Origin of the sequence: Glaciihabitans arcticus, from assembly GCF_004310685.1 — a bacterium.
Lineage (GTDB): Bacteria > Actinomycetota > Actinomycetes > Actinomycetales > Microbacteriaceae > Conyzicola > Conyzicola arctica.
This window is the reverse complement of sequence record NZ_SISG01000001.1, coordinates 1468582-1523502: the sequence shown is the minus strand read 5'-3', so window position 1 is coordinate 1523502 and position 54921 is coordinate 1468582. Positions and strand designations below refer to the sequence as shown.

The window sequence follows — 54921 nt, the reverse complement described above, 5'->3', positions numbered from 1 at the left end:
GCTGCTCGAGGCGCTGTTGCGGTAGACGAGCCCCAGCTTGCCGGTGGCCGGGAAGATGGTGAGCCGGTCGCCCTCGATGAGCGGGGTGAAGCCCGTGCCGAGCGCCGTGGCGACGTGCTTCTCCTGGGCGACGAGGTCGTTTGGGCAGTCCGTGTCTTCGAATACCAGGGCTGTGACGACGACAACTCCGCCGCTCACCTCCCACTGTCCGGTGAAGTCGCTGCAGCCGCCATTGCCGGTGACGGTGCCGTCCTTGTTGAAGACGATCCCGCCGGTTCCGACGGGGCTCGCGGTCGAACCGTCGGCCCCCGCACCCGTGACGAGGCCCTCGAGCCGCCAGATCGTGCCGCTGAACTCGCTGATCGGCACGTCCGGAACAGCATCGAAGATGAGGATGACGTCACCGCCACTCAGCGTCAGCGTCTCGCCGTCGACCTCGTGGTTGGTGACCTCCTCGAGCGCGGCCAGGTAGCGCCACTCGAGGGTCATCAGGTCGGGGTCCTCGCAGGCGGCCTCGGTGACGGCACCCGGCGCGACGTTGATCTCGTCGCCGTTGACGTTCACGGTCGCGCCGAAGATGTTGCACGAGGTGCGCCCGCCGGTGCGAGGCCCGGTGAGGGTGATCGTGGAGACGGACTCCTTGAGATCGAAGACGCCCTGAGCGTCCTCACCGTCGGCGAGCTGCCAGTCGCCGTCGAGCTCGCTGGGGTCGGCGGTCGGGCCGCCATTGTCGGGGAATCCCTCGCCGGTCGGCCCGCAGCCGGTTAGTGCGAGCGCCCCGACTATCGCGAGGGCGATGATGCTGCGGCGCATGGCGATCCTTATTGTCGAGGGAGTGGTTCCAGCATTACAGACGCGGGCCGCGACCGGGATCACGGTTTGACGTATTTCTGCAGGCCATAGAATTGCGTAGTCCCCTCAACCTTCTCGGAGCATCCATGTCTGAAATCACGACCGACGTCGTGGCGCACCTGGCGAATCTCGCCCGCATCGCGCTCACGCCCGAAGAGATCGAGAAGCTTACGGGCGAACTCGGTGCGATCGTCGACGCCGTCGCCACGGTGAGCGAGGTCGCCACCGCGGACGTTCCCGCAACGAGCCACCCCATCCCGCTCACGAATGTCTTCCGAGCGGATGTCCCGGGCCCGACCCTCACGACCGAACAGGCCCTCGCGGGCGCCCCGGAGCACGACGGCACACGCTTCAAGGTGTCGGCGATCCTGGGGGAGGAGCAGTAATGACTGATCTCACCCGTCTCTCCGCCGCGGATCTCGCGGACAAGCTCACCAGCGGTGACGTCTCGTCTGTTGAGGTGACCCGCGCGCACCTCGACCGCATCGCTGCCGTCGACGGTGACGTGCACGCCTTCCTGCACATCAACGCGCAGGCGCTCGACACTGCGGCCCTCGTGGACGCCGCCCGCGCTGCCGGCGAAAAGCTCGGACCGCTCGCCGGTGTTCCCGTCGCCATCAAGGATGTGCTGTGCACGATCGACATGCCGTCGACCGCCGGCTCGAAGATCCTCGAGGGTTGGGTTCCGCCGTACGACGCGACCGTCGTCGCGAAGCTCCGCGCTGCCCACCTCATCCCGCTGGGCAAGACCAACATGGACGAGTTCGCGATGGGCTCGTCCACCGAGCACTCGGCCTTCGGCCCGACCCACAACCCGTGGGACCTGGACCGGATCCCCGGTGGCTCCGGAGGTGGCTCCGCCGCTGCCGTCGCCGCCTACGAAGCTCCGCTCGCGCTCGGCTCGGACACGGGTGGCAGCATCCGCCAGCCCGCCGCCGTCACCGGTTCAGTCGGTGTCAAGCCCACCTACGGCGGCGTGAGCCGCTATGGCGCTATCGCCCTGGCCAGCTCGCTGGACCAGGTCGGCCCCGTGACGCGTACGGTGCTCGACGCAGCTCTGCTTCATGACGTCATCGGCGGTCATGACCCGCGTGACTCCACCTCTCTTACCGATGTCTGGCCGAGCTTCGCCGACGCCGCCCGCGCCGGCCAGAAGGCCGAGAGCCTCAAGGGTCTCCGCGTGGGCGTCGTCAAGGAACTCGACGGTCCTGGTTTCCAGTCGGGCGTGACCCAGCGCTTCCACGAAGCGCTGACCCTGCTCGAGCAGGCGGGCGCCGAGATCGTCGAAGTGAGTGCACCCAACTTCGAGTACGCGGTTGCCGCCTACTACCTGATTCTTCCCGCTGAGGCGTCGAGCAATCTCGCCAAATTCGATTCTGTGAGATTCGGCCTGCGCGTGAACCCTGTGGGGGGAGGAACCGTCGAAGACGTGATGTCCGCCACCCGCGAAGCCGGTTTTGGCCCCGAGGTGAAGCGCCGCATCATCCTCGGCACCTACGCGCTCAGCGCCGGGTATTACGACGCTTACTACGGCAGCGCGCAGAAGGTTCGCACGCTCATCCAGCGCGACTTCGACGCCGCGTTCGCCCAGGTGGATGTTCTCGTCAGCCCGGCCGCGCCGACCACCGCTTTCAAGCTCGGTGAGAAGCTCGAAGACCCGATGGCGATGTACCTCAACGACGTCACGACGATCCCGGCGAACCTTGCCGGCGTGCCCGGAATGGGCCTGCCGATCGGGCTCGCCCCCGAGGACGGCCTGCCGGTCGGCATCCAGATCATGGCGCCTGCGCGAGCGGATGCCCGGCTCTACCAGCTCGGAGCCACTCTCGAACGACTGCTCGAAGACCAGTGGGGGCACACTCTTATCAGCCAGGCTCCCGAGCTGTCGCTCAGCGAGATGCTCGCGGCGACCGAGGGTGCTGTCTGAACCTCGCTGATTGACTAGGCCGCCCGCGGCCGTATCGAAATCTGTCGTGGGGTTTCGATACGGCGCTGGAGCGCCTACTCAACCTGCTGCGCAGTTTCGATACGGCGCTGGAGCGCCTACTCAACTTGCTGCGCAGTTTCGATACGGCGCTGCTCCAGCGGTAACCGCAAATCCGTATCCCAACTGCAGTTGGGATACGGAAATCGCGCACCCGCCGCGCGCGTCTTTTAGTTGATTGAGTAGGCCGCTCGCGGCCGTATCGAATTCTCACTTGGGGTTTCGATACGGCGCTGGAGCGCCTACTCAACCAGCGAACCCTGCCTCTCGCGGAAGGCGAGCTGGTTCATCCGGTTGCCGCAGCGCACGTTGCAGTAGCGCTTAGAGCCGTTGCGTGACAGGTCGAGCACAAGACCGTCGCAGTCGGAGGCGTCACAGACGCGCAGCCGGTCCATTGCGCCCGAGCGGATAACGTCGGCCAGCGCGATCGCGACCTCGACGCGCATGCGCTCAGCGAGCGGGGCGTCGTTGTCCGTCGCGTGCAGGTGCCAGTCGAAGTGGTCGTGCTTCATGAGTTGCGGCAGGGCCTTGGCCTTGCTGAACATCGCGTTGACCTCGGCGACCGCGTCATCCACGGGCAGGCTCCACACCCGACGGAACAGCTCGCGGTTCTTCTTGACGTCGGCGAGCTCGGCCTCATCCCGATCGAAGCGGCCGGTATAGGTCCAGGTCTTGAGAAACGCGGTCAGGGTCTCCGGCGAATCGAGTTCGTCGGTGCCCGATTTGGAGGCGCCGGGACTCGTGTCGGCCAGCGCCACCACGAACTCGAGAGTGATCTCGGTGTCAGGGGCAAAATGCAATTTGACTCCTTATCCTCGGCGGTCGTAATGTCAGGGGCAACATCTAGTTTAGTCATTATGAAAGCGGACGCCATGAAGTCGACAACCCTCGGTCTCATCATCGCAGTGCTCGCTGCCGCGACCTTCGGAATGTCCGGCGCGTTCATCAAGCCGCTGCTCGAGGCCGGCTGGTCGCCGGCGGCCGCCGTCACCCTCCGCGCGCTCATCGGCGGGCTCGTGCTGCTGCCGGTCGCGCTGGTGCTGATTCGCGGACGCTGGGCCGCCCTCTGGCGCGGCCGTTGGCGGGTGCTGGGCATGGCGCTCATCGGTGTCGCCGCCACCCAGCTCGTCTACTTCGCCGCCGTGCAGCGCATTCCCGTCGGCACCGCCATCCTCATCGAGTACATGGCACCGCTGCTGCTCGTTGCCGTCGCGTGGGTCACGACCCGCAAGATGCCCAAGGCTGTTGTGCTCATCGGCTCGGTCGTCGCACTCATCGGCCTCGTGCTGGTCGTCTCGCCAGGCGGTGGAGGATCCCTCGACCTGCTCGGCCTCGGCTTCGCCGCCCTCTCGACCGTCGGTTGCGCCGTCTACTACGTGATCGCCGCTCGCCCGAGCGACGGCCTGCCGCCGGTCGCCCTCGCTGCCGCCGGCCTCGTCATCGGCGGCCTCGCCCTCGGGCTGGTCGGACTCGTCGGCATCGTGCCGTTCGAACTTCCTTTGGTGGATGTCCCGATGCTCGGCATGCTCGCACCCTGGTGGGTCCCGCTGCTCATCGTCGGCATCATCGCCACAGGTTTCGCGTATGCCGCAAGCATCACGGCCAGCGAAATGCTCGGCTCGCGTCTCGCGTCATTCCTCGGACTGCTCGAGGTGGTGGCGGCTGCGCTCTACGCGTGGATACTTCTGGGGGAGAACCTCACCCTGCCGCAGCTGCTCGGAGGCGGGCTCATCCTCGCCGGCATCGCGTTCGTGCGGTCCGAGAAGGCGACGCCCGAGGCCGCTCTTGCGACGGTCACGGAGCCTGTGGAAGTGCAGCCTGTCGAAACCGGCAAGACGGCCGTAAACTCGCGCCCATGACCGACGTTGTACTGCTGCACGGCTGGCCGGGTTCAACGGATGACTTTCGCCGCGTCGTCCCGCTGCTGCCGGATGGAGTGAACCCGATCGTTCCGCAACTGCGCGGCTTCGGTGAAGCCTTCGACGGGCCGCTGCCTGTGGAGGAGGGGACAGCGACCGCCCACGCGCAACGCGTCATCGCAGCGCTCGATGGCCCCGCGGTGTTCGCCGGCTACGACATCGGCTCTCGCGTCGCGCAGACGATCGCCCGCATCGCGCCGGAGCTCGTGCTCGGCCTCGTCGTGACGCCTGCGTACCCCGGCATCGGCGATCGGCGCAACGAGCCGCGGATGCAGGAGCACTTCTGGTACCAGCACTTCCACCGGTCCGGCCTCGCGACAACGCTCATCGACGGCAACCCGCAGGCTGTACGCGACTACCTCGCCTTCATCTGGGGGCAGTGGACGAGCGATCCGTCCTTGATCGAGGGCCCCGAGTTCGACGCCCTGGTCGCGAGCTACGCCCGGCCCGGAGCCTTCACCGCGAGCATCCAGTGGTACAACTCGAACCGCACGCCCGCGCCCGAGACCCCGGTCGCGACGCCGACGGTGATGCTGTGGCCGGCGGGCGACCCGTTGTTCCCGATCGAGTGGGCCGACAAGGTCGACGAGTGGTTTCCGGATGCCCGGCTCGAGATCCTGGAGACCTCAGCCCACTTCGTGCCGCTCGAGGCTCCCGCGAAGTTCGCGGAGGCAATCATCTCCCTCCTCCCGAGTTAAGGCGCGGGAGAGCGCCCCGATAGAATCATCGGGTGGCTAAAGCTGAACTGATGGATTACGACAGGGCAATCGAACTCTTTGAGCCGGTGCTCGGCTTCGAGGTACACGTCGAGCTGAACACTCAGACGAAGATGTTCTCGGATGCGCCGAACCCCGCCGCCCTGGGCAACGTACACGGCGAGCCGAACACGATGATCACCCCGGTGGACCTGGGTCTTCCCGGCAGCCTCCCGGTGGTCAACGAGCAGGCCATCAAGTACTCGATCAGCCTGGGCCTCGCTCTCGGCTGCGAGATCGCGCCGAGCTCGCGCTTTGCCCGCAAGAACTACTTCTACCCGGACCTCGCGAAGAACTACCAGATCAGCCAGTTCGACGAGCCGATCGCGTTCGACGGCAGCGTCGAGGTCGAGCTCGCCAGCGGCAAGAAGTTCACCGTCGAGATCGAGCGCGCGCACATGGAGGAGGACGCCGGCAAGCTGACCCACGTGGGTGGAGCGACCGGACGCATTCAGGGCGCCGAGTACTCCTTGGTCGACTACAACCGCGCGGGTGTTCCCCTCGTGGAGATCGTCACCCAGATGATCACCGGTGCCGAGGCCGACGCCCCGGAACTCGCCAAGGCGTACGTTTCAGCGATCCGCGACATCGTCGTCTCGTTGGGTATCTCCGAGGCGAAGATGGAGCGCGGAAACCTCCGCTGTGACGCGAACATCTCCCTGAGCCCGCGTGGATCCGGCAAGCTCGGCACCCGCACCGAGACCAAGAACGTGAACTCGCTGCGCAGCGTCGAGCGCGCCATCCGTTACGAGATCCAGCGCCAGGCTGCGATCCTCGAAAAGGGCGGCACGATCATCCAGGAGACGCGCCACTGGCACGAGGACACGGGTGTGACCTCAGCCGGACGCCCCAAGAGCGATGCCGATGACTACCGTTACTTCCCCGAGCCTGACCTCCTTCCCGTCGAGCCTTCGCTCGAGCTGATCGCTGAGCTGCGGGCGGCGCTTCCGGAAGCTCCTGCCCTTCGTCGTAAGAGGCTAAAGGAATCGTGGGGCTTCACGGACCTCGAGTTTCAGGATGTGTTGAACTCCGGACTTCTCGTCGAGGTGGAGGAGACGGTGGCCGCCGGCGCCTCTGCCGCACAGGCGCGCAAGTGGTGGACGGGCGAGATCGCTCGCCTCGCGAACGCTGCCGGCGCAGATGCATCATCCCTCGTTTCGCCGCTGCATGTCAGCGAGCTGGTTGCCATGATCGAGAACGGTGAACTCACCGACCGCCTGGCCCGCCAGGTGCTCGAGGGTGTCGTCGCCGGCGAGGGCAGCCCCGCCGACGTCACGAAGGCCCGCGGCCTTGTCGTGATTTCGGATGACGGCCCCCTCATCGCCGCCATCGACGAGGCCCTGGCCGCGCAGCCCGACGTGCTCGAAAAGATCCGCGACGGCAAGGTGCAGGCCGCCGGTGCAATCATCGGTGCGGTCATGAAGGCGATGAAGGGCACGGCGGATGCCGCTCGTGTCCGCGAACTCGTGCTCGAGCGGGCGCAGCAGTAGCGCCTAGAGCCGCCGCTCCAACCCGTCCAGGATCTGGTCGAGCCCGATCTCAAAGCCGGGCTCGTCGGGCACTCCTGACACGTGCTGTTCGATGTGCTCCATCAGGTACGGCATCTCGGACGAGACAGACGCGACGAGCTCCTGCATTGCATCGCTCGCGCCCTGGTCGCCCGAGGTGTAGTCGATGACCTGCAGCGTGTAGCCGAGCACGTACCCATCGAGCAGGTGGTGCGCGTGGTACGCGACCCCCGCGCTGAAGCCGCCTTCGCGGAGGTGCATGAGGCTGCGGTCGATGTACCGAAGCCGCGCGACGCCGGCCGTGGTTCCGTGCAGACGGCAGCTCCAGGGGTGCCGCAGAAACGCGTGGTGCAGCGAGACGCAGATGGTGCGAACCGCGGTGCGCCAGTCGTCGACCCCGGGCGCGAGGTCGATCTGCGCCCAGACGAGGTCGGTCATGCCGCTCAGAACGTCATCCTTGTTCGACACGTGGTTGTACAGCGACATGGCTTCGACACTGAGGCGCGCGCCGAGGGACCGCATGCTCAGCGACTCGACGCCACTCTCGTCCGCGAGGCCGATGGCCGCGGAGAGCACGCGCGCACGGGTGAGGGCGGAGCGGGCCATCGAATCCTCCTTGACGTACTTACGGCGTAAGTCTACGCTGAGTGCCAGACATACAGCGTAAGTCCGGGAGGTCGCATGAAAGCAATAACCTACGACACCTACGGTGGTCCCGAAGTGCTGGTAGTGGATGACGTTCCCACCCCCGAGCCTGCCGACCACCAGGTGCTCATCCGCGTGCGTGCGGCCGCGCTCAACCCCTACGACTGGCACTTCTACCGCGGCGACCCCTACCTCGCGCGCATGGGCGGCCAGGGTCTGCGCCGCCCGAAGCAGAAGAACATCATCGGTGCGGATGTCGCGGGCGACGTGATCAGCGTCGGTTCCGCCGTCACCACCCTCAAGCCGGGCGATGCCGTCTTCGGCGGCATCGGGCGGGGAGCCTGCGCGGAGTTCGCCGCAACATCCCACAAGAATCTCGTGCTCAAGCCGGCTTCAGTGTCCTACGAGGATGCCGCGGCCTCCCCGATGGGCGCCCTCACCGCGCTCTACGGCCTGCGCCAGTACGGCTCGCTGTCGGGAAAAACCGTGCTCGTCAACGGAGCCTCGGGCGGCGTCGGTCACTTCGCGGTGCAGATCGCGAGGGCGCTGGGCGCATCCCGAGTCGTCGCGGTCTGCAGCGGCGTCAACGCGGACTGGGTGCGCGACCTCGGTGCGGATGACGTCATCGACTACACCGCCCGGGACTTCACTCGGATGGGGGAGCGGTTCGACGTGATCTTCGACACCGTCGGGACGCAGCCGCTGCGCGCGCTCAGGCGGGCACTCGTCCCCGGCGGAACCTTCATCACCGTCGGTGCGATCGGCGGCGGGAAGCTGCTAGGGCCGGCGACGTTCATGTTCGGGTCCCTGATCGCGGGAGCGTTCGTGCGCGAGAAGGTCGCCGTGCTCATGGACTGGACGGCGACGCCCGACGACTACGTGCTCCTGGCCGGATGGCTCGCGGATGGGACGGTGCGGTCCCACGTCGACCTCACCTACCGACTCGAGGAGACCGCGGATGCTGCGCGGCACCTCGAGACGGGGCACGTACGCGGGAAGGTCGTAGTGACCCAGAAGCAGAGTTAGTCCGCATCCTTTGGTTCCGGCGAATCCCCGTCCTGCGATGACAACGCGTTCGACACGAGCGACGCCGGTATTTCGGGATCGATTTCGACTTCTTCGACGGAACGGAGTCTGGGAGGCGCGGCCGTCCACGCTTTCAAACGCTGTCCAATATCTGCGTACGTGGTGTCAACAGCGTCGAGCATGGAGTCGATGAAAGCCCCGCGACCCGCGGCCCGCTTGGCACCCAGCGGATGAGACTGCGCGATTCGGAAGTATTTGATTTCTTTGACCGAATCGCCGACGAGTTTCGCAGGAGTATCTCGAACGTCCCTCAGTAGTTCCGCTTTCCCCTCCCGCGCTCGGGCTACGAACGCTTCCAGCCGAACCGTCTCCGGAGCATCCTTCAACTGGCGCAGGGCCCAATTCACTCGCGTGGTCGGCTTTCCCTCGTTGGGAGCGTCGAGATCGAAATGGCAGGTGATGCGATTGGAACGAAGGTTCGCTTCGATTTCGAGTGGACCCACGGCGTTCGGGATTCGAATTGAAGCGCGAAGGCTGCCCGTCGCGACAAGCGAGGCGACCAAGGCGGAGGTTCTTGCGGCGGGATCCGAGATCTCCTGACGAGTCAGGACAGGAGTGACCTCGGCCCCAAGCTGGCGCCCCAATTTGAGACAAGCAAACCTGATGAGCGCGTCGAAGCGGCCCGCTACGTCGGCCGCACCCTTGTCGTTCTGACGGAGCGTTCCCGCGGTGACTGATTCGCGAACCGGTACCCAGTTAGCTCCCATGTCGTCGAATGAAAGAGCTCCTGATCGCGGATGCTCGAGGTAGCGGATCAGCTCTCCAAGAATCCAAGCCTGATCGGGATCGGCGACGCCTCTGAATTCCTTCTGCATCACGGCATGAGTCAATATCTCGCTCCATGAAAGATGGAACAGGGCTACCTTGCGCAGCTTCCGCTTGTCGATCACCGTCGGGTGGGTGCCGACCGACGCTGGGATCTCATTAGAGATTGTCAGAAGTGCGTCGAAACCATGCTCTCGCGCTATATCGAGGTAGTTTTCAAGTTGTTCGGTAGCGAGCAGGTTGGTACCCGTCTTCACTTCCACGAGAGCGGTCCATGTCTTCGCTCCGCGCTTGATTCGAATGAGTCCATCGGGGAACAGCCGTCGATCGCCGAGATCAAAAGGGACCTCGATATAGGTTTCGAGGTGGCCGGTCGGCGCTCCAAGCGGCGACGTCAGAGTTCTTCCGAATTCTTTGACGGAAGACATGACCGCTAACAGGGCCGAGGTGCCTCGTCGTTCCTGCTCCTCGGCACCATTGATCCCTGAGGTCGGAATGAGCCGCGCAATGCTCCACGCTTGTTCTTCGACAGCCATTGTGTTCCTATCAACGTTGATTTACGAAGGACCTGTCTTGAGGTCAGGCTAAGCCACCCCAACCCACAGCCCATCCCGGGCCCGGGTCATTGCCACGTACAGCGCGCGCCGGTCGAGGTCGCGCCGCTCGCGGGTGGAGTCGTCTGTGTCGTGAGCCGAGGCATCCAGAAGCTTGCTGGGGGTTCGAGCGACCAGCACCTGTTTGAACTCGAGGCCTTTGGCGCGGTGGATGGTGCCGACCTTGACGGCGTTGGTGGGGCGTCCGTCGTAGTCGTTCAGCTCGATCGACGGGATGCCGTCGCCCTTCAGCGCCTTGATGATCGCTCCGACCTGCCAGTTCGTCATGGCCAGGATGCCGATGTCGCCGTACTTGACGTGGCCCTTCGTGATTGTGCGCACGTGCACCAGCAGGGACGCGTCATGCGCGAGCACGTTCTCGAAGTGCGAGATGGTCGGCGTCTCACCGCGTCGGGCGATCGTGGTCGTCGTGTCTGGAGCGCCCGCGCCGCCCTCGATGTCCTGGAACTCGTCGCCTGCCACGAGGGACGCGGCGAACTCCACGATCTCGGCGGTGTTGCGGTAGTTGGTGGTCATGACCACGCCCCGGCCGGCGATCGAGATGTTCGCCTCGCCGAGCGTGAAACCGCCGGGGTAGATGGTCTGCTGGCCGTCGCCGATGAGATTGAGGCCGTCGGCTTTGTCCCCGACGAGAGAGTGCAGCATCCGGATCATCATGCAGGTCAGGTCCTGCGCCTCATCGATGATGACCGCGCTGTAGCCGGTGAGCGGACGACGCCTCAGCGAGGCCGCGGCCTGCAGGATGACGTCCGGGTAGTCAGAGATGCGGAGTTCCTGGAGCTTGCGCGTGTAGGCGACGTAGACGTCCCACACCTTGGCGCGCTGCTCCACCGTGAGACGGCGCCTGCGGCCGGCTCGGGATAGCGCCGCGTAATCCTCGAACCGGCTGAGGCCGCGACCCTTGATTACGGCGTTGATCTCCTCGTGCCAGTAATCGCGATTGGGGTCGATCTCGAGCAGGCCGAAGACGCGCACGATCGTGTTGAGATGACGCCTGGCCGAGTCGGGATCCAGGTTCAGCTTGATGCCCCGCAGCGCGAGCAGGTCGAGCGCGAAACTGTAGATGCCGGCAAACTGCACGCGGTGCGCGACATCCGGCGCCATGCGCTGCAGCAGCGTGGAGAGGACGTTCGGGAGTGTCTTCACGAATGTCGTCACGAGCACCGTCCCCTCACCCGTGCGCGCGAGGTGCGCGGCGCGGTGCAGCCCGACGACCGTCTTGCCGGTGCCGGCCGCGCCCCTGACGCGAGATGGGCCGGAAAAGTTGCGGTTCACGAGCTTCGCCTGCGACGGGTGCAGGAACGCCATCCAGTCCTCGATGGGCAGCGTCATCACGCCCTCCACAAGGGCGGCCTCGATCTCATCGACGGTGATGAGTGGCAGCTGTTGAGTGTTCGCGAGCGTGATGCTCGCGACATCCGCCGGCAGCACCGGATCGACCACGGAGACGTCGAGCTCCGCCTCGGCGGGCGAGCCGTAGAGCGGAAAGAGCTTCTCGAGCTCGTCGATGATCATCTCGACCTGTGCGGGGCTGAGCCGGGTGCCGCGGCGGGAGATGCTGGTGATGACGTCCGGCTCGGAGATCAGAGTCACGCCGTATAGGTCGATCGGCTTCATGGTTCGCTGGTTGGTGAAGACCGCATACGCGTGCACTTCGCCGGGTGCCAGGCCGAATTCGGCGAGGATGCTGCGGGTCGACTCGGCGAGGTCGGCGATGCGCGCAAAGTCGTCGGTGACGTCATCCTGGTCGCGGTACACGTGACCCGCCGCGATGTGCACGTCACGCCACTGCTTCGCGTCGACGATGAACACGCCACCCGGGCCCGCGACGATGAAGTCGACCTGCGCCTTGCGCGATTTGGGCCAGCGGCGGTCGGCGAGCACGGTGTACCCGCGTGACTCGAGCGCCTCGAGGGTATGCGACAGGCGGCGCTCGCTGTGCGCGGCGGCGCTGAAACGGCGGTGCATTTCGCGAGCGGTCTCGGCAAGGCGGCCGTGTTCTTGCGCGAGCAGGCGCTGGTGCTCTGCTTCAAACGTCGCTGAATCTCCGGCAGCCATGCCAAACCTTCGGGTATAACGCCACCGACCGTAGCGTTATGACCCAGTGTGACCAGCACTCACCCGTCCGTCTACGGCCACTTCGGGGGACATGCGCGATGTTCAGGTCCGATGTAGCCCTACTTGTCATGACCAATGTCCGGGTGTCCCGCTATGGTCTGCACATGACTCATCGAGAAATCGTCGACACAGATTTCGACCTCCGCAGCGACCTCAGAGGCGGTAAGGATCCGGATCGTTTCAGTCCCACCCTCCGCAAGTACCATCGCATTCTTTGGAGCAAGGCTCTCCCCGGAGGCGCGATGTTCACTCTCACCGAGACGTTCCCGCTTGGTTATTTGAAACACGATTCCAAGTTGGGTCTCTTCAAAGTCTCGAGCGATGCGATCATTCGAACGTTCAAGAAGCACAGTCGAATGCGACACGTCATCGGCCAGATCCCGGAGGCGGAGCAGGAAGCATTCTCTCGACGCGGTTACTCAATCGGCGGGATGATGATCTTCCCGAGGAACAGGATCGGCAACAAGCACACGATCAACCAGGCGCGTGGAACGAACAAGAAGATCGAGGATCGATTCGATCTCACCCTTGAGGCAATTCGCCGGCATTACCAAGGAGGCGTCAGTCCGCTGACCGATGTGCTCGCTCGCTATTCAGACTTCTTTGACTTGTTTGTGGACTTCCAGAGCTACGTCGACTTTTTTTACTTGCAGGATCTGGTGGAGGACGACTACGCCAGCGTCAAGTTCTTTGCGCCCTTCGATGACTTTAGAACGTCCGCCCTGATCCCCGACATCGAGTCATACAAGAAGTACCGCGCGCTCACGCTTGACTTCGTGAACGCGCGGAACGAGCGCATAGGTCGAGAACACGGCTCAGTCAACGAGTAGCCCTACTTGAGGCGGCTCACTTTCACGTAGTCGAACTGCGACTCGAAGCCCGCGCCGCCGAGGCTGATCAGCCCGATGCGTGGGCCGGCCCCGAGGTCGTGCGTCCAGGTCGTTCCACCCCGCCAGGTGCGGCCGTCGAGAGACGTATAGGCGGTGTACACGTCATCCCGCGCCACAATGCGCAGATACGTCCACTCGCCGACCGGCCCGACCACAGCGTTCCCATACGAGGGGTACCCCGCAGGCGCAGGCGACACGTTCTTGCCGAACTCGGTCTGCCGCGTGTTCCAGATCGAGGCGGACGACAGCTTCACGTAGTTGCCGTCATCCCCGTAGATCACGAGGCCGCCCTGCACGTAATTCTGGCAGCAGCCCTCCGCCGGGGTCGTAACGCGCACACTCGTCTCCACGACGTAGTCGCCGCGCGGCGCCGGCTCGGTCAGCACTGAGGTCAGCGGCTCGGCCGGCGGGTGCAGGTCGGCCGCCTGCGTCTGCCAGTTCAACGTGCCGTTGGCGAGAACAGTGGATGCCGCATCCGGCCGCACCCACGACCACTGGTCCGAGAGCTCGGGTTGCGAGAACGTGTCCGAAAGGTCTGCGAACGCGCGTCCGACCCGCACGTCCTTGGCGAAGCGCGGCTTGTACGCCGAGCGCTGGCCCGGCTGCGCCGCCGGCCCGGCCACCCGCTCGTCTGACGGACCCTTGTTGCCGCGTACGACCGGCCAGCCGTTCTTCCAGTCCAGCGGATCGAGCAGGACCGGGCGCTTCGTGTAGCCGGTCTGTCCCTCGACATACGGATCCCTCTGGTCGACGGCGTGGTAGATCGTCCAATCCTGGCCGGAGAAGTCGGTGAACACGGTGTTGTGCCCGGGGCCGACCCAGCGGTTGCCGTTCTGCGAGAGCACCGGGGTGCCGCCGACGCGACCGGCGAGCAGCGAAACGCCATCCTGGTCTACAAAGGGACCAAAAGGGCTACGGGAGCGTGCCGCGAACACCGAGTACCCGGTGAGCGGTCCGGCGCAGCAGTTGGTCGCCGAGCCCATGAAGTAGTACCAGCCCTTGTGCTTCACGATGACGGTGCCCTCGTAACGATTGTCGACCGCGATGCGGGTCTCGGTCGCGGGGAGAGAGGTGAGCCCGTCGGCGGTGAGCTCGCGCACGAACAGTCCGCCGAAGTAGCTACCGAAGTACAGGTACGTCTTGCCGTTCGCAGTCAGCACCTCGGGGTCGAATTGCCAGCGGTCATTGGTCGGCGTCAGCACCGGAGCGCCCGAGTCGATCCACGGTCCGGTCGGGCTGGAGCTGGTGGCGACGCCGATGGTCGAGCCGCCGACATTCGTCTCGGGGGCGGCGTAGTAGAGGAAGTACGTGCCATCGCGGAACACCACCTCGGGTGCCCAGACGCCGCCGGTCGCGGGGATCCACGAGGGCTTGATCGGGAAGGCGTCGCCGACGTAGGACCATTCGATGAGATCGGTGGAGGTGTACATCGGGATGTTGTGGAACACGGGGTCGCCCGACCCATCCACTTCGCTCTCATCGATCACATCAGAGGTGCAGTACAGGTACCAGGTGACCTGCTTTTTGCCCGGGCCGCGCAGAACGTCGGGGTCCGCGCAGTTCGCGGCCGGAGCGCCGTTCGCAAGGGTGACGTCGAGCGGATTCGTGTAGCTCGCCGGCTTGCGTGGGGGAGCGGATGGGGCGGCGCTCGCCGCCATCGGCATGGCGAGAGCCGTGGCGAGAACCACGGCAACGGACACGAGCGTACGGCTGATGGGCACAGAAACCTCCACGGCGTCGGGGATGTTTCGACGGTACGCCCGCCATCGGCCCCGCAGTAGACAGGTCGTGCCTTGTCAGGGAGTTGCCGGTTAGAGTGCGACGTCGAAGGGGACCCTGCCGAACTGCACGCCGTTCACCTGCACCTCGAGTCGATGCTCGCCGGCGTAGTGCACGCGGGTCGTCATCTGCCGGAACGCGTGCCGCTTGCTGAAAGTCTGCGTCTCGCCGGGCTTCAGCACGGCGCTCGTCAGCTTGAACACCTTGGGCGCGAGCGTGCCGTTGCTCTTCACGTAGTGCACGGCGTAGTCGATAGCGAGGGTTGCGGAATCCGGGCCGTCGTTGGTCACTGTGAAGGAGAAGCCGAGTGCGCCGGGCAGTGTGACTGACTGAGTATCTAAAGTCAGCGCTGAGACGGTGACTTCGGCCGGGTGATAGCCGAGCAGCTGCAGCGCCGGCGGAAAACCCTTCTTCACGAGGGATCGCAACGCGTGCCGCACGAGTTGCGCGGTGTGGGCGTCGGGCTGCTGCGTCCACCTCGTTGCCGTGTCGACAACAAGTTCGGGATGCACCCGGGCCAGGTCATTCAGATGGTTCGCGACCGAGCGGCGCACGTAGTCGCTCTCGTCCCGATAGAGCCCGTCGAGAATCGGTATCGTCGCGGCGGGCCGCGCGAGGAGCCCGGGCACCCGGATGGCCCAGGGCAGGTAGTGGCGGGTTCCCTCGCTCGCGAGCCTGCGCACGTGCTCGTCGGGGGAGTTCGTCCACTCCTTCACAATCCGGATGGCACGGTCGGGATCCGCCTGCAGCAGCCGCCGGATAGGGAACTCGCTCGTAAGCCGCGACGTGAGCTCGGCCATGAGCGCAAGCGCGTCGTCGAACGCTTCGGTGGATCCATCGCGCAGGGCGGCCGTGGTGACGGTCTCGCCGACGGGCCAGATGATCCAGCCGCGGAATGACGGGTCGGCGAGGGCTGTGCGAAACACCGCGGCGATGTCTGCATAGGAGGAGGGGAGGTCCTCGAGAAGTGCCGCCGAGATGAGATCGGCGCGCTCGCGCAGGCTCAGCGGATCGAGCGACGAAATGGCAGCGAGCACCGACGGATACGAGCCCGCCAGCCCGTCGGCCATGCGTCGCACCGCACGTTCGTTGATCAGCTCGTTCATCGCCCCCATGATCCCGCCAGCCTAAGGGCAGCAAACCCCCAGCCGCTGGCAAGTGTCGACTGCCATGATGTTGTTCCCCGACCAAGGAGCACACCCATGGGATTCTTCGACCGCCTTCTCGGCAATGAGCCCGAGCCCCAGCAGCGCCAGGCTTCGCCCCGCCGCACCGACGACGAGATCGCCGTCGAGCGGTACCAGTACCTCCTCCGCACCGCACCTCCCGAGACCATCGAACAGGTGCACACCGAAGCCTTTGCGAAGCTGACGCCCGAGCAGCGGGACATCCTCTTCAATCAATTGAAGGCGGATGCCACACCCGGCGACCAGCCCGAGAACAACACCCCTGCGGCGCTTGCCCGCAGCGCGACCCGCACGGAGATGCAGCAGCCCGGAACCCTGCAGCGCTCGTTCAACGGACCAAGCTTCGGCTCGATGGTCGGCAGCTCGATTCTTGGAACCGTCGCCGGCTTCGTCATCGGCTCCGCCCTCGTCAGCGCATTCATGCCGATGGATGGCGGCGCGGACGCGTCCGCTGACTCCGGCGCAGATTCGGGCGCGGACTCCGGTTCTGACGCAAGCGCCGACAGCGCCAGCGCTGACGGCGGCGGCGACTTCGGCGGCGGCGACTTCGGTGGTGGAGACTTCGGGGGCGACTTCGGCGGGTTCTAGCGCTGGCTGTTCGCTAGGTCGGCGGCAGCAGCAACTGGATCGCGCGCGACAGCTCCGCGATCACCGGCGTGCAGAACACGAAGAAGGTGATCGAGTTTGCGAGCACCGTGAGCCAGAAAACTGAGCGGAAGATCGCCTTCTTGGTCTTGTGGCGCAGGAACTGCTGGGCGATGATCGCGCCCGGCCAGCCGCCGATCAGACCGACCAGCAGAAGGGATGTCTCGGGCACACGCCATCCGCCGGTGCCCGCCGCGCGCTTGTCGATCGCGTAGCCGACGATCGCTACGATGCTCGCACCCACGTAGAGGATGTCCACCCACAGCGGCACGGGCCAGTAGAAGTTCACAACGACGTAGGCGGCGAGGAACGTGGCCACGGTCAGCATGCTCGCGCCGCCGATCAGCTTGATGGAGACGGGCTGCTTGCCCGTGCCATCCCAGTCGAGGGTTGCGGTGCGAGCGCGGGTCTTGCCATCGTCGGTGACCTCACGCACGAAGCTCAACTTGTCGCCGACGCGTGGACGAGGGGAGCCTGTCGGGAACGCCTTGATGTGGACGAAGACCTGGTCGTTTCCCTTGGCGGGGAGGATGAAGCCGTAACCCTTGTTGTCGTCCCAGCGCACGAGAGAACCTCGCGATCGTGCGCCATTGGATGCCATGATCGATCGTAACCCGGCGCCTGAACGCCACCTGTTGGGATGGGCACCCCCAGTTCGCGCTATTCCGCGCGCTGATGCAGCTTTCGCTCCTGCAGCTTGCGCTCGCGCATGGCGAGAAACAGCGGGAATGTAAACGCGAAGGCCGTGACCCCTGAGAGCACGATGTAGAGCCAGGCACGTTTCATTCCGAGTCGTCTGGATTCGACGACGATCAGGATGCAGCCGGCGATCGCAACCACCAGCAGGTCGACCGTGAGGGATGACACCGACGGTCCGCTGTTCACCCAATCGCCGACGAAGTCACGGGCCTGGGCGATGGCGAGACCGTTGAAGATCCAGGTGCCGACGAGGCCGGCGATCGCGAGCCCGAGCCAGGTGATGGCGAGAGGGGTCCAGTGTTTGGTCATGGTTGATCTCCTATCTGCTGCAGCAGCCAGCCACTGGCCGGCGTCGTGATCAGTGTGAAAAGGATGACGTTGAGGGCGACCGTCGCCCAGAACGCTGACTGGAACGAACGCTTGGTCGTCTTGTGGCGGAAGAACTGTTGAGCGACAATCGCTCCCGGCCACCCTCCAAACAACCCGAGGGCTAATAGTGAGACTTCGGAGTCGCGTTGCGTACGCCTGGTGGCCGCGCGTTTGTCTCTTCCATAGAACGTGAATGCCAACAGGCTAGCCGTGAGGTACAGGATCGGAACCCAGATCAGAATGTCCCATCGCGTGCCCACGAACCAATAGAGAACGAGAAAGCTCAGGATCGCGAGGTACGCGACCGCCGCACTCGCTCGCTGCGGTTTGTGGATCGGACGCGGCGCTCGGGATAGAGAAGCCTGCTCAGCCCGCGGTTTGCCTTCAGGGGAAACTCCACTGAGGTAGCTGAGCTCATCGCCGATCTCAGGTCGCGCCGAGCCGGGGTTGAGTGCGGAAATGTGAAGGAAGACATCCTTGCCGCCCGCGGTTGGGCGCACAAAGCCGAATCCCCGATCGTCGTTCCACGACGTGAGCGTCCCCCGGAGTCGATCCATGGAGGAAGAGTAGCGCGACGCCTAAGCGCGCAGGCGTAACTTGCGGATGCTCGTCGAGTCGTCTCGCTCAACGATGCTGTTGTAGTCCTTGACGAAGTCGGTGAAGGTCTTGAAGCCGAGCGCCTTCTCGCTGAAGGTCGGGTCGATGCGCAGCATCTGGTTCTTGACGGAGGTGCTGAGCACCCAGTCGCCATCCTCTTTGTCCTGCAGCAGTTGCACGGACTTGCGCAACAGGCGGCCGGCCGCGCGCTTCGGGTCTGGTGCGTTCTGCGGGGCCTTCTTCTTGGCGGCAGGCTCTTTGGCAACCGGTTCGGTCGTCGTGAGAATCGGCTTCGGCTCTTCTTCGGGCTCGTCCTCCGCGTCGACGAGGGTGTCGTAGTCGGCGAACTCGTCGCAGGCCGCAGCCAGAGATTCGCTCGTTGACCCGGCGACACCGATTCCGATGACGCGTCGTCCGAGTCGTTTACTGCGCTGGGCGAGCGCGATGTAGTCGGAGTCGCCCGCGACGATCACAACGTGCGTGATGTCCGGGAGTCGGAACAGGTCCTCGACGGCGTCGATGGCGAGCCGGATGTCCGCGCCATTCTTCTGCCCGCTGGTCGGGAACAGCTGCACCAGATCCACAGCACGGTTGATGAGCTGCTGGCGGTAGCGCGCGTTCACGACGGCCGACCAGTCAGCGTAGGCGCGGCTGATGACGACACTGCCGAAGGATGTCGCGAAGTCGAGAATCGCGCCGATGTCGACGGTGGCCGACTCGAGTCGCTTCCCAAGCTCGGCGTCATCATTGAGCTTGATCGCATCGATGCGGCTCAGGTTCTCCCGCTGGTTCTTGGGGTGCACCTGCGCGTACCGCGAGATGACGATGTTGTCGAAGTCGATGTAGACGGCAACGCGGGCTTCTGAGGACTCAGGCATGTGCCCCAGTCTGCTGGGTGGGGGCGACAAGCGGTAGCCCGCCTATGCTGAGCGCATGACCGAGGTGGATCCGGACGCGGCGCTGTACGCGTTGATGACGGAGTACTCGAATCGCACCCTGGCATCGGTGGAAGATGCGTACGACGTCTCCATGGATGCGATGGATGCCATAGGCGCAGACTTGGTCGGCGCGAAGTACTCTGGCCGCGCGTATGTCATCTGGGCGGAGATCAGCGACCTCTACGATTCACCTTGGGGGCCACAGTCGATGGACGCCTGCCGGGAGCACGCGCGGGCTGCCGCGCTCGACTGGCTGCAAGTAGATACTGCTCTCGCCGGGTCAATTGGTTCTTTCTTTAAGCGTTGGAATCCGTACAAGGGTGCATCCTGGAATGCAGTAGGCGGAACGAATGTCAACTTCGTGCTCGACGGCGAGCGATTCTCCGGCCTCACCGATTTCTACAGGCACATCGGGGAAGTGGTCAACGGTCCTGGCGGGTACTTCGGCGGCAACCTCGACGCGCTCGCCGATTGCCTCTCGGGCGGATTCGGAACACCCGCGCCGGACGAGCAGGGATTCCAGTTTGTTTGGCTGAACTCTGAGATTGCCCGAACCCGACTGGGATACCCGGAGACGGTCCACCAGCTGAGGGCGAGGCTCACCACGTGTCACTCGTCGAACATTCCGGCGGTAAGGGCTGATCTCGAAGAGGCTATGCATCGGCGAGGCCCCACAGTTTTCGACTCGATTGTCGAGATCTTTGAAAAGCGAAAGGTCCCGCTGCTGCTGAAGTGACGCGGTCTACCCTTGACCCATGCTCGTAGCTTTCTCAGTAGCTCCCAGTGGCGGCCAGAATGAAGACGCCTCCGTTCACGAAGCGGTCGCCGCGGCGGTGAAGATCGTCCGGGATTCCGGCCTGCCGAACCACACCGATGCGATGTTCACGACCATCGAGGGTGAGTGGGACGAGGTGTTCGCCGTCGTGAAAGCCGCCACCGCAGCGGTGGGCGCATTCGGGCCGCGGGTGTCCCTGGTGCTGAAGGCGGACATCCGCCCGGGCTTCACTGGCGAGCTGACCGGCAAGGTCGAGCGCGTCGAGAACGTGCTGCGCGGCGACTAACCGAACTCGACGATCGCGCTGCGAAAGTATTCGGTGGCGCGCGCCGTGGCATCCGCGGTCACCGAGCTGTCGGCACCCTCGTAGAGGCGCTGACCGATCTCATACTGTTCGAGGATGAACCTGCCGATGCTCGGCACAATCGCCCCCGTCCCCAACTCGCGTGTCACAGCTTTCCGGGCGATCAGGTCATTCGTGTCGGCGAGCACATCCGCGGGTGGATCGCACTGCTCGAGCAGGGTCGGTAGATCCATCGGAGGGATGCCGCCCCCGGGGTTGACGACGATCCAGCGCAGGCTTGCCGCGGAACGCAGCGCGTAGAAGTGACGCTTGATGGGAACCTCGGCCGCCTCCGCGTTCCACTGGTAGCGACCGACATGCAGGTAGTGGCGAGCGACGAGAGCCGGGTTGACGGTGTTGACGGCGAGCTGGAGCAGGCCATCTCGAAACGCCTCGTTGCCCGAGTAGATGATCGGTGAGCGAAGCCATTCGGTTACCGTCGCGTTGCCTTTGACGACCAGCTGCACGGCCTTCGCGAGATCCCAGCCGTTGACGTCGAAGATCTTGTCGAGCGGTGTCTCGATGACGTCGCGCACCGGCCAGAGCGAGACGTACGTCTCGGGCTTGCGCACGTAGAGAAACCTGCAGTCGTAGTCGCTGTCAGGGGAGGGGAAGCCCCAGGCGCGGCTGCCGCTCTCGATCGCCCACGGGATGGTGACGTCGAACTCTTCGGCGGAGCGCGCGAGCCGGTCATCGATCTCGGCGACAACGACCGGGTCGAGGGAGTGGGGCAGGGTTCGCATCCCACGAGGGTAGCGGTCGATACTTGATTCATGACCATCAACTTCGCCGCCGAGCTCGAGCACGTCACCGAGCACTGGACGCCCCGCGTGATCGCCCAGGTCAACGACCAGTACGTGAAGGTCGCCAAGCTGCTGGGGGAGTTCGTGTGGCATGACCACCCCGACGAGGACGAGATGTTTCTTGTTGTGTACGGGAGCCTTCTGATTCAGCTCGAGGGGGCGGATGACGTCATCCTGAACCCGGGTGAGATGTTCGTGGTGCCGAAGGGTGTGCGCCACAACCCGATCGCGGCCGAGGAGTGCGGCATCGTGCTGGTCGAGACCGTGACCACGAAGCACACGGGCGACGTGGTCACCGTGGGCACCATCCCGATCGAGCGGCAGCTCGGCGGCTCGTAGACTCGGGGAATGACCCTCAAGTCCGGCGTGTACTGGCGCAAGAGCAAGCTGTTCGGGCACCTGTGTCCTCCCGGAATCCTCGCGCTCGACGGCGACCAGCTGAGCTTCACGACGGCGACCGGTCGTCTGTTCGGCGGACGGGCATCAGACATCGAGGCGTCGTTCAGTGGCTGGGGCACCCTCACGGTTCGCGTCGATGGCGCGTCGTATGACCTCGTCGGCACGGCGGGCGAGATGTCGACACCGTTCACCCCCGAGCAGATTGCGGAGCTGCAGGGTTCAGCCCTCAGTCGCTCCCGCGCGGCTGAAGCCGCAGGCGACGGGCTTCAGCTTGCCGGGGGAGCGGCCGCCGTGCTCGGTGAGCTGATCAGCGTAGGCGTGCAGAGCGGCAAGTACGCGTCGGGTGTGCAGATACTGAAGCAGTGGCCGGCCGTTCTGGCCGAGGCGGGCGCCAAGGTTCAGGCCAAGTCGGGCAACTACATGTGGTGGTTCTTCGGTGGGATCGGGGCAGCCCTGCTCATCGCCCTCGTCATCGGCGTGATTCGCAATCTATGAGTTTTCAGAGTGATCGGGATGACGCCCGCCGCCGCGCAGGCACTCCGTCCACTCTCGGCGTGCGCTGGCGCCCGCTCTGGTACCTGCTCCTCGCCCTGGGCCTCACGGCGTTCGCCGCACTGATCGTCTGGTTCTCCCTGCTGATGGCAACCATCGCGGAGCGTGGCATCCGGGGCGACCTGAACGACGACCAGCCGGCGACCCTCGCGGTCTGGATCGTCGGCACCACGCTTTTCGGATGGATCATCACGCTTCTCGGCCCGGGCATGCTCGCGCAGACCGCCTACGCCTGGACGTTCTTCTGGCGGTCGCTTCAACCCGCGTTCTCGGGCGAGCAGATCTCGGCCGACCTGCGTTACGCCTACCGGCTGTACCTGTTCATCCCGATCCGCCGCTCGCGGTGGACGGACTTCTGGGCAGTCGTCGATCGCGCAGCCTGGGCGCCGAACGTCCGTATCGTGTTCGCCGCTCTCATGGTGGGCGCGCTGCTGATGGTGGCGCTCACGCAGTTCGGCGGGCTGCAGGGCACAACGTTCTTCGCGCTGCTCGTGCTGGCGTGGGTCGCGGGGTTGGGGCTCGTGCTGGCAGTGCTCGGTTCCGGGGTGAGCGCTCAGTTGCGCAAGAGCTAGTTGCGCGTATCGTGCACCACAAGGTAGCTTGTGATGCATGACAGCGGACGTGGGGACCCAATTGCGCAAGGGCGTGGTCGAATCCTGCGTGCTCGGACTGCTGTCCACCGAGCCGATGTACGGCTGGCAGCTCAGTGAAACCCTTGTGCGGCACGGGATGATCGCCAGCATCGGCACGCTTTACCCGATGCTCTCGCGCCTGCGTGCGCAGGGTCTCGTCAGCACGTATGACGAAAGATCCGCCGCCGGCCCGGTACGCAAGTACTACGAGCTCACCCCGAGCGGACGCCAACAGCTCAGCGACTTCCGGCAGCAGTGGGCGAGCTTCGCCATCGCCGTCGACGACCTCGTCGGAAAGGACGACTCATGACCGACACCAAGGTGACCGACTACCTGCTCGAGCTCTCGGAAGCGCTCGCCGACGTCCCCCGCGACACACGCCGCGAGATCCTCGCCGGTGTACGCGAGGAGCTCGAGGGGCTGAAGCCGGCCGAGGCCGCTGAGCGAATCCGTGCCCTGGGCGATCCGCAGTTCATCGCGGCGGGTGCTCGTGAGGATGTGGTTGCGCCCCCTGAGCCGCAGTGGCGCTCGGTTGTGGCGGCGCTGCTCGTGATGCTGGGCGGCGTTCTTGTGCCGTTTGCCGGCTGGATCGCTGGCATTGCGATCATGTGGACCTCGCGCGCGTGGTCGCCGCGCGTCAAACTCGTGGCGACCCTGCTGCCCCTCATCGCCGCGCTCCAGGTGGCGGTGGTCGGCGGTATCTTCGCCCGCATCAACGAGCAGCAGTCCGACCTGCGCGACATCGGCTTCCATGGGCCGAGCCTGAACGAGTTCGAGTCAGCGAACCCTCTGCTCCCCATAGGGTTCGATCTTCTGTACTCGGGCACGATCCTGAGCATCGGCGTCTCCGTCATCGTCGGCATCTGGTTGCTGGTGATTGCGAACAAGCCGCAGCTGGGGTCGAGTGCTGCGACGTGGGGCGTCATCCCGGTCGTCGCGGGAAGCGTGCTGTTGCCTCCGGCCGGATGGCTTCTGGGACTGGTTGTGCTCTGGACATCGCGCGCCACCGTCCTTACCAAAGCCGTTATGACTGCGATCGGCCCCGTCGCGCTCATTCTCGCCCTCGCCGTGACCGGAGCGTTCACCGAGGACACGGTTCTCCTCGTGACCGCGGCTATCGCCGTGCCCTTCCTTGCTTCCCTCGTCGCCGCGATCCTGCTGCTGCGCCCCACAACTTCGAAGGTGAACTCATGACCGACGTGACATCCCGCTATCTCAAGGACCTGGCGCACGCACTTGCCGACGTTCCCCGCGAATCGCGCGAAGAGATTCTGGCCGGCGTGCGAGAAGAACTGACGGGTCTGGATGACGCCGAGGCTGCCGCGCGCATCGCCGCGCTCGGCGACCCCGCAGTGATCGCGGCCGGCGCTCGTAGTGAGCAGCCGCTCGAACCGCGCTGGAGAACTATCGTTACGGCGATCCTGGTGGGGATCGGCGGCATCGTGGTGCCCGTGATCGGCTGGGGCGTGGGCATCAGCCTGATGACCGGCTCGCGCGCCTGGACCCGGCGGCAGAAGTGGGCGGTGGCGATCGCGCCGGCCGTCGTCGCGGGCATCTCCGCCCTCTTTGCGATCGCCGTCGGCACGATCGTCGGTGCGGCCAGGAAACTTCCCGAGGACGGCGTGGCCGCGTTGTTCACCAACACCCTGTCGGTGCCGCACCTGCTCCTCATCCAGTCCGTATTCGTGCTCTGGGGGACCGCGCTTGTCACCGGTATCTGGCTGCTCGTGAAGGCACGGCGCTGAGCGTGCCGTTACGCTGAGGCCATGGCCCGAGCGACGTCATCCCTGACCGATCGGGTTCTGTTATTCGCCCAATCGCAGGTTCAGCCCAACTATCTGACGGTGAAGAACCCGAAGATCGCCTCGCCCGCCGCGAGATCGATCGGCTACGGGCTGTACGCCCTGCTGTGGACGCTGTTGGCCGCCGCTTGCCTGGTCATGATCGGCTTTGTCCTCGGAGCCGGCCTCACCAGTGACACAACTCTCGACCCGACGACAGTCGTGTGGTTGGTGGTCGTCTCGCCGCTGGCTGGCTGGTTCCTGCTGATGCTGGTGGCGGGCACCACCTCGCAGGCCGCCCTGATGTGGGCACTCGCGGCGCGCGCCGTGACACCGGCGTACTCCGCCGAGCTGCTCGCTTTCAACGCGGGAGCGCGAATGCACCCCCTTTTCCTGCCGGTTCGGCAGACGAGGTACACGGCCTGGTGGACCTTCGTCAGCCAGCTCGGGTGGTCGCCATCGTGGCCCGTGCTGGCGTCATCCTCACTCTGTTATGTCGCGTTACTGGTCGTCACGACCCAGGTGGGTCGCCCCGCGGTCGGCTCCCTCGCGCAGGTGGTCGCGTGTGTTGTCGTGCTCGCTGCGCTGGTCGGGGCGGTCTGGCTGTTTCGGATCGGGGTGCCGCTGTCGCTCAGGCCGACGCCCGCCGAATGGGCTGCTGACGAGAAGTATCTCGCCGGAGTCGCGAGCCGGGAGCGGGCCCGGCAGCGAAAGGTGGCCCGCGTCCGCGAGGCAGGCCTGGCCGAGGGCTCCCACCTCGGACCTCCGCCCACGGCATTCGATACCTGGATTCGCGCCGAGGTGGACCAGGTGCTGCGCGAGCAGAGACGTCGAGTTGTCGACATTCGCTCCGGGGACGAGTCCGCCATCCAGCTGGCGGTCGACGCCGCCTCAGCCGCGACACTTGGACGAGCCACTCCTGAGCGACTGCGGAAACTGGTGACCGAGGGCGTCACCCTGAAGCGGAAGCGCAAGCCGGTGTCGCACGAGCCCGCGCCGGGCCCGAGCAAGCCACAGCCGCCGAAGCGGCGGCGCTAGCGCTGCAGGAACTGCAGCCCGGCCGCACGGAAATCGGACGAGGTGGGGGCGTTGAGATGGTGGCGCCCCGGGATCGCAACGAATTCCGCGTTCGGGATGAGCCCGGCGAGCCTCCGCGACGCGTCGAGAATCGGGTCCTCCGACCCGGTGGCGAACAGCAGGGGTTGCTCGGGCGCATTGCCGGGATCCGGCTGTGGGCCGCCCCGCATCCCCTCCACGAGCGAGACGAGCGCCCCCAGGTCATTGCCCGGCAGGCCGCTCGCCATCTTCAGGTAGCCCTGCGTGAGGGGGTCTTCCGCCCTGGTGCCGTTTGCGATGGCCGCGCGGGCCTGGTCGACCTGGAACCGGGTGAGCGGGTCGCCGTCCGGGATGCCGCCCAGCACCGCTCGGGTGACACGATCGGGGGCGTCCAGTGCGGCGTGCCAGCTGACGCGGGCGCCCAGCGAGTAGCCGAGCAGCGCGGTCTCGTCGATCATGTACGTGTCGAGCACGGTGAGCAGGTCGGCGACGAGGATCTCCATCGAGTAGCTGGCCGTGTCATGCGGTTTGTCACTCGCGCCGTGGCCGCGCTGGTCGAGGGCAAGCACGCGGAACCCGGCTCGGGTGAGATCGCGCACCCAGCCGGACTGCTGCCAGTTCGACAGCCCGCTCGAACTGAAGCCGTGCACGGCGACGACGGTCGGCTGGCCTTCTTCGCCGAACTCGTAGGTGGCGATTCGCACACCCTCGGCGGACATCACAAAACGGGGTTCGGTCACGGGTCCATTGTTCCGCACTATCGGCTACATTAATGCGGTGCGTATACCTCTCGTTCTACTGGCCGTCGCCATGGTGCTGACGGGATGTGCGTCGAGCCCGACGGCTGAACCTGCGCCGCAAGCGCTCGCCGCGCGCGAACGTGTTGCCGAGCTCGCCTCAGACCTCAGTCAGCAGAACCGCGATGACATCAACTTCGTCGCGCGCGCCGCCACCGAGATCATTCCCGCGGACCTCACCATGATCGGGATTACATCCACACCCGCCGCCTCACTCGGCGACGTGTTCGGCAGCCTGCAGTTCCTCTCCCCGGCCGTCACCGACACGACGGTGTATCCCGCTGAGGAGCTCGGACCATTCTGTTTCTCGGTCGACTTCACGTTCTATGGCGCCACCGACACTCTGAGCGGCTGGGATGGCCCCGAGGGCATCGCCACGATTGATTGCCCGGATGACGCGGCCGCCGTCACCCCACCCATCGACGAGACCGTGTATCCGGTCATTGCGGCAAATGCCTTCGAAGCGGCCTCGTCGGTGTTGGCATCGCTGGGCAGCACGCTTCCCTCGGAGGAATCCGTGGCCGCCTCGATTGCCGCGCTGCTCGAGGCGCCCGAGGGCGAATTCTCGACGGCCGCTCCGCCCTCGGTGGAGATCAAGGATGGCGAGGTCGGTGTCGCGATGGGTGACGAGAACGACTGTGTTCTCCTCCGCCTGGCCGATGGCGTGGTCGAGCAGCTCTACGCGGCACCTGTGCTGCTACAGCCCGGGGAACTGGGATGCCAAGGATCCACCGCGCTCTACCCGGACCTGAGCTCGCCGCACTAGCGGTCGTCGCCCGGCCGCTGACACCGCGCGGCGGTAGCCTAGAACCACCATGACCACAGCGCCGGAAACCCTCACCTCTCCGCGCCTGCTCTGGACCACCATCGGCGCCTTCGCCCTCATCTTTCTCGGCGCGTTCGAGGCCCTCGCCGTGACCACGATCATGCCGATCGTCACCAAAGACCTCGACGGGGAGTCGCTGTACTCCGTCGCCTTCGCCAGCACCCTCGCCGCAAGCGTCGTCGGTACCGTCATAGCGGGAGGCTGGGCCGACCGCCGCGGCCCGTCGCGTCCACTCGTCGCCGCGGTGTCCGTGTTCCTCGTCGGACTCCTCGTATCCGGCTTCGCGACCGACATGATCACTTTCGTGGTCGGTCGCTTCCTTCAGGGTTTCGGATCCGGGGCCGTCAACGTGTGCCTGTATGTGGTCGTCGCCCGTATCTACCCGGCGGCGTTGCATCCCAAGATCTTCGCCGTCTTCGCAGCCGCCTGGGTGCTGCCGAGCCTCGTGGGACCACCCGTGGCGGGCGTCGTCGCCGAGACGATCAGCTGGCACTGGGTGTTCCTCGGGGTCGGAGTTCTCGTGCTGGTCGCAGCCGGCACCATCTTTCCGGCGCTCAAAGCCCTGTGGATCAGCGACGCATCCACCGGCGTGCCCGGCAATACGATCAGCGTGATCTGGGCGGTCATCGTGGCGACCGGCGTTGTGCTGATCAGCGTCGCCCGCGAGATCGCCGGCGCCAATGCGTGGTGGCTCGCCGGCGCGGCCCTCGTCGTCGTCATCGTTGCCATTCGATCCCTCGTGCCGAAGGGCACACTGCTCGTGAAGCGCGGGCTGCCCGCCACGATCTTCCTGCGCGGAGCGGTCGCCGCCGCCTTCTTCTCCACCGAGGTCTACCTGCCGTACCAGCTCATCGAGGTGTACAAGCTGCCGGTGGGGCTGGCCGGCGTCATCCTCACTGTGGGCGCGATCTCCTGGGCCGTGGGCTCCGCAGCGCAGGGGCGCATCGACGACCGCATGTCGCACGACACTGTCATGCGCGTGGGCGCCAGCATCCTGCTCGCCGGTATCGCGGTTCAGTTCGTCAGCGCGTTCCTCGTCCTGTCACCGTTTGTCGCGGCTTCGGGATGGCTGCTCGCCGGCCTCGGGATGGGACTCGTCTTCCCGCGCATCAGCACGCTCGTGCTCGCGTACTCGACCGAACGCGACCAGGGATTCAACAGCGCCGCCATGTCCAACATGGACACCACCGGCAGCGCGACCTCCATCGCCTTCGCCGGCCTCATCTTCTACGCGGTCGGCGGCGGCTCCTTCGCCGCCGTGATGGCCTTCACGACAGTGCTCGCCGTCGTCGCGTTCCTCGTTTCGCTCCGGGTGCGCACCCCATCGGCCGCACCCGCCGGCGATTGAGCATGTCGAAATCAGGCCGTAGGCCCAACCCCCTCGACGCCGAGATCCTCCGCCTCGCCGTCCCCACTCTCGCCGCGCTCGTCGCCGAACCCCTCTTCCTCATCGTCGACACGGCGCTCATCGGTCACCTCGGTAGCGCGCCGCTCGCGGGGCTCGGCATCGCGAGCGTCATCCTGCAGACCGCAGTCGGACTGCTCGTTTTCCTCGCCTACGCGACCACACCCGCAGTGGCCCGGCTGCTGGGCTCGGGCGATGAACGCGGCGCAGTTCGGGCTGGCATCGACGGACTCTGGCTTGCCGCGGGGGTCGGCGCCCTCCTCTTGATAAGCGGGCTGCTCGGTGCCTCCGCCGCCGTCGACGCGTTCGGTGCGCGAGAGGATGTCACTGCCGCCGCCACCACCTACCTCACGATCTCCCTCTGGGGTCTGCCCGCCATGCTCCTCGTGCTGGCGGCCACCGGGCTCATGCGCGGACTGCAGGACACCCGCACCCCGCTGCTGATCGTCGGGGTCGGGTTCGCCGCAAACGCCGTGCTCAATGCCGTCTTCATCTACGGCTTCGGCTGGGGCATCGCGGGATCCGCACTGGGGACCGTCGTTGCCCAGTGGGGCATGGCGCTGTGGTTCGTGGCGAGTGTGGTGCGGGCGGCGCGAGCCGTGGGCGCGGAGCTGCGACCCGGATTCGCGGGGGTGACGCTCGCCGCGTCATCCGGTGGCTGGTTGCTCGTGCGCACCGTCTCCCTGCGCGCCGCCATGCTCGCGACAGTGCTCGCCGGAAGTGCGCTCGGCGTGATCCAGCTCGCCGCGCTCAACGTCGCCCTCGCCGTATTCTCGCTGCTCGCTTTTGTTCTCGACGCCCTCGCCATCGCCGGGCAGGCGATGATCGGCCACTCGCTCGGAGCCGGCGACAGGCAGCGCGTGCGGCTCGTGGAGCGCCGCCTGGTGCGCTTCGGTCTGCTTGCGGGTGTGGCGATCGGCCTGATCATCGCCGCACTCTCGCCGGTGCTCGGGTTCGTATTCACGGATGACGCGGCGGTACGAGAAGCGCTCGTGCCTGTCACCCTGCTCATGGCTGTCGGCGTGCCACTCGCCGGCTATGTGTTCGTGCTCGACGGGGTGCTGATCGGCGCGGGCGACGGCCGTTATCTCGCCCTCGCGGGCGTGATCGTGCTGCTCGTCTACCTGCCCCTGCTCTGGATCGGCGCCAGCGCGGGCAACCTGCTCGGACTCTGGGCCGCGTTCGGTCTCGGCTACATCTCGGCCCGAGCGCTCAGCCTCGGCCTGCGGGTGCGCGGCGAGGCCTGGCTGCGCTGAGCCGCGCATCCTGCGCTGACGTTACGCGGCGTTTCGCTGCGTGACTCGGGATGTCCCCGCTCGCGCTACCGTCGAAGGACATGTCTGAAGAGATAAGCAACCTGCTGACCGAGCTTCGCCGCTACCCCGCACCCGACGACTTCGCCGCACAGGCCAACGTCACGTCGGGGGACCAGCCGGAGGACGTGGTCGCGTTCTGGGAGACCCAGGCGAAGCGCCTCGATTGGGCCGAACCATGGACCAGCGCGCACGAGTGGACGCCGACCGATGGCGAGAGCATCCCGGTCGCCACCTGGTTCGCGGGCGGAAAACTCAACGTCGCCGTCAACTGCGTCGACCGCCACGTGGACGCGGGGCGCGGTGACACCGTCGCGTTCCACTTCGAGGGCGAGCCCGGCGACCGCCGCACGCTCACCTACGCGGACCTGCAGCGCGAGGTCGCCAAGGCGGCCAACGCGCTCGAGGCGCTGGGCATCGTCGAGGGTGACCGAGTGGTCGTCTACCTGCCGGTCATCCCGGAGACCGTGATCATCACGCTCGCGATCGCGCGCATCGGGGCCATCCACTCGCTCGTGTTCGGCGGCTTCTCGGCGGAGGCGCTGCGTTTCCGCGTCGAAGATACCGGCGCGAAGCTGCTCGTCACCACCGACGGGCAGTACCGCCGGGGGAGCGCCGTGCCGGTCAAGGCCGCGGCGGACGAGGCCGTTGCGGGCGTGGCATCCATCGAGCACGTGCTCGTTGTGAAGCGCACCGGTGACGACGTGCCGTTCACCGAGGGCCGCGACGTCTGGTGGCATGACGTTGTCGACAACGCACCCGACACCCACGAACCGAAATACTTCGACGCCGAGACCCCGCTGTTCATCATCTACACGAGCGGAACCACCGGCAAGCCGAAGGGACTCGTGCACACCAGCGGCGGGTATCTCACCCACGCATCGTGGAGCCACTGGGCCGTCTTCGACGCGAAACCAGATGACGTGTACTGGTGCACCGCCGACCTCGCCTGGGTCACCGCGCACTCGTACGTGCTCTACGGTCCGCTCTCCAACGGCACCACCTCAGTGATCTACGAGGGCACACCGAACACCCCGACGCGCGATCGCCACTTCGAGATCATCGAGCGCTACGGCGTGACGACCTACTACACGGCGCCCACGCTGATCCGCACGTTCATGACCTGGTTTCCCGACGGCCCGCCCGCGCAGCACGACCTCTCCAGCCTGCGCCTGCTCGGCTCGGTTGGTGAGGCGATCAACCCGGAAGCGTGGGTCTGGTTCCACGAGAGAATCGGCGGCGGGCGGTCGCCCATAGTCGACACCTGGTGGCAGTCCGAGACGGGTGCTGCGGTCATGGCGCCGCTGCCGGGCGTCTCCACCCTGAAGCCAGGGTCGTCGTTGCGCGCACTGCCCGGCCTGCGCGCGCTTGTCGTCGATGGCGAGGGGATCGAGGTGCCGCACGGCTCGGGCGGACTCCTGGTGCTCGCCGGCACCTGGCCGGGCATGGCCCGCACCGTGTGGGGTAACCCCGCGCGGTATCGCGACTCGTACTGGGCGCGTTTCGCCGAGCAGGGGTACTTCTTCTCGGGCGACGGCGCCAAATACGACGGCGACGGAGACGTGTGGCTGCTCGGGCGCGTGGATGACGTGATCAACGTCTCGGGTCACCGCCTCTCCACCATCGAGATCGAGTCAGCCCTCGTCTCGCATCCCACGGTAGGAGAAGCCGGTGTCGTCGGGGTCGCGGATCCGGTGACTGGTGAGGCGATCGCCGCCTTCGTCATCGGGGGAGGACAAGACGTCGATGTCGCCGCCCTCAAAGCGCACGTGCGCTCGGTGATCGGCCCGGTAGCCGTGCCGCGCGAGATCCACGTCGTGCCCGACCTGCCGAAGACCCGCAGCGGAAAGATCATGCGTCGCCTGCTCGCCGACATCGTCGACGGCCGCCTGCTCGGCGACACCACCTCGCTTCAGGACGAGACGGTGCCGCACACGATCAAGGAGATCGTGGCAACGACCAGAAGTTAGCGCGTCTTGATGGCGATCTCGACAACCTCGGGATTCTCGCCGGGACCGGTGTGGTACCGCTCGATGCGGCTCACAAAAGCGTGCCCCTCGGCGGTGTCCGCCGCGTCCCATTCCACGCCGCGTTCTTTGGCCCAGCCGACGAGCACCGCGGTTGCGTCGAAGACCTCGTCGACGGTGCCGGTGAGTGTGGTCGTGCCATAGTCGCCGGCGGGAAGAACCCCAGCGACAACGCGATCGTCGCCCTCGACGGCCGATTCGGTCACTACACAGAACACCATGCTGAGCACGCCGGCCATGTCGATGACGTCGTACTTGATGAACTCGAGACCCGGTTGCACGCCGTGATCCTTCGCCCACGCGGCGAGCTCGTCGAAGTGCTTCGGAGTCTCCGTGCCGAAGTCGGCGATAGCGACCTTGGCGGCGATGCCGACGTAGTGCTCGGACTCGCGGTGCGCGACGACAGGGAGGGTGAGGTCAGCCATTGACATACTCCTTCAGGTGTTTTCCGGTGAGGGTCGACGCGTCGGCGACGATGTCGGCGGGTGTTCCCTCGAAAATGACCCGGCCGCCATCCTGACCCGCGCCGGGTCCGATGTCGATGATCCAGTCGGCGTGGGCCATCACCGCCTGGTGGTGTTCGATCACGATGACGGTTTTGCCCGCCTCGACGAGCCGGTCGAACAGGGCGAGCATGTGCTCCACATCGGCAAGGTGCAGGCCGGTGGTCGGCTCGTCGAGCACGTACACGCCACCCTTCTCGCCCATGTGGATGGCGAGTTTGAGGCGCTGCCGCTCCCCGCCGGAGAGTGTCGTGAGGGGTTGTCCGAGGGAGATGTAGCCGAGCCCGACGTCATCCATTCGCTCGAGAATCGCGTGTGCCGGACCGGACCCGAAGAATTCGCGGGCTTCGGCCACGGGCATGGCCAGTACCTCGGCGATGTTCTTGCCGTTGAGTTTGTATTCGAGCACTGCGGCCTGGAATCGTTTTCCCTCGCAGACCTCGCAGACGGTGGCGACGCCGGCCATCATGGCCAGGTCGGTATAGATGACGCCGTTGCCGTTGCAATTCGGGCACGCGCCCTCGGAGTTCGCGGAGAACAGGGCGGGTTTGACGCCGTTGGTCTTCGCGAAGGCGCTGCGGATCGGGTCGAGCAAGCCGGTGTAGGTGGCCGGGTTGCTACGGCGCGACCCGCGGATGGCGGACTGGTCGACCCGCACCACATTCTCGCCCTTGGGGATCGAACCGTGGATGAGCGAGCTCTTGCCCGATCCCGCGACACCGGTGATGACGGTCATGATGCCCAATGGGATGTCCACGTCGACATTCTTGAGGTTGTGACGCGTCGCCCCGCGGATCTCGAGCGCGCCCTTCGGCTGCCGGGTGGACGGCTTCACCGCGACCCGGAAGTCGAGGTGACGACCGGTGAGGGTATCGCTCGCGCGCAGGTCGCCGATGGTGCCCTCGAACTGGATCTCGCCGCCGGCGCTGCCCGCTCGCGGCCCGAGGTCCACAACGTGGTCGGCTATCGCGATCATCTCGGGCTTGTGCTCCACGACGAGCACGGTGTTGCCCTTGTCGCGCAGGCGGATCAGCAGTTCGTTCATGTTCTGGATGTCGTGCGGATGCAGCCCGATGCTCGGCTCGTCGAACACGTACGTCACGTCGGTGAGCGAGGAACCGAGGTGGCGGATCATCTTGGTCCGCTGCGCCTCGCCGCCGGACAGTGTGCCGGCGGGCCGCTCGAGCGAGAGGTAGCCGAGCCCGATCTGCACGAACGAGTCGAGGGTGTCCTGCAGCGTGGACAGCAGCGGCGCGACCGACGGTTCACTCAGTCCGCGCACCCATTCGGCGAGGTCGCTGATCTGCATCGAGCACGCGTCGGCGATGTTGACGCCGCCGATTCGGGATGCTCGTGCCCCCTCGTTCAACCGCGTGCCGCCGCAGTCCGGGCACGCCGTGAACGTCACGGCCCGCTCGATGAACGCGCGGATGTGCGGCTGCACCGAGTCCTTGTCCTTGCCGAGGATGCTCGCCTGAACCTTGGGCACCAGCCCCTGGTAGGTCATGTTGAAGTCGCGCATCTTGACCTTGACCGGCTCCTTGTAGAGGAAGTCGGCCATCTGCTGCTCGGTGAAGTCCTTGATCGGCACGTCGCCCGGAACCATGCCCGACTCAGTGAAGCCGCGCACCATCCAGCCGTCGGCGCTGTAGCCCGGGATGGTGATCGCGCCGTCGTTCAGGGTCTTCGTGCGGTCGAAGAGCTCGTCGAGGTCGATGTCCGTGACGTGACCGAGGCCCTCGCAGCGCGGGCACATGCCGCCGGTGATCTGGAACTCGCGGCTCTCGCTGTCGGGCGAGCTGCCGCGGTCGATGCTGACGGCACTTGCGCCGGTCACCGAGGCGACGTTGAAGGAGAATGCCTGCGAGGAGCCGACGTGCGGCTCGCCCAGTCGGCTGAACAGGATGCGCAGCATCGCGTTCGCGTCGGTCGCCGTGCCGACGGTCGAGCGCGAGTTGGCACCCATGCGCTCCTGGTCGACGATGATCGCCGTGGTGAGTCCGCTCAGCAGGTCGACGTCGGGGCGGCCGAGGTTCGGCATAAAGCCCTGCACGAACGAGCTGTAGGTTTCGTTGATCAGCCGCTGCGATTCCGCCGCGATCGTGCCGAACACGAGCGAGGACTTACCCGATCCGCTCACTCCGGTGAAGACGGTGAGACGGCGCTTCGGGATGTCGACCGAGACATCCTTCAGGTTGTTCTCGCGAGCCCCCTGCACCCGGATGATGTCGTGCGTGTCCGCGTTGTGCATAAAAGGCTCCGCCCGCTCGAGTCCATTGTGGACGGTGTTTACTTTAGCGGGTACGTGCGACAACCTCTCCGATGAATTCGAGCGCGAGCGCCTGGTCGAAGGTTCCGCCGCCCTCGTGCGCGTTGAATGGCCACACCTCGATGTGCTTCTCGCCGGTGAGGTTGTGGAACGCGCCGAACACTGTCGACGGCGGGCAGGTGGGGTCCATGAGCGCTGCCGAGAACCAGGCGGGCGCGGTGACCCGGCGGGCGAAGTTGACCCCGTCGAAGTACCGGAGCACGTCGAACACGCGCGCCGTGGAATCCCGATGCACCGCGAGATAGCGCCCGAGCTCCTTGTATGGCTCGTTGTCGGTGACGACGGCCGCTCTCGGCAGATCGCAGAGGAACGGCACGAAGGCGACGAGCGCCGCGACATCCGGAACCAGCGCGGCGGCCGCGAGGGCAATGCCCCCGCCCTGGCTGCCGCCGAGAACCGAGACCCGGGATGCGTCGATCGAGTCGAGAGACCGCGCTGCCTCGATCGCCCGCACGGCGTCGGTGAACACCCGCCGGTAATAGTAGGTCTCGCGGCTATCGATGCCGCGGGTGAGGAAGCCGGGGGACTGCGGCCCCGAACCTTCGGGATCGGCCGTCGCGCCGAGCGTCCAGCCGGAGCCCTGCCCTCGGGTGTCCATCTGGAAGTGTGCGTAGCCGGCGGATGCCCACAGCAGGTCTTCGAGGGCGTGCCCGCGTCCGCCGCCGTAGCCCACGAACTGCACGATCGCGGGCAGCGGCCCGGTCGCGCTGGCGGGTACCCGCAGCCACGCCTTGACCGGTTGACCGCCGTAGCCGTTGAAGGTCACGTCGAACACGTCTATGGTGCTGAGACCGGCGTCGACCGGTTCGACGACAAGGCCGAGGTCGAAGGCGCGCGTCGCGGCGAGGGTCGCGTCCCAGAACGCGTCGAAGTCCTCGGGGTCGGTCACGGCGCTGCGGTACTCCCGCAACTGGGGCTCGGGGAGATCGGTGAACATCCCGCGAACCTATCCCTTGAGGCCGGTTTGCGCGAGTCCTTCGACGAACTGTTTCTGGGCGACGACGAACACGACGAGAACCGGGAGCGCCGTCATGGTGGCCGCGGCCAGCTGCACGTTCCAGAGTTGGCCGCCGTAGGCATCCGTATATCTGGTCAATGCCTGCGGCAGGGTGAACAGCTCGGGCGACTGCAGGTAGACGGTCGGCTCGAGGTACAGGTTCCAGATGTGCAGGAAGGTGAAGATCGAGACGGCGGCGAGGGCGCTCGTGGCGAGCGGCATGGCGATGCGCCACCAGATCGCGAGGCGGCCGAGACCGTCGAGGCGCGCGGCCTCCTCGAGCTCGACCGGCAGCGTCAGGAAGAACTGCCGCATGATGAACGTCGCGAGCACACTCGGCGCCCCAAAGGTCGACACGAGGATGATCGGCCAGTGGGTGTCGATGAGTCCCAGCCGGTTGAAGATCTGGAACATCGGCACGATCGTGACCTCGCTCGGAATGAGCAGTCCGACCAGCACGATCATGAACAGCAGGTTCTGGCCGCGGAACTTAATACGCGCAAACGCGTAGCCGGCCAGCGAGGCGACAGCCATCGTCCCCACCGTGACGATGAGCGAGATGTACAGCGAGTTGAAGTACTGCCGCGCGAATGGTTGCAGCTCGAAGGCCTTCACGTACGCGTCGAAGCTCGGATTCTCCGGCCACAGGGTGGGCGGGAAAGCGAAGATCTCGCTGATCGGCTTGAGGGATGACGTGAACATCCACCAGGTCGGGAACACGAAGGGAATCGCCATAACGCTGAGCGCCGCAAAGAACAGGATGCGGCGACCGAGCGCGGCGTTGCCGGTCTTAGTTCTCATAGAACACCCACTTCTTGCGGAGCTGCCACTGAACGATGGTCAGGATCAGCACGATGATGAAGAGCACCAGCGACAGCACCGAGCCGTAGCCGAACTGCCCGAACAGGAACGCCTGCTGGAACAGGTAGTAGATGAGCACGGTCGTCGAGATGCCCGGCCCACCCTGGGTGAGCACCGCGATCTGCGCGAAGACCTGTAGTGAGCCGACGATCGTGATGATGAAGGTCAGCAGGATGGTCGGCGAGATCATCGGAATAGTGATGTAGCGGAAGACCGTCCGCGGGTTGGCGCCGTCGACGCGGGCGGCCTCCTGCAGCTCCTGCGGCACGCCCTGCAGCGCGGCGAGGAAGAGCACCATGTTGAGGCCGACGTTCTTGAACACCTGCACGATCACGACACTCGCCATCGCGGTCGGTCCCTCGCGCAGCCAGTTCGGCCCCTCGATGCCGATGACCTGCAGCATGCCGTTGATGCCGCCGTTGTCCTGGAAGAGGAAGCCCCAGACGATCGTCCATGCGACAAGCGAGACGACGACGGGGGAGAAGAAGAGGGTGCGGAAGAAGGTCACTCCGCGCATGGTGCGGTTGAGTAGAACGGCCAGCAGCAGTGCCAGCGTGATGTTGGCGATCACGAGCGAGATCGAGAAGACCGCCGTCGACTGCATCACCGGTGCGATGTTCTTGTCGGTGAGGAAGCGCTCGAAGTTTTCGGCGCCGACGAAGGTGAAGGTGCCCGCGAGCACGTTCCACTCGTGGAACGAGAAGTACACGACCAGGGCGAGCGGCACGATCACAAATGCGAGAATGCCGAGCACCTGCGGCGCGATGAACAGGTAGCCCGTCACCGCATCCCGCTGCTGCAGCGTCAGGCGACGGCGCTTGGGGGTACCGTCGGGGAGGGCCGAGGCCCTCCCCGATTGCACTGTGGAACGAAGTGACACGTGTTCCTACTTCTCCAGGAGGGGATCGATGGCGGTGCATACGTCCGCCAGGACCGCAGGGATGTCCGCATCCGCTGTCCAGATCGCATCCAGTGCGGCGCGAACCGTCTGGCCGATCTCTGCGGAGTCGGTGTGGCTCGGGCGCGTTACGCCAGTGGCGATGCCCGGAACGACGACGTCCTCGATCTGCTCGGCGGAGAGCACCGGGTTCGCCGCTGCCAGCGTGTCAGAGTTAAGCTGCGAGTCACGGGCCGGCGGGAACCACTGCGCGAGCCGCTCCGAGTTCTCCGGGTTGGAGAAGAACGCGAGGAATTGGGCCGCCACTTCGGCGTTCTTGCCCTGCTTCATCACGCCGATGCCGGCTTGGCCGACCATCGAGTACTCACCCTCCGGTCCCTCGGGCAGGGGCAGCAGGTTCCACGTGTAGCCACCCTCGGCGAGCAGCGATGCACGCGAGATCTGGGTCACGGTGAAGGCAGCTTCGCCGGCGAAGAAGTCGGCGGTGGTGCCCGGACCGGGCATCGACTTCTGCTCGAAGGCGGCCGTGTGCAGGAACTCGAACGCATCCGCCATCTCGGTGGAGTCGAACTCGCAGGTGGCGCCATCCTCACTCCACGGCTTCGCGCCCCAGCCCATCCAGACAGAAGCCAGGTTGTCCCAGGTCGTGTAGTCGAAGTCCCGGATGACGAAACCGGCCTTTCCTGTCTTGGCGTTGACGGTCGCGCCCGCCTCGGCCACCGCTTCCCAGTCCCATCCGGACGCCTTGATCTCGGCGGAGGACGGCAGTCCGGCCTCGGCGAGCAGGTCATCGTTGGCGAACACCACGAACGGCGAGGTGGAGAAGGGGTAGGCGATGAGCTTGTCGTCTTTGACCCACAGGGCGGTAGCCGCGTCGTTCAGGTCGTCGAACTCGTAGCCCTCCGTGCCCTCGAGCGTCTCCTCGATGTCGGCGAGTGCGCCTGAGCTCACGAAGTCGGGCGCCGCGTTCTCGAGGATCCAGGCCAGGTCGGGCGCCTTTCCTCCCGCGATCTGCGTGGTGAGGGTAGTGGTGTAGTCCTCGAAGGGCAGCGGATCGAAGGTGATCGACTTCACCTCCGGGTGCTCGGCGATGTACTCGTCGGCGATCGTGTCGAACAGGGCCAACTGGTCTTCGTTGGCCGTCCAGACCGTCATACGCAGTTCGACGTTTTCAGGTGCGGGGGCCGAACAGCCGGCCAGGACCAGGGAAGCAGAAGCTAGCAGTCCAGCCGCGGTCAGCAACTTTGCTGATCTCATGGTGTTTCTCCTCGTTCAGTATCCGGTGACGTCGGGCCAGTGCAGCTCGACGCCCCGGGTGATTAGCAGGGATTGGAACTCCTCGAGAAGCTGAGGAGAGTGGCGGACCGTGCGGGGATCAACCGCACGATCCAGACAGAAGGCCGCTAGCCAGCCCGCCGTCTCGCCGACACTCCACTCCACAGGGTGGAGCCGGAAGGCCCCGTTGGTGATGTGGGTGGTGCCAACGTTCTTACCCGCGGGAAGCAGGTTGTCCAGGCGAACCGGGATCAGTGCTCCGAGCGGAATCTCAAACGGCGCCGAGGCGACGTCGATGTAGTTGTCCCCGTGGGTCGAGGGGTGCAAGTCGATGCGATACATGCCGACCCCCACCGAGTCGGGGAAGGTCGAGGGTCCGGCGTGGCCGCGCACGGCTATCGAGAGATCGCCCTCGACCACGGTGTACTCCGCGCGGATGCGGCGTGACTCGCGAATGTAGGGTGCCTGCGCCAGTCCATCGGTCGTGCCGGTGATGTCGCCACGCAGCCGGAGTCCGGGCCAGCCCTTGCCGCCGTCAGGGCGGGGAGCCTCCGTCTGAAGCCAATAGAACATCGAGTAGCTGAGCTGGCGCGACGCCTCGAGGTGCGCTGCGGCATCCGGAGTATCGATGATGGAGCCGCCCAGGTAGTCGATCATCGGCCAGTTCACGAGCACGAGGTCGCTTTGCAGGTGACCGGGCTCGAGCATCTTCTTCGAGAGGATGCGGCGGAAGATCCACAGCTCGTCATCGCCCCCGCCGGCCCGCTGGTCCGCGAGGGTGCTGAACGGGTCATCGTCGATGGTGGGGGTGAAGGTACGGGTGACGATCTCGAGGGTGCGCGGGTGCGGGGCGGTGAGGCTCAGCATCGGGGCACCCCAGTAGTCGGGCTGGAAGGTCTTCCAGTAGTTGTAGTCGCGGGGCTTCTCGATCGTGTTGTCCTCGCCCGCGATGTGGTCGACGACGAAGCACCAGGAGAAGGCCTGAAGATTCTCGGGGTCCGCGTGCTCGGGAGCGCTCGGCTCGCCGGTCTCGTCGCGTCCCTCGGTGCCGCTGACGTACTCGGCGCCGGTCAGCGGCAGCAGCTCGCCGGTCTCGGTCGCGTCGAGCACGTAGCCCGCGGTCACCGTGATGCGCTCGCCGCTGTTCACGTTCTCGAGGGTCACCGAGCGCACGATGGTGTCCACGGTGTCGGCCCCAGCGGCAATATACGGCTGCAGAAGCGTGAGCGCGCCGGACGAGAGGAACGGCGCGAGCATCCCGTCGATCACGGCGACGGCAACGCGCGGCTCGGCGCACATGCGGCTGACCAACCCACCGCCCGGGTTGAGGTCGCGCTGGGCGCGGGCCTGGGCGGTGAGCGGGTAGTGGTCCCGGTAGTAGTCGCGAATCCCGTCGCGCAGCTCGCGGTAGTTCGCCGTAACGCCGAACTGCTCCACCCAGGTGTGCTCGTCGAGCGGCACGGCCTGGCTGGTGAGCTGTCCGCCCAACCAGGCGTACTGCTCGCTGAGGATGACGCGTCGACCGGAGCGAAGCGCCGCGACTGCCGCGGCAACACCGCCCAGCCCCCCGCCGACGATGAGGATTTCGGTTTTCAGTTCGGTCACAGTGCGCCCCCGGAGCGTGGTGCGGCGAGAGTGTCGCCGTCGATGATGACGCAGTCCAGCAGTTGCTGGCGCGGAAGTTCCTCGGCCCCGCGCGAGCCGTTCATGAGCTGGTCGAGCAGGGCGACGGCCCGTGAACCCAGCTCGGGGCGTGGCGCGCTCAGCCGGGTGTACTCGGGCGCGTGTTCGCTGGGCCGGGTGCGTTCACCCAGCACCACAACCGACAGCTGGTTCGGGATGTCGATCCCACTCGCAATGGCCAGGTCGCAGATGACCTGGGCGTGAGACGGGTCCTCGATGAAGAGCACGGTGGGGGAGGTTGCGACGATGGCCGCCCAAACGGACGGCAGGTCGGTTCCGTCGGAGGCCGCGGACTCCAGGGTGACCCCGGCACCGTCGAGCACGGAGCTCAGGCCGAGCTTGCGATCCCGGGTCGATTCGGCGTCGAACGGCAGGTGCAGGTAGTAGAAGTCACGGTGGCCGGCCTCGAGCGCCTTGGTGGCGAGTGTCGCGGTGGCCGCGATGTAGTCGACACCGACGAAGGGGATGCGCCCCTCGGCGCCATCCCGACGTCCGATCGCGACAAAGGGGTACTCGCTGTCGACCAGGCGCACGAGTTCGGCGGTATCCATCTCGCGACCGAGAAGGAGGCAGCCGTCGGCGAGGCGCAGGCGGTTCTTCTCGTGGAAGATCTGGCGGCGACCGGCGACGACCGGGGCGCTCGTGAACATCAGCAGGTCGACGCCGATGCCCTCGGCGGCGCTCTCGATGCCCATCAGCAGGGGAGTGTAGAAGTCCGAGCTCTCGTTCGGGAAAGCGTGCTCGTAGGTGAAGATGCCGACCAGATTGTTGCCGATGCCGGCGAGGCTGCGTGCTGCGGGATCCGCGACGTAGGTCGTCTCGCGGATGACCTCGAGCACTCGCTGCCGGGTGGACTCTGGGATGCGAGTGGAGGAGTCGGCTTTGCCGTTGAGCACGAGCGACACGGTCGCCTGGCTCACGCCGGCCAGCTCAGCGATGGTGCGCTGGGTGACTCGTTGCGACTTCTGAAGCGCCATTGCGTCGGTCTCTTTCTCGGCGGTGAGAGTCGGGTAATGCGTATTACCTCCCTCGCAAGCTAGCCGCTAATACGCATTAGCGTCAAGCGCTCGCCGAAATCTCCTTCAGAGACTGCAAAAAGTGCTCCAACCCGAGCGGGTTGGAGCACTTTCCGACGGTCGGCCGCTGGCGCGGACTGCGGTCGAGCGCTAGCCGCAGGCCGCCAGCTGCTGCGCGTTCGGCGTGAAGCGGATGAAGTCGTACGCCGCCGTGCGTACCGGAACCGAGGCGTCACCCCGGTACGCGTACGCGCCGACCTTGTTCGCCCCTAGCTGCGAAGCCGTCACGGAACGTCCGAGGTTGTTGAACTCCAGACCGTCGGTGCTGTACGCCGCGGTCAGGTAGGTGCCGTTGTGCGTCATCCTGAGCCAGATCGTGCCGGTGAAGTCTGCTGGCGTCATCATGTAGTCCTCAGCGGTCCAGGTGTTGATGCGGTCGACGCCGGCCTTGCGCCAGATGAACTCGAGACGCTGGCCGTCGGCCGACTGGGCGATGCCCATGCGAAGCGAGTTTGCGTCGTCCTTGCGCAGGATCAGTCCCGCCTGCTGGTACTTGTTCGTCGGGTTGATGGTGAGTTTGGTCGTCACCTCCCACGGCGCACTCGGCGTGTTCTTCAGGATGAGCGGCGCCGTCGTCGAGTTGCCGACGTAGGTGGGTGTGCGCAGGTAGCCACCGCTCACCGTGTGCTGCGAGAGCTCCGGGCGCACGATGGTGTTCCAGTTCGCGGTGTCGAGGCTGGTGCCGCCGAAGCCGTCGGATCCGGGTGCCGGGCACGAGGAGTAGTCCGGATCTTCGGGGTGGGTGTTCAGCGGGTCACGCACGGCGGTGGGATCGAGGATGGCGTGCCCGATCGTGGTGTGCGAGCGCTCGCCGTACTCGTAGAACAGGTGGGTGCGGCCTCCCGAGGTGACGATCTGGGGGGATGCCGCGCGCCCGGCTTCGGGAGGCGCCGACTTCGGCACGAAGAGTTTTCGCGGGGCTCCCGTCGAGGTCAGGCTGTCGTTCACCGACCGCGCGAAGATCGTGCCGACGGTGGAGCCGTACACGATGTAGTTCACGCCATCCCACCTCATGAAGTCTGCGCCGGAGACGTTCGTGCCCTCCACGTCGCCGGGCTCGACCAGAATGTTCGGCTGCACTGTCCACGTGCGGCCGTTGGTGGAGACAGCGGCATTGATGCGGCGCACGTTGTCGGAGTAGTTCGTCATAAAGAACATGCCGTACTTGTAGCCGGACGCCGGATTCGGGTGCGCAAAGACACGCGCGTACGAGGTCTCGGTCGCGGTGCGTCCGGGCTGGGCCGCGTTGACGCTGTTGGTGGAGACGATCGGTCCGCCGTAGTCGAAGGTGACGCCGTCGATCGAGGTCGAGTAGCGGGTGACGGTGTTCTCGCCGTGGAAGTAGAGGAACAGCTTTCCCTCGTCGGCGTTCCAGAACGCGTCGGGAGAGGACACGTGGGAGACATTGAATCCCGTGTGGTTGTTGTCGATCACGGGACTGTTGACGTACTGCGTCCACGGTCCGTCGAGAGAGTTCGAGTACATCAGATTGATGCCGCCGGGGGCGTCGTGTGGCGCGTAGTACACGTACCACTCGGCGAGCGGATTGGCGAGATACTGGCCGGCGTGGAACACCGACGGGAAGATGAACTCCTTCGTCGGGTTGTGGGGGAGCGTGGTGTCGAGCGGGTCGACGATCGCGCCGGTCGATCGGAAGAGCGGCAGGGTTCCCGCCGCGTCGGCCTGCTGTATGCCCGGAGCGCTGAGCGCCCCAACCGCCAGGGCAAGGCCGGCCACTGTGGCGAGTGCTCTTCGCCAGAATCGTGCAGTTCGCAATGTGTGCTCCTTCGTCGCAGCAACCGCGCGAGGATCTCACGCGTCCCCCGGATGCGGGGTGCGAGTCACGTTAGTCAGTTATGCGTATTACCACCAGAAATCTCTCGACCGAACGACAAAGAGTGCTCCAACCCGGGTGGGATGGAGCACTTTTAGTCGGTTCGCGCCCAGCGCTACGCCGGCCACACCCCGATGATGAGCGCCATGATGACCAGCGTCACGAGCTCGTGCGCGCAGTTCAGCACGGTGAGGCCGACCGTGCGCTTGTCGAACGCGTCGTGCGTGATGAAGCGGGCTGCCGTGAACCCCGCCCAGAGAATGACGCTCGTCACCACCGAGTTCAGCAGGAAGCTGCCCCCGTAGAAGTCCCATGAGATGAAGGCCGCCCCGGCGAGCACCCATGCGGTGATGAAGCTCACCACCACGGTGATGGCGATCGGGCGGATGGCGTCTTTCGCGTCGTGCGAGGGGGTGATGCCGGCCTCGCGCATCCAGTAATTGCCGAAGACCTTCGGGGTGTACCAGATCGAGCCGACCACCATGCTCGAGATCGTGGCGAGAATCACTGCCCAATAGTTGATTTCCGGAACCATGATGAATGCCTTTCGTTGGTGCCCGTCACACTACTCCCGGCCAACCAGCGAAAAGTGCTCCAACCGTAAATGGTTGGAGCACTTTTCGCCGGTTCGCGGCGTTAGTTTCCGGTCACGTCTGCGATCGTCGTGGAGATGGCGATCACAAAGCCGACGCCCGCTACGCCGGGCAGCAGGCCCAGCACCAGAGCGACGATGCCGAGCACCTTGCCGCGATTCTTGCGGAAGAGCGACACGATCGCGATGATGACACCGATGCCCGCCAGAACGAGCGCCGCGACCGCCGCGCCGAGGAAGTACACGAGTCCGCTGACGATGCCGGCCGTAGGGCTGCTGCCGGAGTTGACCCCGTTGGCGATCGACACCACACCGATGAGGATGATCGTGACCGGGGCCAGGTAGCCGAGGATCACAACGATGAGCGCGGTCAGTCCGGTCTTGTTGAGCGGCCTTTTCTCGGCGATGACGATCTCGCCGGGTTCAGAGGCGGCGTAAGGAACCGGTTCGGCCCGATCCGGAACGGGTTCGGAGCTGTACGGTACGGGGTCGGTCATGGTGCTCTCCTCGTGGTCGGTGGTTACACCGTATCGCCGCCGCGTCGCACAGTCACGAGCGTGACGTTGCGCAGGGCGCCGTCATCCACCGTCGCGGTCATCATCGTGCAGCGCGGCTGGCGTCTGCGATCGGTCGGTGAGCCGGGGTTCAGCAGCCGCAGGCCGCCAGGCGTTGTGGTGTCCCACGGGATGTGACTGTGGCCGAAGACGAGCAGGTCGACGCCCGGGAATGATGAGTCGGCACGCGTCTCCCGGCCGGTCTCGGCCCCGGTCTCGTGAATGACGGCGATGCGGATGCCACCCACCTCCGCCCGCGCCACCTCGGGTAGTCGCGCGCGCAGGTCGGATCCATCGTTGTTGCCCCAGACCCCGATGAGGCGTTTCGCGCGGCCCTCGAGTTCGTCGAGCAGCGAGATGTCGACCCAGTCGCCGGCGTGGATCACAACATCCGCACGGTCGACCGCGGCCCAGACATCGGGGGAGAGCTCGCGCGCCCGCTTCGGCAGGTGAGTGTCGGCGAGCAGCAGCAGCTCAGTCATGCGCCTGCCACCGCCGGGTCGCACGCTCGAGGGCGGTCTCGCCGCTGCGACGTTCGCGCTCGGCCGAGCCGTGTTCGCGGCGCAGGTCGCGGATGCGCGTCTCGGTCTCCGACAGCTCCTGGTCGACTGAAGCGAGTTGGGCGGCGAGTTCCTCGCGCTCCTGCTGCAGGGCGTCGCGGCTGCGCTTCGCCTCGGCCAGGCTCCGGTCGATTTCCGCCACGGCGGCTTCCGCTTCCGTCACGTCGGACTGCGCCTCATCGACGGCACGCTTGAGGTCGGGGCCCTTCTTCGCCACTCGCTGTGTCAGCGCGGGCGGGTCGAGTGCGGTCGCACCCGAGAGGTCGACCGGGTCGAGCCCGTTGGCGGTGAGCGGCGTGACGAGGGTTCCGGCGAGGACGGCGGCCGCTGCATCCCGATCAGACATGGCGGCGATGAGGGTCTGCTCGACCTCGTCCAGGGCGGCAGCCGATGCCGTGCCGCCGAGACGCTTGGCGAGAGTCGTGGCGATTTTGCGGGCATCGCGCAGGCTGTCGCGCCGCTGCCTCGAGAGGGCGGTCGCGGCCTGCCGGTCGAACTGGGCATCGCGCAGCCGGTCGCCCAGGTCGACCAACCCCTCGACAGTGTCGCGCTCGTGCCGGGCGAGCATGTTGACGAGCCAGGCGCTCGCCGATGGCTTCGGCAGAGCCTTCACGCTCGGGTGCTCCTTCGCCGCGGCATTGCGCGCGGCGGTGAACTCGGCCGGCAGCAGCGCGTACAGCTCGCGCACGATGTCGTCGACGGGGGAGGCCATGTGACAGGTCTAGCGCATCACCCTGCACGAGTGCGGCAGGATGTAACCATGCCCGAACTCGTCATCGAACTGCACGTACCGCTCGAACCCGATCCCGACGTGACGGAGGGCGAGTACAAGTTCCCGTGGATCGACGACATCACCGAGGCCCTCGAAGAGCTCATCGAAGACGGAGACGCCGACAGCTATGACGACAGCGAAGAGGTCGGTGACCACTACGTCTGGTTCCTAACCGGCGAGGATGAAGCGGGTGTGCTGTCCGCCGCCGGCAACCTGGCCACCCGCTCCGGTGTGCCCTCGGGCGTGTTCGCGATCGTGACCGATTCAGACTCCACGGAGGTCGGCACCGGCCGGCGCGTGGATATCACGTAGCGGCTTCCACCGCCCGAGCACCATCACGGCAACCCCGAGCAGCACAGCTCCCACGATCGCGAGCTGCAGGTCGAGGAAGAACTGCAGCACGAGCAGCGCGGGCAGGAACGCGAGCACCGCCGCGACACCCACCACGACTGGTGGGGGAGTCGGCCCGACCTCGCGCGGGGCCTCCCAGCGACCGACGAGGAATGACAACCCGAACAGGGCGACCAGCACGATCACGAAGAGGATGGGCCGGGACATCCACCAGCCGGGCGAATCGGGCAGCGGCGCGGCGCCCGGGATGAGCAGCGCGACGCCGCTCAGCGCGATGATCAGCGGCAGGTGCCAGAGGTAGATCGTCATAAGGCGCGTGCCGACGAGGAACACCACGGCGCGCGCCCAGTGGGTGTCCATCAGCCGGGCGAGTGCCGGCCGCAGCGCTCGCAGGATGCAGGCCTGCGCGACGGCGAGCAGCACAAGCGGCAGCGTCGGCGGGTTGAGGTTCGAGAGCATGTCGTTCGAGTACCAGCCCTCGGGGAGGGTGACCGCGGCAAGCAGCAGGTACGCGAGAGCGGCGATGCCGAACAGCTGCCATCCGTTGCGGGCCGCGAACCAGCCGTCGGCGTACCAGAAGCCGAGCTGCTGCACGAGCAGCCAGACGAAGAACAGGTTCAGAAGGCCGAGCTCGGTGATGCCTGTGGTGAAACGTACGGTGTCCACGAGGATCACACCGGCGAGCAGCGCGACGAGAGTGAGTCGGGGCGAGCGCTCGTGGCATCCCGCCATGAACGGAACGAAGGCCTGGCAGAGCGTGTACGCGGCGAGGAACCAGAGCGGCAGCCCCGCGCTCTTCGCGACCAGATCAAGCAGCTCGGGGTCGATGCCGAGCAGTGTCGCGCCGCCGAGCGCCACCGCGTAGAACACGAATAGCGGCAGGGCGGGCTGGGCGAGACGCAGCACTCGGTTGCGCACGTAGTCACTCGCCGTGCCTCCGCGACGACGCGCACTGCGCCACGCGGTCATGCTCGCGAAGCCGCCGACCACGAAGAACAGCGGCATGATCTGGCCCACCCAGGTGGCCGCCGCGAACCACGGCTGGAACTCGAGCGGGCGCGAGACGACGAGCCCTTCCGGCCCCGCGCCGACGCCGACCATCAGCAAATGGATGACGACCACGAGCAGCACGCACACCACGCGCGCGAGGTCGAGCGTGAGGTCCCTCGCCGAGATGTCGATGCTGGAGGGACGGGGAGCGCCGGTGCTCGTCATGCAGACACCTTAGCTAGGCGATGCCACTCGCGACGTGTTTGCCGTCCACGAAAGCGTGGACCGGCTGCGGACGGAAGCCCGCGAACATCAGGGCGCGGTGCTTCTCGATCTTCACCTTGTGCTTCTCGGTCTCGCCGACTTCGAACTCCCAGGTCTTGACGAGGCTAAGCGACGCGAAGCGCACGGTCTTGATGATGGACTCACCGTCGACGTAGATGTTCAGGCCTCCCCAGACCTTGTCGAACTGAAAGAGAACATCGTGGAATTCTTTGTCGCCGACTTCGAAGGAGAGATCCATAACGCGATGATAGCTCGAATCCTGAGGTCGCTTAACGAGTGAAGCCGGCCCCTCGAGAGGGACCGGCTTCTAAGTCTCCGTGGAAGACCTCTTAGGCGCTGTTGCTCTTAGAAGACGACTTGGCCTTCTTGTCGGCACGCTTTTCCTTGAGCGACTTGCTCGCCGCGGTCTTGGCGGTGGACTTCTTCGGTGATTTGTCTGCCATTGAGACTCCCTTCTCTCCGAAGCCCGTGCGGCTTCACTACCCCCGAGGATACGCGCGTGCGGCGGTGCCGTAAACCGAATTACGTTTTGCGCAGGGGTCGGCGTCAGGCGAGCGTGCCGCGTAGGCTCGAAATCACACTTCACAACAAGGAGATACGGGATGCCGCTGGATGCCGAGTACGAACCGGGAACCTCTGCCTGGGCCCTCAAGCAGACGGAGACCTACCTTGCCTCGGGCGGAACCGAGGGAACCGACCTGAAGGGGATGCCGGTCATCCTGCTCAAGTCGATCGGAGCGAAGAGCGGCAAGCTGCGCATCAACCCGTTGATGCGCGTCGAGTACAACGGCGAGTACGCCGTTGTGGCATCTCTCGGCGGAGCGCCGAAGCACCCGACCTGGTACTTCAACCTCGTCGCCAACCCGCACGTCGAACTGCAGGACGGCCCCGTCTCGAAGGACTACACGGCCCGCGAGGTCACCGGTGATGAGAAGGCCGCCTGGTGGGAGCGCGCCGTCGCGGCGTACCCGCCCTACGCCGACTACCAGACCAAGACCGATCGCCAGATTCCGGTGTTCGTGCTGGAGCCCCGCTAGCCCGATTCTCAGAAGAGCTCTGAGTTGTAGTGTTCAGTCATGACTAACCCCGTGGCGCGCAAGCCGCAGCGTCCGCGCGAGGGTACGATCCGTCGCCGCGAGGACATCATCAAGGCGGGGCTGGCCACGTTCGGCAGCAAGGGCTTCAAGGGCGGATCGCTCGCTGACGTCGCCGAGCAGGTCGGCATCACACAGGCCGGGGTGCTGCACTACTTCGGCTCCAAGGACCAGTTGCTGCTCGACGTGCTCGTCTATCGCGACGCCGCGGACGTGGAGCACCTCGAGGGTCGGCACATCCCGGGCGGGCTCGACCTCTTCCGTCATCTCGCGAAGACGGCTGCCCTCAACGCCGAGCGCCCCGGAATCGTGCAGGCGTACGCGGTGCTCTCCGCCGAATCGGTGACCGACGGGCATCCCGCCAAGGACTGGTTTCGCGCGCGCTACACGCAGCTGCGCAGTGAGGTCGAGCAGGCGCTCACCGAGGTGTGTGCGGGGGATGACCCGCCTCACCGGGAGGCGATCGACGACGCCGCGGCCGTCGTTCTCGCCGTGATGGATGGACTGCAGATCCAGTGGCTGCTCGACCCGGAGGCCGTGAATCTGCCGCGCTCGACGGCGTTCGCGATCGAGGCGATCCTGGCGCACGCGGTCGATGGGCATGCTCGGGCTGTATTAGCCGCTGATTGAGTAGGCCGCCCGCGGCCGTATCGAAATCGGTTGTGCGCAACCTGGTTTCGATACGCGTGCTCCTTCGTCGCGCGCTACTCAACCAGCCTCTAGTAGTACCCTCGGCAGCATGACCGACCGCATCGAAACGCTTGTCATTCTCGGAGCGGGCGGGGACCTCACCGCGCGCCTGCTGCTTCCCGGGCTGGCCTCACTGCTCGCCTCGCCGCGCGGCACCGAGGTCGCTGTGCTCGGCGTCGGCATGGATCCGATGACCGACGCGGCCTGGACGGAACGCGTCGCCACGGCCTTCGCCGCGAGCCCGTCCACACTCGGCGCAAAGGTGGCCGCCGAGTCGCGCTACCTGCAGGCGGATGTCACGAACCCCGACGACCTGGCGAGGGTGTTCGCCGCGACCACCGGCCGCATCGCTCTTTACTTCGCCCTGCCGCCCGCCGTCGCCGTGCTCGCCTGCGCGGCCATGCGCAAGACGCCCGTGCCGAAGGGAATCGTTCTCGCGCTCGAGAAGCCGTTCGGCACCGACCTGGCCAGCGCGAGAACCCTCAACCGCACGCTGCAGCACCTGGTTCCGGAGGAGCAGGTGTTCCGCGTGGACCATTTCCTCGGCAAGTCGACGGTGCTCAACCTGCTCGGCCTGCGGTTCGCGAACCGTATCTTCGAGCCGCTGCTCTCAGCACCCAACGTCGAGAAGGTGGAGATCGTGTTCGACGAGCAGCTCGCCCTCGAAGGACGCGCCGGGTACTACGACAAGGCCGGTGCGCTGATCGACATGATCCAGAGCCACCTGCTTCTCGTACTGGCCCTCACCGCTATGGAGCCGCCCGCGAGCGTCGACGCCGAGGACCTGCGCGGGGCGATGGCGCAGGTGCTGCGGGCCACGCACCCGAAGGTGCGGAGCGGAACGTCATCCCGACGTGCCCGCTACACGGCCGGCACGATCGGCGACCGCTCGCTGCCCGCCTACTCCAGAGAGGCCGGCGTCGACGCGGCGCGCCAGACCGAGACGCTCGCCGAGGTGACCCTCTCGATCGACAACTGGCGCTGGGCGGGTGTGCCGTTCATCCTGCGTTCGGGAAAGGCGCTGGGGGAGGCGCGGCAGGAGATCAACGTGACCCTGCGCGAGGTGCCGCACCTGCCGATCGGCCTGCACGGCCCGACCGGACCCTCGCAGCTGCGCATCTCGATGAAGCCGGCCACGCTCGAACTCGACCTGACCATCAACGGCGAGGGTGACCCGTTCCAGCTCGACCGCACGATGCTGCGCTCGGAACTGATGGACGGCGAGCTCAACGCCTACGGCGAGGTTCTCGCGGGGTTGCTCGAGGGCGACCCCACGCTGTCGGTGCGCGGTGACATCGCCGAGGAGTGCTGGCGCATCGTGGCCCCCGTGCTCGCGTCGTGGCGAAAGGATGCCGTTCCGCTCGAGACCTACGCCGCCGGATCAGACGGCCCGCGCGGCTGGTGACCTCAGGGTTCTTTCGGGGGTTACCCCGATAGAGGATGCATCCGCTCTCGGTCAGGCTTGAGTCATGACTACAACCACTGAGTCCCGTCCCGTCCTCACCCGCCCCGCCTCCGGTCGCATGATCGGCGGTGTCTGTGCGGGCATCGCGCGTCGCTTCGGCTGGAACGTCGCCGTCGTGCGCGTGCTCACCGTTGCGAGCGTCTTCATCCCCGGCCCCCAGGTGATCATCTACATCGCCATGTGGGCCCTGATCCCCGCAGACTCCCGCCAGGCCTAGCCCGGGCATGACGATGTCGGGTGCCGCCCTGTGGGAGCGGGCGACACCCGACGTTCAGTCACTCGGTGCTAGCGCAGTCCGAGCTTGATGCGTCCGGCGACGAAGCGACCGATACCGGCGAGCAGGAGAAGTCCCAGCGCTCCGGCGGTCGGGTCGAAGCCACCCGCGGTGTTGGTGTCCGTGTCGATGTCAGCAGCGGCATCGATCACGAGGCACGGCTCGAGGATGCCACCGTCGGTGCCATCGTTGGTACCGTTTCCGTCTCCGGGGTTCACCGGAGTGTTGGTGTTACCGCCACCGGGGAACGTCGGGTCCGTGGGATCCGTCGGGTCGGTGGGGTTGGTGGGATCGGTCGGGTCCGTGGGATCGGTCGGGTCGACCGGGTCCGTCGGGTCCGTGGGATCGGTCGGGTCGACCGGGTCCGTGGGGTCCGTCGGGATGTCCGTGACACCCGACGTTCCGTCCTCGGTCTCCGAGTCACCGATCACCGAGATGGCGTTGCCGCCGATGGTGATCGGAAGGGTGATGACCGGAACAACCTGATTCCCCCCAAGGATGCCCTCTGCACCATCGGTTTCAGTTGTTCCGCTCGATCCACCGGAGCCCGGGGTCGTGACAGTCGCTCCCTCGGAGCTGCTGTCGCCGATCACGGAGATGGCGTTTCCACCGACTGTCACGGGAAGCGTGACATCCGGAATCACCTGGTTGCCACCGGCGATGCCGTCCTCACCATTCGTGGTGGCGCCGCTACCGGTGCCGCCAGTCGTGGCGGGGGTGCTCGTCGTCGAGCCGCTGGTGCGGGTGTCGCCGAGCACGGAGATGGCGTTGCCGCCGAGGGTCACCGGGATGGTGACGGCGGGGCTGACCTGGTTGCCGCCCGCGGTGCCGTCCTCGCCACTCGTGCTGCCACCGTTGCCGGTGCCGCCCGTCGTGGTGGGGGTGCTGGTCGCGGATCCGGTGCTGCGGCTGTCGCCGAGAACCGAGATGGCGTTGCCGCCGAGGTTGACCGGGATGGTGATGTTCGGCAGCACCTGCGTGCCACCCAGCACGCCGTCCTCGCCGGTGGTGGTGGCGCCGTTTCCGGTGCCGCTGGTGGGAGTTGCCGGGCTGGTCGTCGTCGAGCCGGTGCTGCGGCTGTCGCCGAGCACCGAGATCGCGTTACCGCCCAGAGCGACCGGACTGCTGATCACGGGGAGGACCTGCGTGCCACCCAGCACGCCATCCTCACCCGAGGTCGTTGCGCCCGAGCCGGCTGCTGCCGGGGCGGGAGTCGCGGTCGTCGTCGACCCGGAGCTGCGGCTGTCGCCGAGCACCGAGATCGCGTTGCCACCGAGGTTGACCGGCACCGAGACAACCGGGTTCACCTGGTTGCCCCCGGCTACCGAATCCTTGCCACTGGTCTGCGCCTTGGCCGGTGCCGCGGGAGCGGCGGGGGCGGGAGCAGCCGGCGCGGGCGCCGGGGTGGAGGATGATGAGCTGCTCGAATCGCCGAGGATGCTGATGGCGTTGCCGCCCAGCGTCAGCGGGACATTGAGCACCGGAAGGATCTGGTTACCGGACACGGCACCGTCCTCTCCCGTGGTGTCCGCGTGTGCGGCACCGACGCCGAGGAGCGAGAGGCCCCCGACGAAGAACGCTCCCCAGAGCGCTCTAGAGACTGATTTACGCATGGTGTGATCTCCATAATTTGATTGATGTGAAGTCCGCGACTACGCGGACATTGCCTTGGATGCCTGCCACAGAACGGCAGGAAGGCGCATCAGTCGGGGGAGGAGTCTGTGGAGAAGACAGGAGTCGACGGGATGTCGTCGCTCTCCGGGGTGGTCGAGAATCCGTGGGCCAGGGCGGCGACGATCGACGCGGGCACAACGGCTAGTGGGGCACTGGATGAACCGGCAGAACCATTGCCGAAACCGCCCAGGTTGAGCAGCACGTTTGGTGCGGTCAGGGGCTGCTCGAGAGGCGTCGGCTCACTGGCGCGAGCGGCGTCGGCGGGAGCGTCTGAGGGGGTTTCGGCGGTCGCGACGGCTGCTGCCGATGCCGAGAAAGCGGGGGAGATCGCCGCGGATTCCGGCGCGAGAACGCGAGGCAGAGCCCCGTCGGTGACCGGGTTGAGAACATCGGTGACCGGGTCGAGGATCTCGATCACCGGGTCGAGGATGGGGTCGAGAACCGGGTTCAGCACCTCGGTGACGATGGGCTGGACGACCGGTGAAACCGTGCTTTCCGTGTCGACGAGCACGTCTTCGACCGTATCGCCGACGTGGGTGGTGACGACCGGAACGACCGCGACCACTGACTTCACGATCGCCTTGACAGGCTTCTGCGGCGGCGGGCTGACCACTGTAGCAACGACATTGGTGGCGGCCGACGTGACGCCCGAGACGGTGCTCGTGGTGTTCGTCACGACATTCGTAATCAGGCCCGTAGCGCCGCCGAGAACCGCGGAAAGTCCGCCTTTATCGGGGGTTTCGACGGGTTCGGACGCCTGGGCGGAACCGGAGAAGAACCCGCTGAGAGCGAAGCCGAGGGCTATCGCTGCGGGCGCGATGAGGAGGAGTCGAACACCCTTGCGTTCTAACGCTACGGTCACCCTCGTCACCCCCTCGACGAATCAGTTACGGGAACGCTACGCCTCGTCAGTCAGCCCTGTCTACCCCCTAAGGGGTTTAATGTGAAAATTCGTTGCGAAAATACAGAAAAGATTTCAGTCGACGATGGCGCTCAGTGCGTTCGTGATCAGGCGGCGTGCCGCATCGCTGTCGATCTCGGCTTCGCCATCCCCGGGCTGCACGCCGTAGTCGCCGAAGGAAGCGTGGTTCGCTCCCTCGAGCTCGATGAACCTGGCGTCGCGGGGGAGGAGCCCCGCGGCATCCGAAATCTTATTCGCGCTGCTGAGGCCATCGTTGCTCGCAGCCAAACTGAGCACGTTCAGATCGGTGTTCGAAAGGTCGTTCGCGCAGTAGCTGCCGAACAGCACCAGGCCGACCAGATTCGAGTCAGCGCTGTCACCCTCGCCGGCGAGCTGGCACGCGCGCACTCCGCCGAGGGAGTGGCCGCCGACGAACCACCTATCGATGCCCGGAGCGTCTGCCGCATAGTCGTCGAAGCTGTGCAGATCGAAGAAAGCGAGGTTGAGTGCAGGCTTGGTGATGACCACGGTAATCCCGCGCTCGACGACGACACCCGACAATGTGAACATGTATGAATATGGATCGACCTTCGCGCCGGGAATGAAGACCAGTCCGGTGGTGATGCCGCCACTCTTCGGCGACAGCACGATTGATTGGTCGGTCGAGGTCACCACGACGTCGTCGTTGCGCCACACCTCGAGCGCGCGATCGCGGTCGCCCGGCATCACCATGTGCGCCCACACGAGGAACGCGACGGCGGCGAGCACGACAACGAGGAGCAGGGCGAGGGCGGCACGGGCGAAGCCGCGCGCGGCGCGAGATGAAGTCACGCTCCATCTTTGCACCGCGCGCGGGAGGCCGGGCAAACGCTCAGACGAAGAAGGCGCGCAGCTGAGGCGCGAGCGCCTTCGGTGAGACCTGGTGGGTCTGCCCGGCGAGCACCTCGTGCTTCGCGCCGGGGATGGCGCCAGCGATCCTCTCCTGCGCCGTGAGCATCTCCGTCTTGCTCTTGCTGCCGCCCATGATGAGGCTCGGGGTGCCGATCGTGCTGAACCGCTCGGTGGGAACCTCGAAGCTCGAACCCATGACGCGCGCGTCGTTCGGCACGGTGTGGGCGACGGCCTGCAGCTGCTTCCACACCTTCGGCATCATCCGCATCATCAAGGGAACGAACCGGGGAGCGCCCACCATGTCGACCATGAA

Annotated in this window: 58 protein-coding genes (2 of these 58 cut by a window edge); 26 read left to right on the top strand and 32 right to left on the bottom strand. The window is 66.0% G+C overall.

What is annotated here, in order from left to right:
- Window positions 1-813: the 5' portion of an META domain-containing protein gene (locus EYE40_RS07365; RefSeq protein WP_130981341.1), read on the bottom strand. Its footprint begins 6 nt before the window's first position; the window shows 813 of its 819 coding nt (coding positions 1-813); its start codon is at window positions 811-813; its stop codon lies off the left edge, out of view.
- 125 nt (window positions 814-938) lie between these two features.
- On the opposite strand from EYE40_RS07365, the gene gatC reads away from it, so the two are divergent.
- Window positions 939-1238 (top strand): Asp-tRNA(Asn)/Glu-tRNA(Gln) amidotransferase subunit GatC, encoded by a 300-nt coding sequence (gene gatC, locus EYE40_RS07360; protein ID WP_130981340.1) that lies wholly within the window; start codon window positions 939-941, stop codon window positions 1236-1238.
- Window positions 1238-2779 carry an Asp-tRNA(Asn)/Glu-tRNA(Gln) amidotransferase subunit GatA gene (gatA, locus tag EYE40_RS07355; protein ID WP_130981339.1) on the top strand — a complete coding sequence of 514 codons (1542 nt, stop codon included), beginning with the start codon at window positions 1238-1240 and terminating at the stop codon, window positions 2777-2779. The genes gatC and gatA overlap by 1 nt, the downstream gene beginning before the upstream one ends.
- Before the next feature lie 299 nt (window positions 2780-3078).
- Here the strand turns inward: gatA and EYE40_RS07350 are convergent, their stop codons facing one another.
- A complete protein-coding gene (locus EYE40_RS07350) occupies window positions 3079-3636 on the bottom strand; it encodes a CGNR zinc finger domain-containing protein (protein WP_130981338.1) in 558 nt (185 codons plus the stop codon).
- A gap of 72 nt (window positions 3637-3708) precedes the next feature.
- On the opposite strand from EYE40_RS07350, the gene EYE40_RS07345 reads away from it, so the two are divergent.
- The 3 genes from EYE40_RS07345 to gatB are packed head-to-tail and all read left to right on the top strand — an operon-like array spanning window position 3709 to window position 7000.
- Entirely contained in the window at window positions 3709-4695 is a 987-nt protein-coding gene (locus tag EYE40_RS07345) for an EamA family transporter (protein ID WP_130981337.1), read from the top strand.
- Window positions 4692-5453 (top strand): alpha/beta fold hydrolase, encoded by a 762-nt coding sequence (locus tag EYE40_RS07340; RefSeq protein ID WP_130981336.1) that lies wholly within the window; start codon window positions 4692-4694, stop codon window positions 5451-5453. The genes EYE40_RS07345 and EYE40_RS07340 overlap by 4 nt, the downstream gene beginning before the upstream one ends.
- Window positions 5454-5485: 32 nt before the next feature.
- Window positions 5486-7000, top strand: a complete 1515-nt coding sequence (gene gatB / locus EYE40_RS07335; protein ID WP_130981335.1) for an Asp-tRNA(Asn)/Glu-tRNA(Gln) amidotransferase subunit GatB — start codon at window positions 5486-5488, stop codon at window positions 6998-7000.
- 3 nt (window positions 7001-7003) lie between these two features.
- On the opposite strand, the gene EYE40_RS07330 is transcribed toward gatB, so the two are convergent.
- A complete protein-coding gene (locus EYE40_RS07330; RefSeq protein WP_130981334.1) occupies window positions 7004-7624 on the bottom strand; it encodes a TetR/AcrR family transcriptional regulator in 621 nt (206 codons plus the stop codon).
- Window positions 7625-7699: 75 nt separating this feature from the next.
- On the opposite strand from EYE40_RS07330, the gene EYE40_RS07325 reads away from it, so the two are divergent.
- Window positions 7700-8689, top strand: a complete 990-nt coding sequence (locus tag EYE40_RS07325; protein WP_130981333.1) for an NAD(P)-dependent alcohol dehydrogenase — start codon at window positions 7700-7702, stop codon at window positions 8687-8689.
- Here EYE40_RS07325 and EYE40_RS07320 read toward each other — a convergent pair.
- Both EYE40_RS07320 and EYE40_RS07315 read right to left on the bottom strand, forming a co-directional pair.
- Window positions 8686-10050, bottom strand: a complete 1365-nt coding sequence (locus EYE40_RS07320; protein WP_240034751.1) for a hypothetical protein — start codon at window positions 10048-10050, stop codon at window positions 8686-8688. The two genes, EYE40_RS07325 and EYE40_RS07320, sit on opposite strands and share 4 nt — an antisense overlap.
- Before the next feature lie 48 nt (window positions 10051-10098).
- Window positions 10099-12186 (bottom strand): nuclease-related domain-containing DEAD/DEAH box helicase, encoded by a 2088-nt coding sequence (locus tag EYE40_RS07315; RefSeq protein ID WP_130981332.1) that lies wholly within the window; start codon window positions 12184-12186, stop codon window positions 10099-10101.
- Window positions 12187-12314: 128 nt separating this feature from the next.
- Between EYE40_RS07315 and EYE40_RS07310 the strand changes: the two genes are divergently transcribed.
- A complete protein-coding gene (locus EYE40_RS07310; RefSeq protein WP_240034750.1) occupies window positions 12315-13076 on the top strand; it encodes a DUF6994 family protein in 762 nt (253 codons plus the stop codon).
- A gap of 2 nt (window positions 13077-13078) precedes the next feature.
- Here the strand turns inward: EYE40_RS07310 and EYE40_RS07305 are convergent, their stop codons facing one another.
- Together EYE40_RS07305 and EYE40_RS07300 are read right to left on the bottom strand one after the other, a co-directional pair.
- On the bottom strand, window positions 13079-14857 hold the full coding sequence (locus EYE40_RS07305; RefSeq protein WP_130981331.1) for a family 43 glycosylhydrolase: 1779 nt from the start codon (window positions 14855-14857) through the stop codon (window positions 13079-13081).
- 90 nt (window positions 14858-14947) lie between these two features.
- Entirely contained in the window at window positions 14948-16021 is a 1074-nt protein-coding gene (locus EYE40_RS07300; RefSeq protein ID WP_240034749.1) for a DNA alkylation repair protein, read from the bottom strand.
- 96 nt (window positions 16022-16117) lie between these two features.
- On the opposite strand from EYE40_RS07300, the gene EYE40_RS07295 reads away from it, so the two are divergent.
- Window positions 16118-16690, top strand: a complete 573-nt coding sequence (locus tag EYE40_RS07295) for a hypothetical protein (protein WP_130981329.1) — start codon at window positions 16118-16120, stop codon at window positions 16688-16690.
- A gap of 13 nt (window positions 16691-16703) precedes the next feature.
- Here the strand turns inward: EYE40_RS07295 and EYE40_RS07290 are convergent, their stop codons facing one another.
- From EYE40_RS07290 to EYE40_RS07275, 4 genes are all read right to left on the bottom strand, one after another.
- Complete coding sequence (locus EYE40_RS07290) at window positions 16704-17312, bottom strand: DUF1294 domain-containing protein (RefSeq protein ID WP_161972361.1); 609 nt, start codon at window positions 17310-17312, stop codon at window positions 16704-16706.
- A gap of 95 nt (window positions 17313-17407) precedes the next feature.
- Window positions 17408-17755, bottom strand: coding sequence for a DUF2834 domain-containing protein (locus EYE40_RS07285; RefSeq protein ID WP_130981327.1), 348 nt, complete (start codon window positions 17753-17755; stop codon window positions 17408-17410).
- Window positions 17752-18372, bottom strand: a complete 621-nt coding sequence (locus tag EYE40_RS07280) for a DUF1294 domain-containing protein (protein WP_130981326.1) — start codon at window positions 18370-18372, stop codon at window positions 17752-17754. The genes EYE40_RS07285 and EYE40_RS07280 overlap by 4 nt, the downstream gene beginning before the upstream one ends.
- Before the next feature lie 21 nt (window positions 18373-18393).
- Window positions 18394-19290 carry an NYN domain-containing protein gene (locus EYE40_RS07275; RefSeq protein ID WP_130981325.1) on the bottom strand — a complete coding sequence of 299 codons (897 nt, stop codon included), beginning with the start codon at window positions 19288-19290 and terminating at the stop codon, window positions 18394-18396.
- A 55-nt stretch (window positions 19291-19345) separates the two neighbouring features.
- Here EYE40_RS07275 and EYE40_RS07270 point away from each other — a divergent pair, with 55 nt between their 5' ends.
- On the top strand, window positions 19346-20086 hold the full coding sequence (locus EYE40_RS07270) for a barstar family protein (protein WP_204742224.1): 741 nt from the start codon (window positions 19346-19348) through the stop codon (window positions 20084-20086).
- Between the two features lie 19 nt (window positions 20087-20105).
- Window positions 20106-20411 (top strand): thiamine-binding protein, encoded by a 306-nt coding sequence (locus EYE40_RS07265; RefSeq protein ID WP_130981324.1) that lies wholly within the window; start codon window positions 20106-20108, stop codon window positions 20409-20411.
- Here the strand turns inward: EYE40_RS07265 and EYE40_RS07260 are convergent.
- Window positions 20408-21211 (bottom strand): nucleotidyltransferase domain-containing protein, encoded by an 804-nt coding sequence (locus EYE40_RS07260; protein ID WP_130981323.1) that lies wholly within the window; start codon window positions 21209-21211, stop codon window positions 20408-20410. The genes EYE40_RS07265 and EYE40_RS07260 overlap by 4 nt on opposite strands.
- 30 nt (window positions 21212-21241) lie before the next feature.
- Here EYE40_RS07260 and EYE40_RS07255 point away from each other — a divergent pair, with 30 nt between their 5' ends.
- From EYE40_RS07255 to EYE40_RS07225, 7 genes are read left to right on the top strand one after another with little or no spacing between them, the layout of a single operon-like run.
- Entirely contained in the window at window positions 21242-21610 is a 369-nt protein-coding gene (locus EYE40_RS07255) for a cupin domain-containing protein (RefSeq protein ID WP_130981322.1), read from the top strand.
- A gap of 9 nt (window positions 21611-21619) precedes the next feature.
- Complete coding sequence (locus EYE40_RS07250; protein ID WP_130981321.1) at window positions 21620-22165, top strand: hypothetical protein; 546 nt, start codon at window positions 21620-21622, stop codon at window positions 22163-22165.
- The gene (locus EYE40_RS07245) at window positions 22162-22794 is read left to right on the top strand and encodes a hypothetical protein (RefSeq protein ID WP_130981320.1); all 633 of its coding nucleotides are present in this window, start codon (window positions 22162-22164) and stop codon (window positions 22792-22794) included. The genes EYE40_RS07250 and EYE40_RS07245 overlap by 4 nt, the downstream gene beginning before the upstream one ends.
- Before the next feature lie 37 nt (window positions 22795-22831).
- Window positions 22832-23164: a PadR family transcriptional regulator gene (locus tag EYE40_RS07240; RefSeq protein ID WP_130981319.1), complete on the top strand. Its 333-nt coding sequence runs from the start codon at window positions 22832-22834 to the stop codon at window positions 23162-23164.
- A complete protein-coding gene (locus tag EYE40_RS07235) occupies window positions 23161-24048 on the top strand; it encodes an HAAS signaling domain-containing protein (RefSeq protein ID WP_130981318.1) in 888 nt (295 codons plus the stop codon). The genes EYE40_RS07240 and EYE40_RS07235 overlap by 4 nt, the downstream gene beginning before the upstream one ends.
- Window positions 24045-24599 (top strand): HAAS signaling domain-containing protein, encoded by a 555-nt coding sequence (locus EYE40_RS07230; RefSeq protein WP_130981317.1) that lies wholly within the window; start codon window positions 24045-24047, stop codon window positions 24597-24599. Before EYE40_RS07235 ends, EYE40_RS07230 begins: the two co-directional genes overlap by 4 nt.
- Window positions 24600-24620: 21 nt before the next feature.
- Window positions 24621-25673, top strand: a complete 1053-nt coding sequence (locus tag EYE40_RS07225; RefSeq protein ID WP_130981316.1) for a hypothetical protein — start codon at window positions 24621-24623, stop codon at window positions 25671-25673.
- On the opposite strand, the gene EYE40_RS07220 is transcribed toward EYE40_RS07225, so the two are convergent.
- Window positions 25670-26431, bottom strand: a complete 762-nt coding sequence (locus EYE40_RS07220; RefSeq protein ID WP_240034748.1) for an alpha/beta fold hydrolase — start codon at window positions 26429-26431, stop codon at window positions 25670-25672. The two genes, EYE40_RS07225 and EYE40_RS07220, sit on opposite strands and share 4 nt — an antisense overlap.
- Window positions 26432-26468: 37 nt before the next feature.
- On the opposite strand from EYE40_RS07220, the gene EYE40_RS07215 reads away from it, so the two are divergent.
- The 4 genes from EYE40_RS07215 to acs all read left to right on the top strand — a co-directional run bounded on the left by EYE40_RS07215 (window position 26469) and on the right by acs (window position 32002).
- A complete protein-coding gene (locus EYE40_RS07215; RefSeq protein WP_130981315.1) occupies window positions 26469-27254 on the top strand; it encodes a hypothetical protein in 786 nt (261 codons plus the stop codon).
- Window positions 27255-27303: 49 nt separating this feature from the next.
- Window positions 27304-28662, top strand: a complete 1359-nt coding sequence (locus tag EYE40_RS07210; RefSeq protein WP_130981314.1) for an MFS transporter — start codon at window positions 27304-27306, stop codon at window positions 28660-28662.
- A 2-nt stretch (window positions 28663-28664) separates the two neighbouring features.
- Complete coding sequence (locus tag EYE40_RS07205) at window positions 28665-29975, top strand: MATE family efflux transporter (RefSeq protein ID WP_130981313.1); 1311 nt, start codon at window positions 28665-28667, stop codon at window positions 29973-29975.
- Between the two features lie 80 nt (window positions 29976-30055).
- On the top strand, window positions 30056-32002 hold the full coding sequence (acs, locus tag EYE40_RS07200) for an acetate--CoA ligase (RefSeq protein WP_130981312.1): 1947 nt from the start codon (window positions 30056-30058) through the stop codon (window positions 32000-32002).
- On the opposite strand, the gene EYE40_RS07195 is transcribed toward acs, so the two are convergent.
- The 13 genes from EYE40_RS07195 to EYE40_RS07135 form a co-directional block, all read right to left on the bottom strand.
- Window positions 31999-32484: a GyrI-like domain-containing protein gene (locus EYE40_RS07195; RefSeq protein WP_161972360.1), complete on the bottom strand. Its 486-nt coding sequence runs from the start codon at window positions 32482-32484 to the stop codon at window positions 31999-32001. The genes acs and EYE40_RS07195 overlap by 4 nt on opposite strands.
- On the bottom strand, window positions 32477-34813 hold the full coding sequence (locus EYE40_RS07190) for an ATP-binding cassette domain-containing protein (RefSeq protein WP_130981310.1): 2337 nt from the start codon (window positions 34811-34813) through the stop codon (window positions 32477-32479). Before EYE40_RS07190 ends, EYE40_RS07195 begins: the two co-directional genes overlap by 8 nt.
- 43 nt (window positions 34814-34856) lie before the next feature.
- The gene (locus EYE40_RS07185; protein ID WP_130981309.1) at window positions 34857-35828 is read right to left on the bottom strand and encodes an acetylxylan esterase; all 972 of its coding nucleotides are present in this window, start codon (window positions 35826-35828) and stop codon (window positions 34857-34859) included.
- Between the two features lie 9 nt (window positions 35829-35837).
- Entirely contained in the window at window positions 35838-36689 is an 852-nt protein-coding gene (locus EYE40_RS07180; RefSeq protein WP_130981308.1) for a carbohydrate ABC transporter permease, read from the bottom strand.
- The gene (locus EYE40_RS07175; RefSeq protein ID WP_240034747.1) at window positions 36679-37611 is read right to left on the bottom strand and encodes a carbohydrate ABC transporter permease; all 933 of its coding nucleotides are present in this window, start codon (window positions 37609-37611) and stop codon (window positions 36679-36681) included. The genes EYE40_RS07180 and EYE40_RS07175 overlap by 11 nt, the downstream gene beginning before the upstream one ends.
- A 24-nt stretch (window positions 37612-37635) precedes the next feature.
- Window positions 37636-38802, bottom strand: coding sequence for an ABC transporter substrate-binding protein (locus EYE40_RS07170; RefSeq protein ID WP_240034746.1), 1167 nt, complete (start codon window positions 38800-38802; stop codon window positions 37636-37638).
- A gap of 117 nt (window positions 38803-38919) precedes the next feature.
- On the bottom strand, window positions 38920-40527 hold the full coding sequence (locus tag EYE40_RS07165; RefSeq protein ID WP_193554490.1) for an FAD-dependent oxidoreductase: 1608 nt from the start codon (window positions 40525-40527) through the stop codon (window positions 38920-38922).
- Entirely contained in the window at window positions 40524-41582 is a 1059-nt protein-coding gene (locus tag EYE40_RS07160) for a LacI family DNA-binding transcriptional regulator (protein ID WP_130981306.1), read from the bottom strand. The genes EYE40_RS07165 and EYE40_RS07160 overlap by 4 nt, the downstream gene beginning before the upstream one ends.
- Window positions 41583-41771: 189 nt before the next feature.
- Window positions 41772-43457, bottom strand: a complete 1686-nt coding sequence (locus EYE40_RS07155; RefSeq protein WP_130981305.1) for a beta-xylosidase family glycoside hydrolase — start codon at window positions 43455-43457, stop codon at window positions 41772-41774.
- 173 nt (window positions 43458-43630) lie between these two features.
- Window positions 43631-44050 carry a DUF1761 domain-containing protein gene (locus EYE40_RS07150; RefSeq protein ID WP_130981304.1) on the bottom strand — a complete coding sequence of 140 codons (420 nt, stop codon included), beginning with the start codon at window positions 44048-44050 and terminating at the stop codon, window positions 43631-43633.
- Between the two features lie 101 nt (window positions 44051-44151).
- Complete coding sequence (locus tag EYE40_RS07145) at window positions 44152-44604, bottom strand: hypothetical protein (protein ID WP_130981303.1); 453 nt, start codon at window positions 44602-44604, stop codon at window positions 44152-44154.
- A gap of 23 nt (window positions 44605-44627) precedes the next feature.
- Window positions 44628-45143, bottom strand: coding sequence for a metallophosphoesterase family protein (locus EYE40_RS07140; RefSeq protein ID WP_130981302.1), 516 nt, complete (start codon window positions 45141-45143; stop codon window positions 44628-44630).
- A complete protein-coding gene (locus EYE40_RS07135) occupies window positions 45136-45933 on the bottom strand; it encodes a hypothetical protein (RefSeq protein ID WP_130981301.1) in 798 nt (265 codons plus the stop codon). Before EYE40_RS07135 ends, EYE40_RS07140 begins: the two co-directional genes overlap by 8 nt.
- A gap of 48 nt (window positions 45934-45981) precedes the next feature.
- Between EYE40_RS07135 and EYE40_RS07130 the strand changes: the two genes are divergently transcribed.
- Window positions 45982-46305: a hypothetical protein gene (locus EYE40_RS07130; RefSeq protein WP_130981300.1), complete on the top strand. Its 324-nt coding sequence runs from the start codon at window positions 45982-45984 to the stop codon at window positions 46303-46305.
- On the opposite strand, the gene EYE40_RS07125 is transcribed toward EYE40_RS07130, so the two are convergent.
- Together EYE40_RS07125 and EYE40_RS07120 are read right to left on the bottom strand one after the other, a co-directional pair.
- On the bottom strand, window positions 46258-47559 hold the full coding sequence (locus EYE40_RS07125) for an acyltransferase family protein (protein WP_130981299.1): 1302 nt from the start codon (window positions 47557-47559) through the stop codon (window positions 46258-46260). The two genes, EYE40_RS07130 and EYE40_RS07125, sit on opposite strands and share 48 nt — an antisense overlap.
- A gap of 13 nt (window positions 47560-47572) precedes the next feature.
- Window positions 47573-47857, bottom strand: a complete 285-nt coding sequence (locus EYE40_RS07120) for a hypothetical protein (RefSeq protein ID WP_130981298.1) — start codon at window positions 47855-47857, stop codon at window positions 47573-47575.
- Between the two features lie 364 nt (window positions 47858-48221).
- Here EYE40_RS07120 and EYE40_RS07115 point away from each other — a divergent pair, with 364 nt between their 5' ends.
- The 4 genes from EYE40_RS07115 (at window position 48222) to EYE40_RS07100 (ending at window position 51085) form a co-directional block, all read left to right on the top strand.
- Window positions 48222-48656, top strand: coding sequence for a nitroreductase family deazaflavin-dependent oxidoreductase (locus EYE40_RS07115; protein WP_130981297.1), 435 nt, complete (start codon window positions 48222-48224; stop codon window positions 48654-48656).
- A gap of 39 nt (window positions 48657-48695) precedes the next feature.
- Entirely contained in the window at window positions 48696-49343 is a 648-nt protein-coding gene (locus EYE40_RS07110) for a TetR/AcrR family transcriptional regulator (RefSeq protein WP_130981296.1), read from the top strand.
- 109 nt (window positions 49344-49452) lie between these two features.
- Window positions 49453-50808 carry a glucose-6-phosphate dehydrogenase gene (locus tag EYE40_RS07105; protein WP_130981295.1) on the top strand — a complete coding sequence of 452 codons (1356 nt, stop codon included), beginning with the start codon at window positions 49453-49455 and terminating at the stop codon, window positions 50806-50808.
- Between the two features lie 64 nt (window positions 50809-50872).
- Window positions 50873-51085 (top strand): PspC domain-containing protein, encoded by a 213-nt coding sequence (locus EYE40_RS07100; RefSeq protein WP_130981294.1) that lies wholly within the window; start codon window positions 50873-50875, stop codon window positions 51083-51085.
- A gap of 68 nt (window positions 51086-51153) precedes the next feature.
- On the opposite strand, the gene EYE40_RS15590 is transcribed toward EYE40_RS07100, so the two are convergent.
- From EYE40_RS15590 to EYE40_RS07080, 4 genes are all read right to left on the bottom strand, one after another.
- Window positions 51154-52755, bottom strand: a complete 1602-nt coding sequence (locus EYE40_RS15590) for a hypothetical protein (RefSeq protein WP_130981293.1) — start codon at window positions 52753-52755, stop codon at window positions 51154-51156.
- An 89-nt stretch (window positions 52756-52844) separates the two neighbouring features.
- The gene (locus EYE40_RS07090; protein WP_130981292.1) at window positions 52845-53678 is read right to left on the bottom strand and encodes a hypothetical protein; all 834 of its coding nucleotides are present in this window, start codon (window positions 53676-53678) and stop codon (window positions 52845-52847) included.
- 114 nt (window positions 53679-53792) lie between these two features.
- Window positions 53793-54548 (bottom strand): alpha/beta hydrolase, encoded by a 756-nt coding sequence (locus tag EYE40_RS07085; protein ID WP_240034745.1) that lies wholly within the window; start codon window positions 54546-54548, stop codon window positions 53793-53795.
- 40 nt (window positions 54549-54588) lie between these two features.
- Window positions 54589-54921, bottom strand: partial view of an alpha/beta fold hydrolase gene (locus EYE40_RS07080; RefSeq protein ID WP_240034744.1) — the 3' portion only. It continues 477 nt past the right edge of the window; the window shows 333 of its 810 coding nt (coding positions 478-810); its start codon lies beyond the right edge, outside the window; it ends in the stop codon at window positions 54589-54591.

Coding starts and splice junctions, on each gene's coding strand:
- EYE40_RS07170 (WP_240034746.1), bottom strand. CDS start 38,802: ATGACGGTCTGGACGGCCAACGAAGACCAGTTGGCCCTGTTCGACACG.
- EYE40_RS07245 (WP_130981320.1), top strand. CDS start 22,162: ATGAGTTTTCAGAGTGATCGGGATGACGCCCGCCGCCGCGCAGGCACT.
- EYE40_RS07185 (WP_130981309.1), bottom strand. CDS start 35,828: ATGTTCACCGATCTCCCCGAGCCCCAGTTGCGGGAGTACCGCAGCGCC.
- EYE40_RS07285 (WP_130981327.1), bottom strand. CDS start 17,755: ATGACCAAACACTGGACCCCTCTCGCCATCACCTGGCTCGGGCTCGCG.
- EYE40_RS07265 (WP_130981324.1), top strand. CDS start 20,106: ATGCTCGTAGCTTTCTCAGTAGCTCCCAGTGGCGGCCAGAATGAAGAC.
- EYE40_RS07235 (WP_130981318.1), top strand. CDS start 23,161: ATGACCGACACCAAGGTGACCGACTACCTGCTCGAGCTCTCGGAAGCG.
- EYE40_RS07105 (WP_130981295.1), top strand. CDS start 49,453: ATGACCGACCGCATCGAAACGCTTGTCATTCTCGGAGCGGGCGGGGAC.
- EYE40_RS07180 (WP_130981308.1), bottom strand. CDS start 36,689: ATGAGAACTAAGACCGGCAACGCCGCGCTCGGTCGCCGCATCCTGTTC.
- EYE40_RS07120 (WP_130981298.1), bottom strand. CDS start 47,857: ATGGATCTCTCCTTCGAAGTCGGCGACAAAGAATTCCACGATGTTCTC.
- EYE40_RS07145 (WP_130981303.1), bottom strand. CDS start 44,604: ATGACCGACCCCGTACCGTACAGCTCCGAACCCGTTCCGGATCGGGCC.
- EYE40_RS07135 (WP_130981301.1), bottom strand. CDS start 45,933: ATGGCCTCCCCCGTCGACGACATCGTGCGCGAGCTGTACGCGCTGCTG.
- gatA (WP_130981339.1), top strand. CDS start 1,238: ATGACTGATCTCACCCGTCTCTCCGCCGCGGATCTCGCGGACAAGCTC.
- EYE40_RS07160 (WP_130981306.1), bottom strand. CDS start 41,582: ATGGCGCTTCAGAAGTCGCAACGAGTCACCCAGCGCACCATCGCTGAG.
- EYE40_RS07140 (WP_130981302.1), bottom strand. CDS start 45,143: ATGACTGAGCTGCTGCTGCTCGCCGACACTCACCTGCCGAAGCGGGCG.
- EYE40_RS07270 (WP_204742224.1), top strand. CDS start 19,346: ATGACCGAGGTGGATCCGGACGCGGCGCTGTACGCGTTGATGACGGAG.
- EYE40_RS07310 (WP_240034750.1), top strand. CDS start 12,315: ATGACCAATGTCCGGGTGTCCCGCTATGGTCTGCACATGACTCATCGA.
- EYE40_RS07325 (WP_130981333.1), top strand. CDS start 7,700: ATGAAAGCAATAACCTACGACACCTACGGTGGTCCCGAAGTGCTGGTA.
- EYE40_RS07240 (WP_130981319.1), top strand. CDS start 22,832: ATGACAGCGGACGTGGGGACCCAATTGCGCAAGGGCGTGGTCGAATCC.
- EYE40_RS07300 (WP_240034749.1), bottom strand. CDS start 16,021: ATGAACGAGCTGATCAACGAACGTGCGGTGCGACGCATGGCCGACGGG.
- EYE40_RS07230 (WP_130981317.1), top strand. CDS start 24,045: ATGACCGACGTGACATCCCGCTATCTCAAGGACCTGGCGCACGCACTT.
- EYE40_RS07260 (WP_130981323.1), bottom strand. CDS start 21,211: ATGCGAACCCTGCCCCACTCCCTCGACCCGGTCGTTGTCGCCGAGATC.
- EYE40_RS07275 (WP_130981325.1), bottom strand. CDS start 19,290: ATGCCTGAGTCCTCAGAAGCCCGCGTTGCCGTCTACATCGACTTCGAC.
- EYE40_RS15590 (WP_130981293.1), bottom strand. CDS start 52,755: ATGCGTAAATCAGTCTCTAGAGCGCTCTGGGGAGCGTTCTTCGTCGGG.
- EYE40_RS07190 (WP_130981310.1), bottom strand. CDS start 34,813: ATGCACAACGCGGACACGCACGACATCATCCGGGTGCAGGGGGCTCGC.
- EYE40_RS07110 (WP_130981296.1), top strand. CDS start 48,696: ATGACTAACCCCGTGGCGCGCAAGCCGCAGCGTCCGCGCGAGGGTACG.
- EYE40_RS07150 (WP_130981304.1), bottom strand. CDS start 44,050: ATGGTTCCGGAAATCAACTATTGGGCAGTGATTCTCGCCACGATCTCG.
- EYE40_RS07125 (WP_130981299.1), bottom strand. CDS start 47,559: ATGACGAGCACCGGCGCTCCCCGTCCCTCCAGCATCGACATCTCGGCG.
- EYE40_RS07315 (WP_130981332.1), bottom strand. CDS start 12,186: ATGGCTGCCGGAGATTCAGCGACGTTTGAAGCAGAGCACCAGCGCCTG.
- EYE40_RS07330 (WP_130981334.1), bottom strand. CDS start 7,624: ATGGCCCGCTCCGCCCTCACCCGTGCGCGCGTGCTCTCCGCGGCCATC.
- EYE40_RS07225 (WP_130981316.1), top strand. CDS start 24,621: ATGGCCCGAGCGACGTCATCCCTGACCGATCGGGTTCTGTTATTCGCC.
- EYE40_RS07115 (WP_130981297.1), top strand. CDS start 48,222: ATGCCGCTGGATGCCGAGTACGAACCGGGAACCTCTGCCTGGGCCCTC.
- gatC (WP_130981340.1), top strand. CDS start 939: ATGTCTGAAATCACGACCGACGTCGTGGCGCACCTGGCGAATCTCGCC.
- EYE40_RS07340 (WP_130981336.1), top strand. CDS start 4,692: ATGACCGACGTTGTACTGCTGCACGGCTGGCCGGGTTCAACGGATGAC.
- EYE40_RS07320 (WP_240034751.1), bottom strand. CDS start 10,050: ATGGCTGTCGAAGAACAAGCGTGGAGCATTGCGCGGCTCATTCCGACC.
- acs (WP_130981312.1), top strand. CDS start 30,056: ATGTCTGAAGAGATAAGCAACCTGCTGACCGAGCTTCGCCGCTACCCC.
- EYE40_RS07280 (WP_130981326.1), bottom strand. CDS start 18,372: ATGGATCGACTCCGGGGGACGCTCACGTCGTGGAACGACGATCGGGGA.
- EYE40_RS07255 (WP_130981322.1), top strand. CDS start 21,242: ATGACCATCAACTTCGCCGCCGAGCTCGAGCACGTCACCGAGCACTGG.
- EYE40_RS07210 (WP_130981314.1), top strand. CDS start 27,304: ATGACCACAGCGCCGGAAACCCTCACCTCTCCGCGCCTGCTCTGGACC.
- EYE40_RS07195 (WP_161972360.1), bottom strand. CDS start 32,484: ATGGCTGACCTCACCCTCCCTGTCGTCGCGCACCGCGAGTCCGAGCAC.
- EYE40_RS07250 (WP_130981321.1), top strand. CDS start 21,620: ATGACCCTCAAGTCCGGCGTGTACTGGCGCAAGAGCAAGCTGTTCGGG.
- EYE40_RS07295 (WP_130981329.1), top strand. CDS start 16,118: ATGGGATTCTTCGACCGCCTTCTCGGCAATGAGCCCGAGCCCCAGCAG.
- EYE40_RS07345 (WP_130981337.1), top strand. CDS start 3,709: ATGAAGTCGACAACCCTCGGTCTCATCATCGCAGTGCTCGCTGCCGCG.
- EYE40_RS07130 (WP_130981300.1), top strand. CDS start 45,982: ATGCCCGAACTCGTCATCGAACTGCACGTACCGCTCGAACCCGATCCC.
- EYE40_RS07205 (WP_130981313.1), top strand. CDS start 28,665: ATGTCGAAATCAGGCCGTAGGCCCAACCCCCTCGACGCCGAGATCCTC.
- EYE40_RS07100 (WP_130981294.1), top strand. CDS start 50,873: ATGACTACAACCACTGAGTCCCGTCCCGTCCTCACCCGCCCCGCCTCC.